The sequence below is a fragment of the Rhizobium sp. 01N424 genome (genome assembly GCF_056399485.1).
Window position 1 is genome coordinate 445,485 of record NZ_JBFTRK010000002.1, and the last position, 56,941, is coordinate 502,425.

Annotated in this window: 52 protein-coding genes and 1 pseudogene (2 of these 53 only partly in view); 29 read left to right on the plus strand and 24 right to left on the minus strand. The window is 61.4% G+C overall.

Annotated elements, in window-relative coordinates; translation table 11 throughout:
- The 4 genes from AC1DNK_RS07915 to AC1DNK_RS07930 form a co-directional block, all read left to right on the plus strand.
- On the plus strand, window positions 1-855 hold the 3' portion of the coding sequence (locus tag AC1DNK_RS07915) for a metallophosphoesterase family protein (protein WP_112515717.1). It extends 54 nt beyond the left edge of the window; only the last 855 of its 909 coding nucleotides appear in the window; its start codon lies beyond the left edge, outside the window; the stop codon is at window positions 853-855.
- Between the two features lie 133 nt (window positions 856-988).
- The gene (locus AC1DNK_RS07920) at window positions 989-1,549 is read left to right on the plus strand and encodes a tetratricopeptide repeat protein (RefSeq protein ID WP_477940343.1); all 561 of its coding nucleotides are present in this window, start codon (window positions 989-991) and stop codon (window positions 1,547-1,549) included.
- A gap of 165 nt (window positions 1,550-1,714) precedes the next feature.
- Window positions 1,715-2,224: an RNA polymerase sigma factor gene (locus AC1DNK_RS07925; RefSeq protein ID WP_477940344.1), complete on the plus strand. Its 510-nt coding sequence runs from the start codon at window positions 1,715-1,717 to the stop codon at window positions 2,222-2,224.
- Between the two features lie 3 nt (window positions 2,225-2,227).
- Window positions 2,228-3,073: an anti-sigma factor family protein gene (locus tag AC1DNK_RS07930; RefSeq protein ID WP_477940345.1), complete on the plus strand. Its 846-nt coding sequence runs from the start codon at window positions 2,228-2,230 to the stop codon at window positions 3,071-3,073.
- Between the two features lie 68 nt (window positions 3,074-3,141).
- Here the strand turns inward: AC1DNK_RS07930 and leuA are convergent, their stop codons facing one another.
- The 3 genes from leuA to AC1DNK_RS07945 all read right to left on the minus strand — a co-directional run bounded on the left by leuA (window position 3,142) and on the right by AC1DNK_RS07945 (window position 7,500).
- Window positions 3,142-4,875 (minus strand): 2-isopropylmalate synthase, encoded by a 1,734-nt coding sequence (gene leuA, locus AC1DNK_RS07935; protein WP_310294314.1) that lies wholly within the window; start codon window positions 4,873-4,875, stop codon window positions 3,142-3,144.
- A 324-nt stretch (window positions 4,876-5,199) separates the two neighbouring features.
- Entirely contained in the window at window positions 5,200-6,384 is a 1,185-nt protein-coding gene (locus AC1DNK_RS07940; RefSeq protein WP_477940346.1) for a benzoate/H(+) symporter BenE family transporter, read from the minus strand.
- Window positions 6,385-6,477: 93 nt separating this feature from the next.
- Window positions 6,478-7,500 carry a calcium-binding protein gene (locus AC1DNK_RS07945; protein WP_477940347.1) on the minus strand — a complete coding sequence of 341 codons (1,023 nt, stop codon included), beginning with the start codon at window positions 7,498-7,500 and terminating at the stop codon, window positions 6,478-6,480.
- A gap of 290 nt (window positions 7,501-7,790) precedes the next feature.
- On the opposite strand from AC1DNK_RS07945, the gene AC1DNK_RS07950 reads away from it, so the two are divergent.
- Window positions 7,791-8,027 carry a hypothetical protein gene (locus AC1DNK_RS07950; RefSeq protein ID WP_112386220.1) on the plus strand — a complete coding sequence of 79 codons (237 nt, stop codon included), beginning with the start codon at window positions 7,791-7,793 and terminating at the stop codon, window positions 8,025-8,027.
- A 45-nt stretch (window positions 8,028-8,072) separates the two neighbouring features.
- Here the strand turns inward: AC1DNK_RS07950 and AC1DNK_RS07955 are convergent, their stop codons facing one another.
- Entirely contained in the window at window positions 8,073-8,657 is a 585-nt protein-coding gene (locus AC1DNK_RS07955; protein ID WP_112386219.1) for an ATP-dependent Clp protease proteolytic subunit, read from the minus strand.
- A gap of 160 nt (window positions 8,658-8,817) precedes the next feature.
- Between AC1DNK_RS07955 and AC1DNK_RS07960 the strand changes: the two genes are divergently transcribed.
- Together AC1DNK_RS07960 and AC1DNK_RS07965 are read left to right on the plus strand one after the other, a co-directional pair.
- Window positions 8,818-9,537 (plus strand): hypothetical protein, encoded by a 720-nt coding sequence (locus AC1DNK_RS07960; RefSeq protein WP_477940349.1) that lies wholly within the window; start codon window positions 8,818-8,820, stop codon window positions 9,535-9,537.
- A 99-nt stretch (window positions 9,538-9,636) separates the two neighbouring features.
- Window positions 9,637-10,419, plus strand: a complete 783-nt coding sequence (locus AC1DNK_RS07965; protein WP_477940350.1) for a DUF2076 domain-containing protein — start codon at window positions 9,637-9,639, stop codon at window positions 10,417-10,419.
- A gap of 44 nt (window positions 10,420-10,463) precedes the next feature.
- Here the strand turns inward: AC1DNK_RS07965 and AC1DNK_RS07970 are convergent, their stop codons facing one another.
- The 4 genes from AC1DNK_RS07970 to emfA all read right to left on the minus strand — a co-directional run bounded on the left by AC1DNK_RS07970 (window position 10,464) and on the right by emfA (window position 15,974).
- Complete coding sequence (locus AC1DNK_RS07970; protein ID WP_477940351.1) at window positions 10,464-11,036, minus strand: cytochrome b; 573 nt, start codon at window positions 11,034-11,036, stop codon at window positions 10,464-10,466.
- Between the two features lie 206 nt (window positions 11,037-11,242).
- On the minus strand, window positions 11,243-11,707 hold the full coding sequence (gene queF, locus AC1DNK_RS07975) for a preQ(1) synthase (RefSeq protein ID WP_477940352.1): 465 nt from the start codon (window positions 11,705-11,707) through the stop codon (window positions 11,243-11,245).
- A 146-nt stretch (window positions 11,708-11,853) separates the two neighbouring features.
- Window positions 11,854-14,514: an autotransporter family protein gene (locus AC1DNK_RS07980; protein ID WP_477940354.1), complete on the minus strand. Its 2,661-nt coding sequence runs from the start codon at window positions 14,512-14,514 to the stop codon at window positions 11,854-11,856.
- A gap of 545 nt (window positions 14,515-15,059) precedes the next feature.
- Window positions 15,060-15,974 carry a CDF family cation efflux transporter EmfA gene (gene emfA / locus AC1DNK_RS07985; RefSeq protein ID WP_477940355.1) on the minus strand — a complete coding sequence of 305 codons (915 nt, stop codon included), beginning with the start codon at window positions 15,972-15,974 and terminating at the stop codon, window positions 15,060-15,062.
- A 202-nt stretch (window positions 15,975-16,176) separates the two neighbouring features.
- Here emfA and AC1DNK_RS07990 point away from each other — a divergent pair, with 202 nt between their 5' ends.
- Together AC1DNK_RS07990 and AC1DNK_RS07995 are read left to right on the plus strand one after the other, a co-directional pair.
- Window positions 16,177-16,668, plus strand: coding sequence for a MarR family winged helix-turn-helix transcriptional regulator (locus AC1DNK_RS07990; RefSeq protein WP_477940356.1), 492 nt, complete (start codon window positions 16,177-16,179; stop codon window positions 16,666-16,668).
- Window positions 16,665-17,345 carry a GNAT family N-acetyltransferase gene (locus AC1DNK_RS07995; protein WP_477940358.1) on the plus strand — a complete coding sequence of 227 codons (681 nt, stop codon included), beginning with the start codon at window positions 16,665-16,667 and terminating at the stop codon, window positions 17,343-17,345. The genes AC1DNK_RS07990 and AC1DNK_RS07995 overlap by 4 nt, the downstream gene beginning before the upstream one ends.
- Window positions 17,346-17,365: 20 nt before the next feature.
- Here the strand turns inward: AC1DNK_RS07995 and AC1DNK_RS08000 are convergent, their stop codons facing one another.
- The 8 genes from AC1DNK_RS08000 to AC1DNK_RS08035 all read right to left on the minus strand — a co-directional run bounded on the left by AC1DNK_RS08000 (window position 17,366) and on the right by AC1DNK_RS08035 (window position 27,157).
- The gene (locus AC1DNK_RS08000; RefSeq protein ID WP_477940360.1) at window positions 17,366-18,019 is read right to left on the minus strand and encodes an Isoquinoline 1-oxidoreductase subunit; all 654 of its coding nucleotides are present in this window, start codon (window positions 18,017-18,019) and stop codon (window positions 17,366-17,368) included.
- A 13-nt stretch (window positions 18,020-18,032) separates the two neighbouring features.
- The gene (locus AC1DNK_RS08005) at window positions 18,033-20,192 is read right to left on the minus strand and encodes a xanthine dehydrogenase family protein molybdopterin-binding subunit (RefSeq protein WP_477940361.1); all 2,160 of its coding nucleotides are present in this window, start codon (window positions 20,190-20,192) and stop codon (window positions 18,033-18,035) included.
- Window positions 20,193-20,195: 3 nt separating this feature from the next.
- Entirely contained in the window at window positions 20,196-20,654 is a 459-nt protein-coding gene (locus AC1DNK_RS08010) for a (2Fe-2S)-binding protein (protein WP_112515704.1), read from the minus strand.
- Window positions 20,655-20,810: 156 nt separating this feature from the next.
- A complete protein-coding gene (locus AC1DNK_RS08015; RefSeq protein ID WP_477940363.1) occupies window positions 20,811-21,521 on the minus strand; it encodes a DUF2161 domain-containing phosphodiesterase in 711 nt (236 codons plus the stop codon).
- A gap of 9 nt (window positions 21,522-21,530) precedes the next feature.
- A complete protein-coding gene (locus AC1DNK_RS08020) occupies window positions 21,531-21,770 on the minus strand; it encodes a hypothetical protein (protein WP_112386207.1) in 240 nt (79 codons plus the stop codon).
- Between the two features lie 51 nt (window positions 21,771-21,821).
- Window positions 21,822-22,529, minus strand: coding sequence for a TIGR02117 family protein (locus tag AC1DNK_RS08025; protein ID WP_477940365.1), 708 nt, complete (start codon window positions 22,527-22,529; stop codon window positions 21,822-21,824).
- Between the two features lie 69 nt (window positions 22,530-22,598).
- On the minus strand, window positions 22,599-24,788 hold the full coding sequence (locus AC1DNK_RS08030) for an anthranilate synthase (protein ID WP_477940366.1): 2,190 nt from the start codon (window positions 24,786-24,788) through the stop codon (window positions 22,599-22,601).
- Between the two features lie 257 nt (window positions 24,789-25,045).
- Window positions 25,046-27,157, minus strand: a complete 2,112-nt coding sequence (locus tag AC1DNK_RS08035) for a TonB-dependent receptor domain-containing protein (RefSeq protein ID WP_477940368.1) — start codon at window positions 27,155-27,157, stop codon at window positions 25,046-25,048.
- Between the two features lie 277 nt (window positions 27,158-27,434).
- Between AC1DNK_RS08035 and AC1DNK_RS08040 the strand changes: the two genes are divergently transcribed.
- Window positions 27,435-28,367 (plus strand): extensin-like domain-containing protein, encoded by a 933-nt coding sequence (locus AC1DNK_RS08040; protein WP_477940369.1) that lies wholly within the window; start codon window positions 27,435-27,437, stop codon window positions 28,365-28,367.
- 79 nt (window positions 28,368-28,446) lie between these two features.
- Here AC1DNK_RS08040 and AC1DNK_RS08045 read toward each other — a convergent pair whose 3' ends face one another.
- A complete protein-coding gene (locus AC1DNK_RS08045) occupies window positions 28,447-30,168 on the minus strand; it encodes a formate--tetrahydrofolate ligase (protein ID WP_477940912.1) in 1,722 nt (573 codons plus the stop codon).
- Between the two features lie 157 nt (window positions 30,169-30,325).
- Between AC1DNK_RS08045 and AC1DNK_RS08050 the strand changes: the two genes are divergently transcribed.
- Window positions 30,326-30,859 (plus strand): TIGR00645 family protein, encoded by a 534-nt coding sequence (locus AC1DNK_RS08050; protein ID WP_112444202.1) that lies wholly within the window; start codon window positions 30,326-30,328, stop codon window positions 30,857-30,859.
- A gap of 20 nt (window positions 30,860-30,879) precedes the next feature.
- On the opposite strand, the pseudogene AC1DNK_RS08055 reads toward AC1DNK_RS08050, so the two are convergent.
- A pseudogene (locus tag AC1DNK_RS08055) lies at window positions 30,880-31,827 on the minus strand (COG3904 family protein); the annotation flags it as partial.
- Window positions 31,828-32,209: 382 nt separating this feature from the next.
- On the opposite strand from AC1DNK_RS08055, the gene AC1DNK_RS08060 reads away from it, so the two are divergent.
- Window positions 32,210-32,935, plus strand: coding sequence for a helix-turn-helix transcriptional regulator (locus tag AC1DNK_RS08060; RefSeq protein WP_112386198.1), 726 nt, complete (start codon window positions 32,210-32,212; stop codon window positions 32,933-32,935).
- Window positions 32,936-32,978: 43 nt separating this feature from the next.
- Window positions 32,979-33,422, plus strand: coding sequence for a PAS domain-containing protein (locus tag AC1DNK_RS08065; protein WP_112386336.1), 444 nt, complete (start codon window positions 32,979-32,981; stop codon window positions 33,420-33,422).
- A gap of 10 nt (window positions 33,423-33,432) precedes the next feature.
- On the opposite strand, the gene AC1DNK_RS08070 is transcribed toward AC1DNK_RS08065, so the two are convergent.
- Window positions 33,433-34,578, minus strand: a complete 1,146-nt coding sequence (locus AC1DNK_RS08070) for a DUF2333 family protein (protein ID WP_477940371.1) — start codon at window positions 34,576-34,578, stop codon at window positions 33,433-33,435.
- Window positions 34,579-34,787: 209 nt separating this feature from the next.
- Here AC1DNK_RS08070 and AC1DNK_RS08075 point away from each other — a divergent pair, with 209 nt between their 5' ends.
- Entirely contained in the window at window positions 34,788-36,149 is a 1,362-nt protein-coding gene (locus tag AC1DNK_RS08075; RefSeq protein WP_477940373.1) for a DUF5939 domain-containing protein, read from the plus strand.
- Window positions 36,150-36,197: 48 nt separating this feature from the next.
- Here AC1DNK_RS08075 and AC1DNK_RS08080 read toward each other — a convergent pair whose 3' ends face one another.
- From AC1DNK_RS08080 to AC1DNK_RS08090, 3 genes are all read right to left on the minus strand, one after another.
- The gene (locus tag AC1DNK_RS08080) at window positions 36,198-36,827 is read right to left on the minus strand and encodes a GNAT family N-acetyltransferase (protein ID WP_477940374.1); all 630 of its coding nucleotides are present in this window, start codon (window positions 36,825-36,827) and stop codon (window positions 36,198-36,200) included.
- 96 nt (window positions 36,828-36,923) lie between these two features.
- Window positions 36,924-37,997: a hypothetical protein gene (locus AC1DNK_RS08085; RefSeq protein ID WP_112386194.1), complete on the minus strand. Its 1,074-nt coding sequence runs from the start codon at window positions 37,995-37,997 to the stop codon at window positions 36,924-36,926.
- Between the two features lie 65 nt (window positions 37,998-38,062).
- The gene (locus AC1DNK_RS08090; protein ID WP_112515688.1) at window positions 38,063-38,665 is read right to left on the minus strand and encodes a thymidine kinase; all 603 of its coding nucleotides are present in this window, start codon (window positions 38,663-38,665) and stop codon (window positions 38,063-38,065) included.
- A gap of 236 nt (window positions 38,666-38,901) precedes the next feature.
- Between AC1DNK_RS08090 and AC1DNK_RS08095 the strand changes: the two genes are divergently transcribed.
- From AC1DNK_RS08095 to aptA, 6 genes are all read left to right on the plus strand, one after another.
- A complete protein-coding gene (locus AC1DNK_RS08095; RefSeq protein WP_477940377.1) occupies window positions 38,902-39,858 on the plus strand; it encodes a choline ABC transporter substrate-binding protein in 957 nt (318 codons plus the stop codon).
- A gap of 81 nt (window positions 39,859-39,939) precedes the next feature.
- On the plus strand, window positions 39,940-40,785 hold the full coding sequence (gene choW / locus AC1DNK_RS08100; protein ID WP_112386191.1) for a choline ABC transporter permease subunit: 846 nt from the start codon (window positions 39,940-39,942) through the stop codon (window positions 40,783-40,785).
- A complete protein-coding gene (choV, locus tag AC1DNK_RS08105; RefSeq protein WP_112386190.1) occupies window positions 40,782-41,834 on the plus strand; it encodes a choline ABC transporter ATP-binding protein in 1,053 nt (350 codons plus the stop codon). The genes choW and choV overlap by 4 nt, the downstream gene beginning before the upstream one ends.
- Window positions 41,835-41,866: 32 nt before the next feature.
- Window positions 41,867-42,622: a HugZ family pyridoxamine 5'-phosphate oxidase gene (locus AC1DNK_RS08110; RefSeq protein WP_477940378.1), complete on the plus strand. Its 756-nt coding sequence runs from the start codon at window positions 41,867-41,869 to the stop codon at window positions 42,620-42,622.
- A gap of 106 nt (window positions 42,623-42,728) precedes the next feature.
- Complete coding sequence (locus AC1DNK_RS08115) at window positions 42,729-43,046, plus strand: ArsR/SmtB family transcription factor (protein ID WP_112386188.1); 318 nt, start codon at window positions 42,729-42,731, stop codon at window positions 43,044-43,046.
- A 317-nt stretch (window positions 43,047-43,363) separates the two neighbouring features.
- A complete protein-coding gene (gene aptA / locus AC1DNK_RS08120; RefSeq protein WP_112386187.1) occupies window positions 43,364-44,689 on the plus strand; it encodes an omega-aminotransferase AptA in 1,326 nt (441 codons plus the stop codon).
- 79 nt (window positions 44,690-44,768) lie between these two features.
- On the opposite strand, the gene AC1DNK_RS08125 is transcribed toward aptA, so the two are convergent.
- Window positions 44,769-45,719 (minus strand): HD-GYP domain-containing protein, encoded by a 951-nt coding sequence (locus tag AC1DNK_RS08125; RefSeq protein WP_477940379.1) that lies wholly within the window; start codon window positions 45,717-45,719, stop codon window positions 44,769-44,771.
- A gap of 518 nt (window positions 45,720-46,237) precedes the next feature.
- Between AC1DNK_RS08125 and AC1DNK_RS08130 the strand changes: the two genes are divergently transcribed.
- The 4 genes from AC1DNK_RS08130 (at window position 46,238) to AC1DNK_RS08145 (ending at window position 49,650) form a co-directional block, all read left to right on the plus strand.
- Window positions 46,238-47,344: a branched-chain amino acid ABC transporter substrate-binding protein gene (locus AC1DNK_RS08130; protein WP_112515680.1), complete on the plus strand. Its 1,107-nt coding sequence runs from the start codon at window positions 46,238-46,240 to the stop codon at window positions 47,342-47,344.
- A 130-nt stretch (window positions 47,345-47,474) separates the two neighbouring features.
- Window positions 47,475-49,172 carry an adenine deaminase gene (ade, locus tag AC1DNK_RS08135; RefSeq protein WP_477940380.1) on the plus strand — a complete coding sequence of 566 codons (1,698 nt, stop codon included), beginning with the start codon at window positions 47,475-47,477 and terminating at the stop codon, window positions 49,170-49,172.
- Window positions 49,173-49,175: 3 nt separating this feature from the next.
- Complete coding sequence (locus AC1DNK_RS08140; RefSeq protein ID WP_477940381.1) at window positions 49,176-49,421, plus strand: DUF4160 domain-containing protein; 246 nt, start codon at window positions 49,176-49,178, stop codon at window positions 49,419-49,421.
- A complete protein-coding gene (locus AC1DNK_RS08145) occupies window positions 49,402-49,650 on the plus strand; it encodes a DUF2442 domain-containing protein (RefSeq protein WP_477940382.1) in 249 nt (82 codons plus the stop codon). Before AC1DNK_RS08140 ends, AC1DNK_RS08145 begins: the two co-directional genes overlap by 20 nt.
- Here AC1DNK_RS08145 and bglA read toward each other — a convergent pair whose 3' ends face one another.
- Entirely contained in the window at window positions 49,651-51,291 is a 1,641-nt protein-coding gene (gene bglA, locus AC1DNK_RS08150) for a beta-galactosidase BglA (protein ID WP_477940384.1), read from the minus strand. It lies immediately after the preceding gene.
- 267 nt (window positions 51,292-51,558) lie between these two features.
- Here bglA and AC1DNK_RS08155 point away from each other — a divergent pair, with 267 nt between their 5' ends.
- The 5 genes in view from AC1DNK_RS08155 to AC1DNK_RS08175 are tightly spaced (at most 48 nt apart) and all read left to right on the plus strand, a layout consistent with a single transcriptional unit that may run on beyond the window.
- Window positions 51,559-53,139, plus strand: coding sequence for a peptide ABC transporter substrate-binding protein (locus AC1DNK_RS08155; RefSeq protein WP_112515670.1), 1,581 nt, complete (start codon window positions 51,559-51,561; stop codon window positions 53,137-53,139).
- 48 nt (window positions 53,140-53,187) lie between these two features.
- Window positions 53,188-54,111 (plus strand): ABC transporter permease subunit, encoded by a 924-nt coding sequence (locus AC1DNK_RS08160; RefSeq protein ID WP_112386177.1) that lies wholly within the window; start codon window positions 53,188-53,190, stop codon window positions 54,109-54,111.
- Window positions 54,108-55,025: an ABC transporter permease gene (locus AC1DNK_RS08165; RefSeq protein WP_477940386.1), complete on the plus strand. Its 918-nt coding sequence runs from the start codon at window positions 54,108-54,110 to the stop codon at window positions 55,023-55,025. The genes AC1DNK_RS08160 and AC1DNK_RS08165 overlap by 4 nt, the downstream gene beginning before the upstream one ends.
- Before the next feature lies 1 nt (window position 55,026).
- Window positions 55,027-56,019, plus strand: a complete 993-nt coding sequence (locus tag AC1DNK_RS08170) for an ABC transporter ATP-binding protein (protein ID WP_477940388.1) — start codon at window positions 55,027-55,029, stop codon at window positions 56,017-56,019.
- Window positions 56,012-56,941: the 5' portion of an oligopeptide/dipeptide ABC transporter ATP-binding protein gene (locus tag AC1DNK_RS08175; RefSeq protein ID WP_112386174.1), read on the plus strand. 54 nt of this gene lie beyond the right edge of the window; the window shows 930 of its 984 coding nt (coding positions 1-930); it begins with the start codon at window positions 56,012-56,014; its stop codon lies beyond the right edge, outside the window. The genes AC1DNK_RS08170 and AC1DNK_RS08175 overlap by 8 nt, the downstream gene beginning before the upstream one ends.

The following is a 56,941-nucleotide window of genomic DNA, read 5'->3' on the forward strand; positions in this document are numbered from 1 at the left end:
TCATTCCGCGAGCTCTTCTCGAAGCGCATCACCGGCTTTGTGAACTGGCACCGTAACCGGCGCAAGCATCTTTTCGGCGGAACGCTGGATCTGCTGCTGGAGGATATCCGCGCCCACAATGCCGACCATCTGGCGGTCACCGGCGATCTCGTCAATCTGGCGAGCGGGCTGGAAATCCGCTCCGCCGCCGGCTGGCTGCGCGATCTTGGCGATCCCGAGGAGACGTCGATCGTCCCCGGCAATCACGACGCCTATGTGCCGGGTGCCTACGAGAAGTCGATGCGCGCCTGGTACGATTACGTGCGCGGCGACCTGGCGCCTGCCGAATGGCAAGAAGACAAGCACATCTTTCCCTATCTCAGGGTCCGCGGCAAAGTCGCGATCATCGGCTGCTCGACGGCTGTCGCCACGCCCCCCTTTGCCGCCAGCGGCTTCTTCGGCCAGCGCCAGGCCCGAGAGGCGGTCAACATGCTGCGCGCGGCAGGCGAAGCCGGACTCTTCCGCGTGGTGATGATCCACCATCCGCCAATCCGCGGCGCGACTTCGTTCCACAAGCGGATGATCGGTATCCGCCGCTTCGCTGCTGTCGTCACCAGCGGCGGCGCCGAGCTCGTGCTGCACGGCCACACCCATCTCAATACGCTCTACTGGCTGAAGGGACAGACAGGCCCGGTCCCCGTCGTCGGCATCGCCTCCGCCTCTCAGGGCCCCGGCGGCATGAAGCCGCGCGCCGCCTATAATCTCTTCTCGATCGATGGCTCGCCCGGCGCCTGGGAGCTGAAGGGCGAACGCTTCAGCCTCAACGATCAGGGCGATGGCGTTTCGCCCGAAAGCGTCGATATTTTCAAGCTTTAGCAGCAAAAGCGGAATCAGTTTAGCCGCAGCTTGAATCACTTTGCGAGGATTTTTCCCGCGCGGTAATCCTGCCCTTGGTATTTCCAGATCGAGGCGTACAATCGCACCATCGACGCCGATCAGGGAGCCTCTCATGCGCATCGCCGCCAACCGTATCTGCCGCCTCACCCTCGCCTTCGGCCTTGCCGCGGGGCTTGCCGCACCGGCCTTCGCAGTCGGGGATGAGAACGACGAGACGAGCCCGCCGCCGAAGACCGAGACGACGACCAAATGCGCCGATGGCAAGGTCTGGGACAAGGAAAAGAAGGAATGCGTCGATGCCAAGAAGCAGAGCTTCAACGACGACGACCTTTACAAGTTCGCGCGTGAATTCGCCTATGCCGGCCAGTATGAGAATGCCATCAGCATTCTGAACCTCGCCAAGAACCAGAGCGATCCGCGCATCCTCAACTATCTCGGCTATGCCAACCGCAAGGCAGGCCGCTTCGAACTCGGCATGTCCTACTATCGCAAGGCGCTGCAGGCCGATGAGAATTATATCCTCGCCCGGTCATACATGGGCCAGGCTTTGGTGGAACAAGGAGACGTTCAGGGCGCCAAGGTTCAGCTCGTCGAAATCCGCGATCGCGGCGGCGAAAACACCTGGGCCTACCGCGCGCTGCTGCAAAGCCTGAACGGTTACAGGACCTATTGAAACACGAGCGTGTGATGAGCGGCGGAAAACCTTTGGGAAATCGCCGCTTAGCCTCTCTTCTTGTTGCGAAGCACGTCAAACTTGTTTCATAAAGGTCACATTCGCGATATAAAATCGTTTACCCGCACCGGCGCTTCGCGCCGGACATGTTCATGAAATGAGACTATGCGTCAGCCCGTAACGACCATCGACATCCGACGCGACCTAGTCGGCTTGCTGCCGCGGTTGCGCCGTTTTGCGATGACGCTGACGGGTGATGTCGCGGCAGCCGATGAACTGGTGCAGAGCGTCTGTCAGCGCGCCGTCGCCAAGAGCCAGCAGCGGAACGGCGAAGGACGGCTGGAAAGCTGGGTCTATACGCTGGCGCGGCATCTCTGGAATGACGAAGGCCGCAAGCGCCGCCCCCGCCCTGCCGCGCCGAAAGGCAACGTCACCGACATCCGCGAGGCCGCCCGCGAGCGCACTACAGTTACCGATACCGATCTCGTCCACCGGATGCTTGCCGAAATGCCCGAGAATCTCGCCAGCATCTTCCTGCTGACCGTGGTCGAAGGCCACAGCTACGAGCAGACGGCCGAGATCATGGGCATTCCGGCAATCGGCGTTTCGGCGCAGCTTGCCGCCGCGAGACTGCATTTCGCCAGCCTCGCCGACGACTTTCACCACAGGTACTGAACTTTGCCGGATTTCAAGAAACTGCCGCTCGATGCACAGCTGACCGCCCTTCTCGACGGCGAAACGACGCCGGAGCAGAAGCATGAGCTGGAAGAGCGCATCGCCAGCGACGAAGGCGCACGCAGGCTCTATGACAAGCTGAGGCACGGCGCCGATTTTGGCCGCCGCAGGCTTGAGGATGTGCTGAAGGAGCCCGTTCCTCTGGCGCTGGTGCGTTCGATCAAGAGCGTGCAGCCGCCAAAGGCGCCTGTCGCGCCGCGGGCCACGCGTCCATCGCTAAAGCTGTCGCCTTCCGGGCCGAAGGCGCTCGCCGCCGCACTCATTCTCTTCGCTGCCGGCTGCGGCGTCGGCTATCTCGTCGGCATCGGTCCGGGCGATCCGACGCCGGGCGACGACCAGCATGTCACCGACGACAGCCCGCGCACCAAGGATTGGCTGAACGACGTGGCCGGCTATCAACGGATGATCATCCGCCAACCCCGCCATCTGGTGGAAGTACCTGCCTCGCAGGCAGAGGAAATCTCAAGCTGGCTGACCTCGACCGTCGGCGTCGCCTTCCGTGTGCCTGACCTGACCGGCGAGGGCTGGACGTTCCAGGGTGCCCGTGTCGTGCTTGGCGATGGCCGCCCGGCCGGGCAACTGGTCTATTCAAGCGCCGACGGCGACCTGATCTCGATCTATTTCCGCAAGGATAGCCAGCCTGCCGATACCGAGGACTTCAAGGAAACCATCAAGGACGAAGTCGGCCTGGTGACCTGGCACAATGCCGGTACGTCCTACGCCCTCGTCGGCCCGTCCGCCGAAGCCTCGCTCAGCCAGATCGCCATGGAAGTCGCGGCAGAGATTTAAGCTCCCCAGCAAGACGGAATCAAAAAGGTGCAGCGGATCGCTCCGCTGCACCTTTCATTGTCGATATCTCAGTTCTTGCCGGCCTTGACGTCGAGCACGCGGTTGGCGGCCGAGACGATCGCTTCCAGCGAGGCGCCGACGATATTGGTGCTGATGCCGGCGCCGAACAGCTTTCCACCTGGATAGGCGGTCTCGACGTAGGAGATCGCCGAGGCGTTCGAGCCGTGCTGCAGCGAGTGCTCGGAGTAATCCTGCACCGACATTTCGACGCCGAGATAGTCCGAGAGCGCGTTGATAAAGCCGTCGATCGGGCCGTTGCCGCGGCCTTCGATCTTCTTGGTCACGCCGTTGTCGGTGATCTCGGCGGCAACCACGCGCACGCCCTTGCGTTCGGGGTCGGCGAAGGTGTGGTGATCGACGAACTTGATGCGGCCCTTCGGCTGCGTCACGTAGCGGTCGATGAAGTGCTCGTAGATCCGCTTCGATGGCACTTCCTTGCCTTCTTCATCGGTGATCCGCTGGATTTCCTCGCGGTATTCGACCTGCAGGTTGCGCGGCAGGTTGAGCCCGTAATCCTGCTGCAGGATATAGGCGATGCCGCCCTTGCCCGACTGCGAGTTGATGCGGATGATCGCCTCGTAGGAACGGCCGACATCCTGCGGGTCGATCGGCAGATACGGCACTTCCCAGACCGGATGGTTGGCGACCTTGATTGCCTTCATGCCCTTGTTGATCGCATCCTGATGCGAGCCGGAGAAGGCGGTATAGACCAGTTCGCCGACATAGGGGTGGCGCTCCGGAATGACCATCTCGTTGGAATATTCATAGACGGCCTTGATCCGCTCGATATCGGAGCAATCCAGTTCCGGATCGATCCCCTGCGTGTACATGTTGAGCGCCAGCGTCACGACGTCGACGTTGCCGGTGCGCTCGCCATTGCCGAACAGCGTGCCTTCGACACGATCGGCACCCGCCATCAGGCCGAGTTCGGTCGCGGCGATGCCGGTGCCGCGGTCGTTATGCGGATGCAGCGAAATGATGATGTTTTCGCGGTTGTCGATCTGCCGGCACATCCACTCGATCTGGTCGGCATAGATGTTCGGCGTCGCCATCTCGACGGTCGATGGCAGGTTGATGATCAGCTTGTTGTCGGCGGTCGGCTTCACTTCGGCGATAACCGCGTTGCAGATTTCCAGCGCCACTTCCAGCTCGGTGCCGGTAAAGCTCTCCGGCGAATACTGGAAGCGGTAGCCGCCACCGGCCTTTTCCGCCATGTCGGTGATCATCTTCGCCGCATCGACGGCGATCTGCTTGATGCCGTTGACATCCTTGGCGAACACCACGCGGCGCTGCAGCTCGGAGGTCGAATTGTAGAAATGGATGATCGGCTTGTGGGCACCCTGCAGCGATTCGAAGGTGCGGGTAATCAGTTCCGGGCGGCACTGCACCAAGACCTGCAGGGAAACGTCGTCAGGCACACCACCCTCTTCGACGCACCAGCGGGCAAAATCGAAGTCGGTCTGCGAAGCCGAGGGGAAACCGATCTCGATTTCCTTGAAACCCATGTCGAGCAACAGCTGGAACATCCGGGCCTTGCGGTCGTGGCCCATCGGGTTGACCAGCGACTGGTTGCCGTCGCGCAGATCCACGGAGCACCAGATCGGCGCCTTGGTGATTGTCTTCGACGGCCAGGTGCGGTCAGGAATGTTGATCGTCGGATAGGCGCGGTATTTCAGCCCTGCTTCGGGCATGCCGGCCTTCGGGGAGGTGCTGGTTTGGGAGGAATTGCTGTTGGCGTCCATTGTCGTCGTCTCTTCTCGCTTCACGCATAAGCCGGCGCCCGTTCGGGGATGAGCCGTCTTCGATGCGGACCTGTAGGGGTCTTGTGTGGCCTGGTCTTGAACGTTCGTGAGAGGAGCTCTTATGCCGGCAGGCTTTTCGGCCGCCGGGCGCTCCTCAACGGACCCGGCAACCGCGCGTAAGGCCGAGGAGAAGAAGCGAGGTCAGGGCATGCGCGTTGTCGCGCAGGGCGATACGCCCGCGTGCAATCGTGCCAGAAATCTTTGCGCCTGTGGTCTTCATGCTCGGGCTTATAGCCGTGCGCTAAAAAACTGGCAACCCCCCACCTATGCTTTTGCCTTTTTCACCAGATGCTGCAGCGTCAGCATCAATCCGCCCGCCAGCAATCCCCAGAAAGCACCGGAGATCCCTGCGAAGGAAACGCCAGACGCGGTGACCAGAAACGTGATCGCTGCGGCCTCGCGCGATTCGGGCGCCTGGAACGCCGCCATGGCGGAGCTCGAGAAGGCGCCGACCAGCGCAAGACCGGCGACCGCCTGGATCAGCACCGGCGGCGCCAGCGCCACCGCAGTCGTCACGGCACCGGCAAGCGGCCCGAGGATCAGGTAGCAGATGCCACAGACCAGCACTGCCCAGTAGCGGCGGGCCGGATCCGGATGCGCATCGGGACCGGCACACATCGCGGCGGTGATCGCAGCCAGATTGACCGCATGGCCACCGAAGGGCGCAGCCAGCAGCGAAAAGACGCCGGAGATCGCAAACAGCGGCCCTGGCTTCGGCTCGTAACCGTTGACCTTCATGACCGCGATGCCGGGAATGTTCTGCGAGGCCATGGTGACGATGAACAGCGGCAGCGCGATCGAGATGAAGGCCGGCAGATTGAAGACCGGGGCGACAAACTCGACGGTTGGCAGCAGCGCCCGCCCGACAGCCGCCCCTGCCCCGTCGGGAACATCGACGCCGAAGACCACGACCAATCCGAAGGCCGCTAGCGCTGCCGGAACCGCCCAGAGCCGCTTGAAGGCGCCGACCACCATCCAGGTGAGAACGATCGGCAATCCGAGCAGCGGATTGAACGCCACGGCCTTGACCGGCGCGAAGCAGAGCCCGATCAGCACGCCCGCCAGCATGGCGTTTGCAAGCGGCGCCGGAATGGCGGCCACCGCCCGTCCGAGCGGCTTGAACAGCCCCGCGACGACGATGAGAAGCGCGCAGACGATGAAGGCCCCGACGGCCGCATTGAAACCGCCCTCGACGATCCCGGTGCTGGCAAGCAGCGCCGCCCCCGGCGTCGACCAGGCCATGCTGACCGGCAGCCGTGTGGTGAAACTCAGCACGATAGCGCAGATCCCGAGCCCCAGCGACAGTGCCATCAAGCCCGACGCCGCCTGCGCCTCGGTGGCGCCGACCGCCTGCAGCCCGTGCAGCACGACAGCAAAGGAACTGGCAAAGCCCGCGAAAGCCGCGAGAACGCCCATGAACAGGCTTTGAACAGAGAAGTCTTTGAGCATGGCGGGACTCGGCGTGATGGGGCGAATACCGCATGGAGCATGGAGCTTGGGCCGCATGCAAGTGCACGCGGCCCTGCAAATGGTCGTCAGCCGCTATCTGGTCGCGAATGGTGGAATCGGCTTGTCCTTGTTCGCGTTGAACCGCGCGATAAGGGCGGCCTGGGCTTCGTGATCGACCGGCCGCTCGATCTGCTGCGACGAGCCATCGGCGAAGCTGACGGCAAATGTTCTGTAGAATCCGTTGATGGTCACGCTGTCGTCAGGATGACCGTCGAAAGATATGATGGTCTTTCCGTCCTTGTGCTCGACACGCATCTTGTCGGAACTCAGTCCCTCTCCGAACTCGATGCGGCCGTCACGCAACGTCCAGATATTGTACTGCCCGTCACCAGCCGCAAAACGGACTGTACCGTCGGTCCCGATGCCGATCGTGTCATTTCCCTTCCCGCCGATGACGACGCTGCCGGAATGGACGACGATCGTATCATCGCCTGTTCCACCATCGACATAGTTGTCAGACCAGGCATCGATCACGTCATTGCCCGCCCCGCCTTCGATATGCGTTTCGGACCACGCCTTGATATCATCATTGCCATCGCCGCCATTGACGTCGCTGTTGCTCCACGCTTCGATCGTGTCATCCCCCGCGCCACCGGACACGCGGCTATCGGCCCACGCCTTGATGGCGTCATTACCTGCGCCGGCGTCGATCTCGCTGCCGCTCCAGGCATCGATCTCGTCATTACCTTCGCCGCCGTAGATGACGCTGTCGGACCAGGCGCCGATCGTATCGTTACCGGCGCCGCCATCGACGAAGCTCTTTTCTCCTACGGTCACCGTGTCGTCCCCTGCCCCGGCATCGACAACGCTGTTGGCTGCCGCCGAAATCGAGTCATCCGTCGCCCCGCCGATCAGGATACGGATTGCCGTCGCCTGCCAGCGATCCGCCGCATTGCGAAGGTCTGCCGACGTTATCTGCGTTTCGTCCGCAGCTTTGCCACGCGGCGAACCTTCCGCGGCAGAGTGCATCTTGTCGAAGTCCGGCGGCTGCGGAGCCCTGTCCGGCGTGCGCCACAGAAGCGAGAAACCTGTCGTCACCCCACTCGTACTCGTCATGGAATCTTCCCCCGAAAATTCATCTGCCGGCAACCGGCGCTAAACCTCACGCTGAAATACATACACGGGCAATACGGCAATCCTGCCGCGCCAAACATGCCTCAAACTTGCGCTTAGGTTGAACAATCACAGATAGAACCTGCCGCGGCAGTGAGCCGGATCATTGCTGGCAGCTCGGAGATTGCGGCCGCCAAGCACGTCAGGTCGAACCCGAAACTGGCAAATGCTTGCTATGCGAGCAAAAAAGCCTAATTTAGTTGCGGTGGAGAACCAAAAATCCAGGTGAATGAATGTCGGACGATCCCGATGACCTCAGCAGAGCAGCGGTTGGCCTTTCTTCAGCGGCAATTCTCGCATCGCTCATCAAAACACTGAACGAAAAGAATCTTCTTTCGGACGACGAGGAAAACGCCGTCTATGACGCGGCGATCGCGCTGCTTGGCGACAATGCGGGCGAAGATGAAGATGGCGTCTTCGAACTGGCGCAGGAGATCATCGAAGAGCGCTGGAAGCCGGCGCCGGGCTGACCGGCAGGCGGAAAGAAAAACGGGGCGCGAACGCCCCGGATTGTATCAGATCTCGCTCTGAGAGGTGATGACGCGCGACACCAGGCCGTAATCCTTGGCCTCTTCGGCCGAAAGCCAGTAGTCGCGATCCGTGTCCCTGGCGATCTTGTCGACCGGCTGGCCGGTGGCCACCGAGAAGATCTTGTTCAGGCGCTCGTTCATCTTGATGATTTCACGTGCCTGGATCTCGATGTCCGACGCCATGCCGCGCGTGCCGCCGGAGGGCTGATGCAGCAGGAAGCGGGTGTTCGGCAGGCAGAGACGCTGTTCCTTGGGAACGGCGACGTAGATCAGCGCGCCGGCAGAAGCGACCCAGCCGGTACCGATCATCCAGACCTTCGGCTTGATGAACTTGATCATGTCATGGATCGAATCGCCCGACTCGACGTGGCCGCCAGGCGAGCTCACGTAGATGCGGATGTCTTCGTCGCTGGCTGCGGCAAGCGCCACGAGCTGCGAGCAGACCTTCTGGCCGAGCTCCATGGTGATCGGGCCGTAGATGAAGATCGAACGCGATTTGAAGAGGTTAGCCTCTGCGTCCTTCCCCAAAGACAGTTCCTTGGTCTTGTCCTCTTGTTCTTCGTCGTTCATTCGAACCTCTCTCGGCTTCATTCGGGTTTCCCGGACATAGTGTGACTCAATGCGTAAAACAATGCGGGAAAAAGACAAGCCACGGAACGGGTGAAGATATTCTTATGACAAACCCGCGAACTGCCAGCATTATGCTGCTGTCCCCAGGCGGGAGGAAAAGATGACATCGCTTTTGCTTCATCGGGCCGTCAGAAACAACGCGCTCTGGTGCGACGCCGTCTGCGCGGCGCACGGCCAGCGCGGCGAGTTTACCCGCACACTCTGGCTGCACCGTCAGGGCGCCCCTCCCTTCTATCCCGATGCCATCACGCTGACCGGCGCGGAAAGTGCCGCCGAACAGGAGGAGGCAATCGCCGTCCTCATCCGCTCGCGGCCGGGCGGCTGGGGCATCAAGGACAGCTACTGCGCCCTCGATCTCGCGCCGCAGGGTTTTACCGTGCTGTTCGAGGCCGAATGGATAGGTCTGGACGCCGATGATAATCTCGATGACGACGGCTCTGGCCTGACATGGGAGCGCGTCGAAACCGCCGGGAAACTCGCCGCTTGGGAGAAAGCCTGGGCGGGCGGAGAACCGCAGGCCACGCCCATTTTCGCCGAGCCGCTGCTGCAACGACCCGAGATCGCTTTCCTCGCCGCCTATTCCGGCAAGGAGCTGCAGGGCGGCGCCATTCTCAATCACCAGGCCGAGGTGATCGGCCATTCGAATGTCTTCGCCATCGACGGCAAGGAGCAGCCGATCCGCACCGGGCTCGTCAGAGAAGCCCGGCGGCTTTTTCCCGGCGAACCTATCGTCGGCTATGAGAGCGGCGACGACCTGGAAAATGCCCTGGCGCTCGGCTTTACCGCGCTCGGCCGGCTGCGGATCTGGGCGCGCGACTGAGCTTACCGAAATGTAAGTTGCCAAGGCTTTGAAAAGCCGGAATCCGTTCCTACGTCATTCGTAGGCGTGCTTATCCCGCACGTAACACAGGAGAGAGCCATGTCACCGGAAGAACGCCAATTGCTGACCGGCCTTTTCGACAGGGTACGCACCGCATCCGCAACGCCGCGCGATCGCGACGCCGAGGCGCTGATCGATCAGGGCGTGCGCGAACAGCCCTACACGACCTACTACCTCGCCCAGGCCGTCATCGTGCAGGAAAAAGGCCTGGAGGCCGCCTCGAAGCACATCCAGGAACTCGAGGAGCGCGTCCGTCAGCTGGAAGCCGGCGAGAGCGAACACCGCCAGGCAGAACAAGGCGGCGGCTTCCTGAGCTCGATCTTCGGCAGCGGCCAGACGCAGCAGGCGGCCCAGCCCTCCGGCCCCTGGGGCAATGCCCCGCGCCAGAGCTATCAGGACCGCGGCTACGACGACAATGTACGCCCGATGCAGCCGCGGCAGCAACAGCCATCCGGCCCCTGGAACCCGCAGCCGGACGCTCCTTCGGCAGGTGGCAGCTTCCTGCGCGGGGCGCTCGGCACGGCAGCCGGCGTTGCCGGCGGCATGCTGCTCGCCAATTCGCTGAGCGGTGTCTTCGGCAATCACATGTCGTCGCTCGGCTGGGGTTCGCCCTTCGGCTCAAGCCCGTTCGGCAACACGCCTGCACCCACGGAAGAGACCGTCATCAACAACTACTACGGCGGTGACGACAGCAAGCAGGCGGCCGACAATTCGGCCGGCAACGACGACAACAGCAATATCCAGCAGGCAGACTACGATCCGTCCGACGATGACGATAGCTTCGACGATTCACAGGATAGCGGCGACACATCGGACGTCTGATATGGGTGGCATACGGCGCAGGGCGCCGTATGCCACCTCGATGGTTAGCCGTGCGGCATCATCCGCTTGAGAACGCCGTCGCGCAGCAGATAGTGGTGGCCGAGCGCTGCGAGCGCGTGGCCGGCGGCCAGCACGATGATGATCCAGGCCGCATCGTTGTGCAGCATCTCATAGGTATGAGCGAGCGGCTTGTCCTGCGCAAACAGGCTCGGCACCGAGAACAGCCCGAAAAACTCGAAAGGCTCGCCCTGCGCCCAGCGCAGCAGGAAACCGAGAACCATCTGCGCAATCAGCAGACAGTAGAGAAGCCAGTGCATGCCCTTGGACAACAGGGCGTTGATGCCGGCCTCGGCAGCCGCGAGCCGCTTGCCGCCGGAGCTGCGCCAGACGAGGCGGACGATGAACACGGCGGTGAATAGCAGTCCGAGCGAAATATGAATGGCCTGCAGCTCCTTGCGAAGCGGCGTACCCTTCGGGAGCGAGTTCCAGACATAGGCGGCAGCAAAGAGCGCAATCACGAGGATTGCGGTCAGCCAGTGCAGGGCAATCGTCATTTTGTCGTAGCGGGACGTGTCGGCGGCCGCACGCGGGGCAGCGGCGGCTTGATCAATGGCCATGATTTTATCTCTTGGATGAAGTGTGTGACAGGATGCCCTCCGCACATAGCGGGCAGGAAACTCTGCTGCAATACAAGCCACTTAACGCAAAAAGGCGGCCGCGAAATCCGCGGCCGCCAAAAGATGATTATAAATATCGACTTAACGCCGATGCGGAACGCCGCGGCAGGTTTTGCCCAGCGATCACATTTTCGTGCGCGCGCAGGTCAGCCTCTGCCGCGATAGGTCGCGACACCCTGATCCGGCAGCCAGACATGCTCCGGCGGCTTGCCGGTCTGCCAGAAGACGTCGATCGGGATGCCGCCGCGCGGATACCAGTAGGCGCCGATGCGCAGCCATTTCGGATCGAGCAGCTCAACGTTCCGCTTGGCGATATAGATCGAGCAATCCTCGTGGAATGCTCCGTGATTGCGGAAGGAATGCAGGAAAAGCTTCAGCGACTTCGATTCCACCAGCCATTCGTTCGGGATGTAATCGATGACGATATGGGCGAAATCCGGCTGCCCGGTCATCGGGCAAAGCGAGGTGAATTCAGGCGCCGTGAAGCGCACGACATAGTCGGCGCCCTGGCTGCCATTCGGCACCTTTTCGAGAACGGCCGCTTCCGGGCTCGTTGGTGATTCAACCTGCGAACCGAGCTGCGAAAGCCCGCTGACATCCGTCGTCGCCATTTCCATGTTCCTTCCAAATCGATCGTCCGTCCACGGGCGCCGATCGTCGCGCACCACATGGATTGCTCATGTGGGACCGCAAATAGTCCTTTTGCGCCGATCTTCCAAGCGGACAAAAAGCGGCGGCGTCTGTCAGCCGGCTTGACCTACCACTTGACGCGAACGCCGAGCGAGCCGCCCAGGGAGAAATTGTCACCGGCGCCGGACAGCGAGGATTTCGCGGCCATCTCGCCGTAGACCGAATAGCGTTCGTCGCCCCAGCTGTAGGAACCGCCAAGACCAAGCCCAGCCGAAAGGTCATCGCCACGGCTGGCGAAATGGCTGCCGGCCACGTTCACCGAGACACCGTCCAGAAACTCGTAATAGAGATTGGCCGCGCCATAGAACTTGAGCCGTGTCGCGGTCCCGTCGTCGGCTTGCCAGCTCGCTTCCCGATCGACCGCCATCCCCAACCGGCCGTTCAGGCTGGCGCCGCGGTCAAGCGACACCTCGGCGCCGAACTTGTCGTAGAAGCTGCCGAAATCCACGGATGAATAGGTCAGCTGCGCCTGCGGCGTAACCGACCAGGAGCCTGCGATATCAAGACGCTGGCCGGTCTCGATGCTGAGAATGTAGCCGACGGCGCCACTACCGCTCTTCAGCGGCAAAGCGACGAGATCGGAGCTCAGGTTGCTGTCGTAGAAATTGAGCTGGCTCTGGGCATCGGCATAGAAGCCCTGATGGCCGTACCACGTCAGGGTGCTGCCAAGTCCGAAGCCCGACGTATCGATATGGCCATTGCTGATGCTGGAGCGCAGGTCGCTCGACATCGTGCCGAACTGCGCCGTCAGCCCGCCGATCAGCCTGCCATTGCTGCCGTCATAAAGCGCGCCGTCCAACCCGCCCTGCATTCGCCAGATGTCGTAATCATGGCTCGTATCGACGGTGCCATCATTGGCCGTGAGGCGGCCATGCAGACCCTCTGTGCGCAGCCAAACGCCTTCGATCTCATCCTTGGCTCCGCCTGCAGATCCATCGGAAATTGTCTGGAAATCGCTCGACAGCATCCGGTCGCCGATCCGCTGCTGAAGCGTGGCGGCCTGATTGAGCCCGAGCAGCATCAGCAATGGATAGGCCTGATAGACCGGAATACCGGGCTGCAAACCGGCCGAGCGCAGATACCAGTCGCCATCGCCCGGCGTAGTGATGCCGTTCTGATAGAGCCGGTAGGCATAAGCGCCGCCAACGACGGCCTGCTGTCCGTCCAGCACATAGTCGCCGACGAGCGAGAACGTCCCCGCCGAGGTGCCGCCGGCATCGACGATCTTAATGCCCTCGACCGTCTGCCCGCCTGCGCCGCCGAGATTGACGACACGGACATTGGTATTGCCCGAGGTATTGCCGGTTACCACGAGACGGTCGGTGGATGAGGTATCGTCGCCGAGTACACTCTCGATTTCGAGCACGCCGCCGCTGCCTGCATAGTCGCCTGAAATCGTCAGCGTGCCAATCGAATTGCCGGGCGCGATCGTGCCGGCATTGACCGCATTGCCAACTTGCCCGATGCCCTGCAGCCGCCCGCCGGAGAATATGTCGAGCGTGCCGCCGAGAATGCCGTTGACCGACAACGTTCCAGCCTCGACCGAGGTGGTGCCGGCAAAGGCCGCGTTGTTGCCCGTCAGGAAAGTCGTGCCGCTGCCGATCTGGCGGATCGTACCGCTGCCGGTGACGAGATTGGCGAAGGTGAAACTGTCCGAACGGTCAAAGGCGAGCGTGCCGTTGTTGGTGATATCGCCGGTGACACTGCCGCTGGTGCCGCCATTGCCGATCGCCAATGTGCCCGCCTGGATATCCCAGTCGGTCACCGCGCTCCCGGTGCCGGTCAGGAACCAGATGCCGGTGCCGGTCTTCTGGAAGATATCGAAATTCTGGTACTGCGGGCCAATCGCCGAAACATCGAAACTGTCGCTGCCCGTACCGCCGAGGCGCAGCGTATCGGTGGCAACCCCAGCCCCTGCCACGACATTACCCTCGATCACCGATCCTGCCTGCAATTCAAGCGTCATGGTACCCGTGGTCGCCGCAACGGTGCGCGTGATCGCGTCGCTCTGTCCTGCACCGGCCCGGATGGTTCCGCTATTGGTGATGTCGATATCGCTAGCCCCGGTGTTCGACAGGATAGCCACTCCCCCGGCGCCACCTTCGATCGTTCCGCTGTTTGTGACCGCGCCGCTGCCAGCGCGGACAATCAGACCGACACCGCCCAGGCCACCGGTAAGGCCGCCGTTGCCGCCCCGGATCGTCCCATTGTTGACAAGCGTGCCAGCGGCACCGATGCCGCCGAAATCGACAGCCGCTCCACCCGCACCGGAGGCGCTGGAACCACCGGCAATCGTGCCGTTATTGACCAGGCTCGAACTGGCAAAAATGCGAGTTCCCACACCGCCGGAACCACCGGCACCGCCACCTGCACCACCGGTGATCGTCCCATTGTTGGTAAATGCGGTACGTGTCGTCCACACCGCCACCTGCCCCGCGGTCGTATCCGCCGCACCGGCATTTCCACCGGTCAGCGTTCCCGAGAACGTGACGCCGATACCACCGGATCCGCTTTCCTGAATCGTCAGATTGGCGCGTGTACCGACGGTCGAGGCGTCATAGAGCCCGGTCAGCGTGAAGCCCTGTGTATCGATCGAAATCGGACTGGTCGGCTCCGGCAGGATGCCGGCCGATATCGGGAAGCTGTTGGCCATGACGATCGTCGAACTGGGATCGCCGCTGGCATTTGCCGACGTGATCGCATTGCGAAGCTCCGTCTCGTTGGTCACCACGTAGTCGGCCGCGCACGCAGGAGTGGGCGATAGGCAGGACAGAACGATGGCTGAAAAGCTGACACTTGAAAGCAAGATTGCGGATATCGGTTGGCGCGCAGGGTCAACGCCGCGTGAAATGGCACGCTTGTAAGGTCCGGTCATGGAAATCCTAGATATTGCTAAAACAGAATAATAAGTTTGCAATTCAAAATGCCGGGCCAAGACTTTGACTTCGGCGATCTAGGGATCGATTAGACTGGAATTATTAAGCCGATATTGCAGCGCAACAGAGATTATTACTGGACAAAATTGTAGTACTGCGCGGCGCAGCGAAGCAACTTTATGATGCATAGCAAATTGAATTTATATGCAATCCCCGGAAATACAGAGCAGGCACCGGCTCTATTGCAACCCGAAGATGCCGTCCCTATCAGCAACGTTGCACCGCGCCAATGCTGCCGCGCACATGCAGATTTTCACATTACCCGCATGCACAGGAGCGCTCTGAGAGCGTCTCCGCCCGGAGACCTTAACCGGCAGACGGCCATATTGGCGCGCCGTCAGGCTTCCTTTATGACTTTGACGCGCAACCCATGGGCTTTTTCGCCTTCCGGCTCGACGTGAATGGCAATGCTGGCGCCCGGATGCACCGCGCGGATGGCATCTTCAAGGCGGTCGCAGATATCATGCGCCTGGCGCACCGACATGGCAGCCGGAACGACCATATGAAAGTCCACGAAGGTCACCGCTCCTGCCCGGCGCGTCTTCAGATCATGGACGCCGAGAGACCCCACCGCATGCGTGGCGATCGCCTGTTTGATCGCCTCCTCTTCTTCCGGTTCCGCCGCATGGTCCATCAGCCCGCCGATCGAGTGGGAGATGACCTTGTAGCCCTGATAGAGAATGTTGACGGCGACCAGGATGGCGAGCACCGGGTCGAAGATCGGATAGCCGGTGGCGAGCGCCAGAAGCAGGCCCACGAGCACGCCGGCGGAGGTCACCACATCCGACATGATATGCTGGCCATCCGCCGTCAGCGCCGCCGAGCGATGCTGCGTTCCAACCCGGATCAGCAGCCTTGCCCAGACGAAATTGATGACACCCGCAGCAAAGTTGATCGCCAGGCCGAGCACCGGCGCTTCCAGCATCTTGGGATCGCTGAGAAACCCGACGGCTTCCTTGACGATCAGGATGGCGGCGACGACGATCAGCACGCCCTCGGTGACCGCAGAAAGATATTCGGCCTTGTGGTGGCCGAACGGATGGTCGTGGTCGGCAGGCTTCTGCGCATAGCGGATCACGAAGAAGGCGATGAAGGCCGCCACGACATTGACGAAGGATTCCAGGCCGTCGGAGAGCAGCGCCACCGACCCCGTCACCCACCAGGCGGCGAGCTTCAGCCCCATCACGCCGAGCGACATCGGGATGCCCCAGAATGCCAGCCGCCGGACTGTCATATTGCCTTGTTCCGTCATCTCGTATCCCTCTGCGGATGCGAATGAATTGCAGCATTTGGCCCATTCAAACGCAAAACCGCCCACGCGAAAATCGCGCAGGCGGCTAATGCGGCTCATATGGTCGAAGACGGACGATTTGTCAAAGGGCAAGCTCACAAATCCACGTTGACGGATATTTCATAACGAGTTATATAACTCTGCATACATAATGGAGCACAGCATGGTCGAAGACATCGTGCGGACATCGGGCCTGTTGACGCTCGGCAGCCGCATGCGCCGCATCGGCGAGCGCCTGCAGGCCGACACGCAAAAGTTCATCGACGAGGCGGGCCTTGGCATCCAGGCTGGACAATATCCGTTCCTGGCGGCGATCGACGGCGCCGGACCGCTGACGATCGGCGAGCTCGCCCAGTCGGTCGGCATCACCCAGCCCGGCGCCACGCGCACCGTCGGCCAGCTATTCGAGCTCGGACTGGTCGATATGCAGCCGGCGCCGGACGATCAGCGCCGCAGGCTCGTGTCGCTGACGGAAAAAGGCAAGCAGCTCGTCGATGTCTCGCGCGCCGAAGTCTGGCCGCGCATCGCCGCCGCCGTCACCGATCTCTGCGGCCGCCTCGACGGCCCGCTTCTCGATCAGCTTGCAACAATCGAAGACGGCCTGGCCGCTGCATCGCTCATCCGCCGCGCGCCGCCGAAGGAGAATAAACCATGACACATATCCTCGACCGCCCGATCTGGAACGCGCTGCAGACGGCGCATGCAGGCATCGCCGAAGGCGGCCCGCTGGCCCGGCGCTATCCGCCCGGAATCGTGCCCTTCGCGGCAGCGGCCGACGACACACCGGAAAGCCTGGAAGCGTTGGCTGCACTCCCCCGGCCCGATGAGACGATGGCGCTTGTGGAGCCAAGATCGGCTACGGTTCCGGATGGCCTCGATCTCGCCGGCGAAGCAACGCTGATCCAGATGATCGCCAGGACGCCGCATGATCCGCTTTCCGATCCTCGTATCGCTCCGCTGACAGAGGCCGACGCCGAAGAGATGCTGGCGCTGGCACAGCTGACCAAACCCGGTCCCTTCACCCTCGGCGCCCAGAAACTCGGCACCTTCTGGGGGATCAAGAACAGCGGCAAGCTGATCGCCATGGGCGGTCAGCGGCTGAAGCAGACCGGCTTTACGGAACTGAGCGGCCTTTGCACCCACCCGGACTTCCAGGGCAAGGGTTTCGGCAAGCTGCTCTTCCGCTATGTCGCAGGCCATATCGCGGCATCCGGCGCAACTGCGTATCTGCATGTCAACGCGCTCAACACCGGGGCGATCGCGCTTTACAAGACGCTGGGCTTCGAACAGCGCTGGGAACTCAATCTGAAAATCGTCAGGCGCCGGGACTGACCGGCGCCTGAATGTTCGTCTCAGCTTGCCGGACAGGCAGCCCCGGTATCGACCCAGGCCTTGATGAGATCGCCGAACTCGGCCTGCGTGCCGGGCGCCGGCTCGCGCCCGTCGCCCGGTTTCCATCCCCAGCCGACCAGACTGTCATGCGCCATGTGCTCGACGATCTTCGACAGATCGCGCCCGCCATTGCGCTCCGGGTCCTTCAGTTGCTGGCAGATCTCGCCGAGCGACTTTCCAACCCAGGCCATTTCGATCGGTGCCAGATGCCAGGCGGGATTGCCGGGGATGCTCTTCAGCGTCGGCGACTGGCCGACGATCGCCGCATTGTCAGGCCCGTGGCAGGTGTTGCACATCATGCCCGGCACGCCCATGCCGCCATCGCCGCGCGTCACCGGCGGCTGGTGCGGATGCATCGCCATCGTCTGCAGCGGCCTGTCGCCCGCCGGATGGCAGTTCAGACATCGCGGATGCTCGATCACCTTGCCCGCCTCTTCGAAGAGCGCCACCGACCGCGCCTTCTGATCGGCAATCGATGCGAAGGAAGCGACCGGCTTTAGGGTCGTCTTATCGGTTTCAGGCGCCGTCTCGGCAAATGCCATGAACGATACGGGCAAGGCTGCAAGGAGCGAGAGACCGCCTGCCATACAGGCGAGTACCAATTTGCTTGTCATCTCCGCCCCCCCCTCAGCTCGTCGCCACGGCAACGATCGGCAGGCTGCGCACCGGCGCACCGGTGAGCCGCCGCCAGGCATTGGCCGTCGCGGGCCCGACCGGCGGCACGCCCGGCTCTCCCACCCCGGTGGGCGGCTCGCCGGATTTGATGACGGCGACCTCCACATCCGGCATCTCGTTGATGCGGATCGACCGGTAATCGTGGAAGTTCGACTGCATGATCGCCCCGCCCTCGCCCAAGGTCACCGCATCGAACAGCACCGCACCCAGCCCGTAGCCGATGCCGCCCTCCATCTGCGCCTTGATGACATTCGGATTGATCGCAACGCCGCAATCGACGGCGCACCAGACCTTGTGGACCCTGGGCGCCCCGTCGGCACCGGCAGAGACCTCCACCACCTGGCCGACATAGGTGTTAAAGCTCTTGACCACGGCAACGCCGCGCTGCCGTCCCTCGGGGATCTTGCCGCCCCAATCGGCCATCTCCGCCGCCTTCTTGAGAACGCCGGCATAGCGCGCATCCTCCGTCAGCTGCTCGAGCCTTCCCTGGACCGGATCCTTGCCCGCCATCTGGAACAGCTCGTCGAGGAAGGTCTCGACAGCGAAACCGGTATGCGTATGGCCGACCGAACGCCACCAGAGCGGCGGGATCGCCAGCTTCACATTATGCGAAATGACCCTGAGGTTCGGCACATCGTAAGGCAGGTCGGAGGCGCCCTCGACCGAGGTGCTGTCGAGATCGGCCTTGCCCATGATCGACTGCCCGACGATCGCCTGATCCCAGGCGACGATCCGGCCATCGGCATTGATCGCGCCACGCATCTTGTGGAGATACATCGGCCGGTAATAGCCGCCGCGAATATCGTCCTCGCGCGTCCACATATGCTTGACCGGCCGCGACTGATCGGTCGCGGCGAAGACCGACGCCGCCTCCTGCATGTAGGGCGAACCGAACTGCGCCTTGCGCCCGAAGCTGCCGCCGGTGATCTGCGTGTTCAGCCGCACCTTCGCCGGATCGATGCCGGTGATCTTGGCCGCCGTCGCCTTGTCCATGCCGGGGAATTGCGCCCCGTTATAGACATCGAGGCTGCCGTCCGCCGCCTTGATGAAGACGGCATCGAGCGGCTCCATCGGCGCATGCGCCAGGAACGGGAAGATGATCTGCGCCTCCAGTGTTTTTAGCGAAGTATCGCTGAAGGCCTTGTCGACATCGCCCTTTTCGGACGCGGTGATGCCCTTCTCCGTCAGCGCCTTCGCATAGTCGGCCGAGAGCTGACCACTGGACCGTGTCTCCGCCTGCGACAGATCCCAATCGACCTTCAGCACAGACCGGCCCTTCAACGCCGCAAACGTATTATCGGCATAGACGGCGACACCCTGCGGCAGCTGCTTGACATCGACGACGCCCCTGACCTTGCGCGTCTCGCTATCGTCGAAGGATTTCACCGCCGCGCCGAAATGGTTCGGATGCGCGACGACGGCGACCAGCAGATCGTCAGGAATGATGTCCAGCGTATAGATCGCCTGGCCATTGGTCTTCGATACCGTGTCGAGCTTCGGCAATTCCTGGCCGATCAGCGTGAACTTGGAGGGATCCTTCAGCTTCACATCGGCTGGCGGCTTGATACCGGCCGCCTTGGTGGCCAGCGCACCGAAACCACTGTCCTTGCCGGAGGCCGCATGCTTGACGCGGCCTTTCTCGACGGTGATCTCACCAGTCGGAACCTTCCACTCGTCAGCCGCCGCGGCAACCAGCATGGCGCGCGCCGTTGCCCCTGCCTGCCGGAACTGTTCGTAGGAATTGGCGATCGACGACGAGCCGCCGGTGCCCTGGAGGCCGAAGGCAAGGTTCGCATAGACCTTGTCATCGGCAGGCGAATGCACCGCGCGCATCTGCCCCCAATCGGCATCGAGCTCTTCGGCGACCAGCGTCGCAAGACCGGTGAACGGCCCCTGCCCGAATTCGATATGCTTGGAAAGGATCGTCACCGTATCGTCGGTGCCGATCCTGACGAATGTGTTCAGCGTCACCAGCGCGTCCGCGCCGCCCGCCTGAACACCCTTTTCTGCGGCAAAGGCCGAATTCTTCGGCAGCAGCGCAAAGCCGATCACCAGGCCGCCTGTTGCGGCCAGAAAGCCGCGGCGTGTCGTTGCAATCTCCTGAATGGTCATCGCTCAACCCTCCATCGACGCGGCGGCATTGTGAATGGCCGCGCGGATCCGGTGGTAGGTGGCGCATCGACAGATATTCCCGGCCATCGCCCCGTCGATATCCTCGTCGGTCGGCTGCGGGATGTTCTGCAGCAGCACCACGGCCGACATGATCTGGCCGGATTGACAGTACCCGCATTGCGGCACGTCGATCTTGACCCAGGCAGCCTTCACCGCATCGGCTTCCTTGCCTTCGACACCTTCGATCGTGAAGATCTCGGATCCATCGACGGTGGAGATCGGAGTGATGCAGGAGCGGCGGGTGAAGCCGTCCATATGCACTGTGCAGGCGCCGCATTGGGCGACACCGCAGCCATATTTGGTGCCGGTCAGCTTCTCGAAATCGCGGATGACCCACAGCAGCGGCGTATCCGGATCGCCGTCGAACGTTTTCGTCTGTCCATTGAGCGTGAAAGTAACCATGGTCGAGCCTCGGGAAATTTGGCTGGACCCATTGCGGCCCCAGCGAGCGTCGCAGTCTTGTGCACCCGACCTAAGCTAGGGCGAACGGCGTGGCTCTGCCATGGCAAGAAATGATAAAAGCACGTCGAGCTCCGACAGTGTCGCATTCGGCAGCGATCAGTCACTCTCCGGGAGGGTATCGAGGCCCGATGCAGCTTCGCCTTCGGCCACGAAGCTGACAGTCTGCGGCCAGCGCAGCAGCGCCTCGGCACCCGAGGGCGTCAGGGCATAGACGCCCTTCCCCTGCTTTTCGAACCAGCCATAGACATTGCCAAGCAGGATCTTTCCGGCATCCGGCGCTTGCGCCTTCATGTCCCGCGGCCTGACCAGCCCCTGCTGCAGGGCAGCGGCGCAGATCAGCGCCTGCTGGCGATAGGCGGTCATCTGCGGCACACGCGTGCTGCCGCCGAGAACGGGATCGCCGCGGCGGCGCTGATGCTCCCTGACCAGCCGCGACCGCCGTTTCGGATTGGTCCGCGGCATCGGCGAGATGGACGAGACGATGACGCTCACCTCGCCGGTATCGGAAACACCGAGCATGCCGATCCCCAGCCTGCGGCAGAGATCGCGATAGCGCTTGTCCGCCTCGCGCCCGCGCCCCTTGGCCGAAACCCGCGCCGCGATCCAGACTTCGTCGCTCATCGCCGCCCGGTCGACCGCCTGCAGGATAAGCTCGAGATTGAAGCTGAGCTTCAGCTCGCAAACGACGACCACGCTTGGATCGCCTTCGCTGAGGCCCACGAGATCGCATCCGCCGATCTCGCCTTTGACGGCATAGCCCGCCGCCTCCAGAAAGGCTTTGACCGGCAGATAGAGCGAAGTTTCCATCGGGAAGCGTTAGGCCGGATTGAGATCGGCGATCTCGCCATGGCGAATGAGCAGCCGCGGCGACGACATATCGCCGGTCTCGTCATCGACCATCACCGCATAGGCGGCAACGCCGATAAACCGCGCGGCCATCGAGGTCGCGATCTTTTCTGCACTCATGGCATTCGATGCTTGCCGCATCTCGCCCGGCACCAGGTTGCCCCGGTTCTTGCGGTACGGGAGGACGATAAACTTCTCAGCATTGGCCACGACGATATCCTTATTCATCGTTCCTGAAATGTTCTGATTTGGAATGGGAAGTCAACCAGTTACTTCCTCTCCTGGGCGAAAGGCCCCGGGAGGGTTGTGAAGCCGGAGCGAAATACGCAGCAGCCACGGCAGCGGCGTCCACAGGCCGGTCGCAATCCCGGCTTCGCGCACGCCGGCGCCGGTCCACGTATTGCAGCCGGCAAGCGCGTTGAAACGACCCTGCCCCTCGAAGAAGGCGTCGTCCTGACCATAGGAAAAACCAAGCGGCACAGGCTTTTCATCGCCAACGGTGAAACTCGACGCGATATAGTCCGACAGCCGCGCGAAACCTGCGGCGGACACGTCGATCGGCGTCACATCGGGATGATCAAGCGGAATATCTCCCGCCAGGTGCACATGCATGACGGCACTATCCAGCGTCAGGCTCTTGAACACCGGCATCGGCTTCAGGTCGGCCCAGGTCGGCGTTTCGGTATAGAAAGCGCGCCCTCCCCAGCCAAAGATGATGTAGCGCACATCGGGATTGCCGAGATCGAGACCGGCATCCGCGAGAAAGCTGAAACGCTTGAGAATATCGGGCGTGGCAGGGATCGCGACATCTGTGTGAATGGGATTGCTGAGAACGAGAATGCGGTCGGTCGCACTCGTTGTTTCGGCTGGCGGCGCAGGCCAGGGCCTTGGAATCACCGTTCCGGCAACGACGGCCATGGCGGCCAGCACGATAATGATCGCCAATCCCTTGAGCAGCTTCACGAGCATGCGATCTTCCGCACGAGAGATGGGAAATGATCGGCCACCGGATGGCGGCGGCCGATCGGTATCCTTGGCTCAGGCAGCCTTGGTCTTCGCCTTCCGCGCCAGATGCGCCACGACATTCTCGATCATCCGCATCCCGGCATCGCCGCCGAGCGTCATGATCGATTCCGGGTGGAACTGTACCGCCGCGATCGGCTCCTTGGTGTGCTCGATGCCCATGATCGTGCCGTCCTCGCTTTCCGCCGTGATCATGAATTCACGCGGCAGGGTCGAGGGATCGGCGAAGATCGAGTGGTAGCGGCCGACGGTGACTTCCTTGCCGAGGCCCGAAAACACCAGGCCGGGCTCCAGCACGCGGATGCGCGACGGCTTGCCGTGCATCGGCAGCACCAGATGGCGAAGCTCGCCGCCATAGGCTTCGGCGAGCGCCTGCAGGCCGAGGCAAACGCCGAAGATCGGCAGGTTGCGGGCGCGTGCCTTCTTGATCGTCGCCTTGCAATCGAAATCCTTCGGATTGCCCGGTCCCGGCGACAGCACGACCAGATCGGGGTCGAGCCGGTCGAAGATTTCGTCAGGCACAGGCGTGCGCACGGTCGAGACCGTGGCACCCGTCTGGCGGAAATAGTTCGCCAGCGTGTGGACGAAGCTGTCTTCGTGATCGATGAGCAGGATGTTGACGCCCTTGCCGACGGCAGCGACGTCGCGGCTGACCTTGCCGGAATTGCCGGCCTTGGCATCGCGGATGGCGGAAAGCATGGCGGAGGCCTTCAGTTCGGTTTCGGCTTCTTCTTCCTCGGGGATGGAATCGTTGAGCAGCGTTGCCCCTGCCCGGACTTCGGCAATCCCGTCCTTGATGCGCACGGTGCGCAACGTAAGCCCCGTGTTCATGTCGCCATTGAAGCCGACCATGCCGATCGCTCCGCCATACCAGGCGCGCGGGCTCTTTTCATGGCTTTCGATGAAGCGCATCGCCCAGAGTTTTGGCGCACCTGTCACGGTGACGGCCCAGGCGTGGCTGAGGAAGCCGTCGAAGGCATCCATGTCGTCGCGCAGGCGGCCCTCGATGTGATCGACCGTGTGGATCAGGCGCGAATACATCTCGATCTGGCGGCGGCCGATAACCTTGACCGAACCCGGCTCGCAGACACGGCTCTTGTCATTGCGGTCGACATCCGAGCACATCGTCAGCTCGGACTCGTCCTTCTTGGAATTCAGGAGCTTCAGGATCTGCTCGCTGTCGGCGATCGGATCGTCACCGCGCTTGATGGTACCCGAGATCGGGCAGGTCTCGATCCGGCGGCCGGAAACGCGAACGAACATCTCGGGCGACGCACCGACCAGATATTCCTGATTTCCGAGATTGATGAAGAAGGAGTAAGGCGACGGATTGATCGCCTTCAGCCGCTTGGAAATGTCTGATGGCTTGCTCTCGCAGCGCTCCATGAACTTCTGGCCGGGAACGACTTCGAACAGATCGCCGCGGCGGAAGCTTTCCTTCGCCTTGGTCACCAGTTCGGCATATTCGCCGGGGCGATGATCGCTCTTCGGCGGAATGGCATCGGTGCGCACGAAAGGCTCCGGTGCGATATCCCCGGCCTTGCCCTCGGTCGTCAGGCCGCCCTTGGCGAAATCGTAGCGATCGACCCAGGCCTTGGCCGAGTAGTTGTCGACGACGAGGATCTCGTCCGGCAGATAGAGAACCATGTCGCGCTGGTCGTCGGCACGCTTCAGCTTCAGGTCGATGGCATCGAACTGGAAGGCCAGATCGTAGCCGAAGGCGCCGTAAAGCCCGAGGCTGGCATCGGCCTGCGAATAGAAGAGATCGGTGACGGCGCGCAGCACCGTAAACACCGTCGGCATCTTCGAGCGCTCTTCCTCGGTAAAGACCCGGTCGGGCAGCTTCACCTTGAGATCGAGCCGGCGGGCGGTGGCAGCGCCAAGCTCCAGCTCGCGCACGGCCTTCAGACGCTCGGTGACGAAGCCGAGCAGCACTTCGCCGCGCTCGTTATAGGCTTCGATCCAGACATCGCGGCCGAAGGAGGAAATGCCGAGCGGCGGATCGACGACGGCCGTATCCCAGCGCGTATAGCGGCCCGGATATTCGTAATTCGACGAGAACACCGCGCCGCGGCGCTCATCGAGCTTGTCGACATAGGAGACGACGGCATCGGCATAGGGGATGGGCCGCCGCTGCCGGGTGACGGTGATGCCGCCCTTGGTCTCGTAGATTTCCGCACCATCGTCCCGAAGGATCGTAACCATAGTTCCACTCCGTTATCGGTGCCCGGACGCAAGGCGGCCATAAAACAAAAAAGCCGCCTCGAAAGTTTCGGGCGGCTCACTCGTCGTCTGAAGACACGATTGGTCGAGGCCGCCTCAGCGAGCCCACCACCAAACTGCAATGTTCTTCGACGTGTTCATGAGCGAAATTGTTAGCGTGAGATGAGAGAGAGCGCAAGAGGCGAATATGGAATGAAAAAGGGCGGCCCGAAGGCCGCCCTTGTCGTTGAATCCGTCGATCAGAACTTGGCTTTTGCCGTCAGCATGAACGTACGGCCGCGGCCGGTATCGATCGTGCTGCCTGCGATTGTGCTCGACGCTGGCGTATAAGCCTTGTCGAAGACATTGGTGACGCTGGCGGTGACTTCGAAGCCCTGCTCGAACTTGTAGTTGGCGAACAGGTCGACAAGGCCGTAACCCGGCTTGTAGGGGCTGGCGCCCGCTGCGACGTTGACATCACCGATGTTCGCACGGCTCGCGGCATAGAAGCGCGTACCGACCGTCAGGCGCTGATCTTCGAGGAAGCGTGCGCCAAGCGTCGCCGTGAAGATGTCGTCAGGCAGGTAGGACTGGACGCCAAAACCGTTGATCTGCGATGGCAGGTCGGTGTCCGTGTGGGTGTAGGACAGATCGCCGAAGACGAAACCGGCATCGTAGCCAGCCTGAATTTCGATACCTTGAACCGTCGAAGTACCGGGATTGTTGGTGAAAAATACACCGCCCGTCGGCGTAAACGCGGCCGTTATGTAATTATCGACACGATCATAGAAGTAGTTCGCTTTGAACCGGAAGCTGTCACCGGAATCAAACAGACCATCGACCTTGACGTTTGCCCCGATTTCCCAGCCTTTCGAGACTTCCGGCTCTAGGAACGGATTTGGGAAGAAGGACATCCGGCCGCCAGGATGCGTACCGCCAACAAATGTCTCGTTGATCGTCGGCGAACGCATCGTTTCGGCATAGGTCACATAGGGCTGGAGCCAATCGGTGGCGTTGACTGCCAGCGTCACACTCGGATCAAGCCGGCCATCGGAGCGATCGACCGAGTACGGTCCTGCAGGCAGCCCAGCAGGATTGCCTGCGGTAACGGCCCCGGAGCCGCTGAGATCGAAATGGTCGTAACGCAGACCGAGCGTCAAATCCGTGATGCCGTACGTAAACGTCGTGCTGTTGAAAACACCGAGCGTGCCATTCTTGCCGTCGCCGTTCACTCCACCCTGCGGCTGCGCCGTGCTGTTCATGACATCATAAGTGTCATGGAAATATTCCACGCCATAGTTCGATGAGACCGAGACATCGCCGAGATCGAATTTCGAGGTGTTCGAGACGTCGAAACCGATACCGGTATCGGTGATCTCGCGTCCGGCCGCAGTTCCTCCACCAGTCGCGTTTGTATCATACGTCATCTTCAGACGATTGTAATAGAAACCGGTCTTGAAATCGATGAGATCGTTGTCGCCGGGCTTGTATTCGTAGGTCGCGCTGAAGGTCTTGTTCTTCAGATTCTGGTAGTAGGAGTTGGCAAAGAAGTCGTTGTCATAGGTCAACCCGCCAATGCGGATGGTGTTTTCGGCGTTCGGCGTGATTTCCGCCTTGAGCAGGCCCGAGATCAGATCCTCTTCGGTAAACGGAACCTCGACGCCATCGCCGTTGTCGAAATTCTTGGGATCGCTTTTGCTGATGCCGCCGACGACGGCAAACACATCATTGAACCGGTAGGCACCGACTGCGGACTCAGACCAGCCCATGCCGTTATCGCCGGTGGTCGCCGAAACGATGCCGCCATAGCTCTTGTCGCCCTGAATAAGATCGTCGACATTGTAGGTCTGGAAATTGACGGAACCGGCAAGCGCACCGCCGCCAACGCCGTTGACCGCCCCGCGCGTGATATCGATGCCAGCCAGGAACGCCGGATCGACGTAGGTGAGGCCCTGCGCCTCATGGCCGGTGAAGCGGAAGTTCTGCCGAACGCCGTCGATCATCATGTTGACACGGCCAGAACCTTCAAAGCCGCGGATGTTGACGGCAACGCCAGGATTCTGCGGATTGTTGGCAGTCGACGTGCCTGGAACGCCACGCAACAGATCGTCCGTTTCCTGCCCCGATTGCAGGTCGATCTGGTCCGCTGTCACAGTGCTGGAAGGACCGGCCTTGTCGTAGGGGTCATTCGCTGCCTTGCGATCGCCCTTGACGATGATGGGAGAAAGGAACGTTTCTCCGTCCTTCGTCTGCTTATCATCCGACTGCTGCCCGGCCGGGGTCGCGCTCTGCGCAAGGCTGATCGACGAATGAGAAATTAGAGCAAGCGCCGTGCAAGCAAGCAGCAGCGAACGCGAATTGCGGACAACCATAAAACCAACCCTCTATATGATGAAGTACCGGGCTGGCTGGTCGGTTCGCGGGCGCGATCGAGGGGCTGGCTAGGCGTTTTCAGATTGAGGCGGCCCCAAAAACCGCCTTCTTTTTGCCGCAATAAAAAACATGACTATTTATGTCAATATATCATCGGCGGTTATCTTGATAATAATCATCATGTTTTAACGATCCACACAAACGTTGCGAAATTGCAACGAAAACAGCCCGTTTGCGTTGTCCCTCCTGCCGCTAACAGCAACGTGGGATGGGCATGTGAAAATCGCTTCTGCAATTGCCGCCATGAGCCTTACCGTCTTCATGCTCTCGGGCGCCACCCTGCCCCGCAACGGGCCGGTACCGGAACAGAAGCCTGAAGCAGCCGAACCGGCAGCGCCGCAAGACCAGGCTGCGCCGGTGCAGACGGCACCCGTTCCCCAGCCCAAACCCGAAGAGGCAAAGCCCGAACAGCCGAAATCCGATGACGGCAAGCCCGCGCCTGCCACGTCAGGAAAACCTGAAGAGACCGCCCCCGAAACGGCCAAACCCGATGCGTCGCAACCCACCGATCAGAAACCGGAGGATGCCAGGCGCGAAACGCCGAAAGCCGAGACGCTGGAAGATCAGCACCTGACGATCGAGCCGGAGAGCGATACCGACCATGCCGATTGCATCAAGGAGCTGCAGAGCCTCGGCGTCGTCTTCAAGGAGATCCCCCGGATCGATGACGGCAACGGCTGCGGCATCGACAAGCCGATCGTGCTGTCGGAAGCGCTCCCCGGCATCAAGGTGAAACCCGAAGCGACGCTGCGCTGCCCGACGGCGCGGGCGCTCGCTCACTGGATGAAGGAAAGCGTCATCCCGGCCGCCGCCGTTGCCGCCAAGGATCAGGGCAAGATCACCACGATCAATCAGGCCTCGGCCTATATCTGCCGCCTGCGCAACAGCGCCGAAACCGGCAAGATCTCCGAACACGCCCGCGGCAACGCCATCGATGTCGCAAGCTTCAGCTTCGAGAAGGGCGAGGACATCGCCGTCAAACCGCGCCGAGAGGATTCGACGCTGACTGGCGCCTTCCAGCGCACGGTCAGCGCTTCCGGCTGCCTGTATTTCTCGACGGTGCTCGACCCTGAAAGCGACGCGGCGCACGAGACGCATTTCCATCTCGATGTTCTAGAGCGCAAAGGTGGATACCGGTATTGTCACTGAATGTTCAGCCCACTCAACGCGTTAGCCGCACCAAGTGAATCGGAAACTGAATCACCTGATTCACTTTCCGAACCAGTCCTCAGAACAACCCCTCGATATACCCCTGGTCGTTCAGGAATATCCGTTCTGCCGACGGCGACTTGGGCAGGCCCGGCATGGTCATGATCTCGCCGGTGATGACGACCACGAAGCCGGCGCCGGCCGAGAGGCGCACTTCGCGCACCGGCACGATATGCCCTTCCGGCGCGCCGCGCAGGTTGGGATCGGTCGAGAAGGAATATTGCGTCTTCGCCATGCAGACCGGCAGCTTGCCGTAGCCCTGCTCTTCCCAGGCGATGAGCTGATCACGCACCGCCTTGTCGGCGGTCACTTCGCCGGCGTGGTAGATCTTCGAGGCGACGATCTCGATCTTTTCCAACAGCGGCAGGTCGTCGCCATAAAGCGGCTGGAATTTTGCCTGACCGGAATCGGCAAGTTCGACGACCTTGTGGGCAAGCTCCTCGATCCCGGCGGACCCCTCGGCCCAGTGGCGGCAGAGGATGGCTTCGCCGCCGAGACGCGCCACATATTCCTTCACAGCCGCGATCTCAGCATCGGTGTCCGAAACGAAATGATTGATGGCGACGACGACAGGCACTCCGAACTTGCGGACGTTCGAGACATGCCGTCCGAGATTGGCGCAGCCCTTGACGAGGGCGGCGACATTCTCTGCGCCGAGGTCTTCCTTCTTCACGCCACCATTCATCTTTAGCGCCCGGACGGTAGCGACGATAACCGCAGCATCAGGCTTCAGCCCGGCCTTGCGGCATTTGATATCAAAGAACTTCTCAGCACCAAGATCGGCGCCGAAGCCTGCTTCAGTGACGACATAGTCGCCAAGCTTCAGCGCCGTTTTCGTCGCCGTCACCGAGTTGCAGCCATGGGCGATATTGGCGAAGGGACCGCCGTGGACGAAGGCGGGATTGTTTTCCAGCGTCTGCACCAGGTTCGGCTGCATTGCGTCCTTCAACAGGACGGCCATCGCGCCATCCGCCTTCAGGTCGCGGGCATAGACGGGCGTCTTGTCGCGGCGGTAGGCGACGATGATGTTGCCGAGCCGCTTTTCCAGGTCCTTCAGATCGGAAGCAAGGCAGAGGATCGCCATGACCTCGGAGGCAACGGTGATGTCGAAGCCGCCCTCGCGCGGAAAGCCGTTGGCAACGCCGCCGAGCGAACTCACCATTGAGCGCAGCGCGCGGTCGTTCATATCCATCACCCGCCGCCAGGTGATGCGGCGAATGTCGATATCGAGCTCGTTGCCCCAGTAGATATGATTGTCGATCATCGCCGCCAGCAGATTATGCGCCGAGGTGATCGCGTGGAAATCGCCGGTGAAGTGCAGATTGATGTCTTCCATCGGCACGACTTGCGCATAGCCGCCGCCGGCCGCTCCGCCCTTGACGCCGAAGCAGGGACCGAGCGAGGCCTCGCGGATGCAGACGATTGCCTTCTTGCCGATGCGGTTCAGCCCGTCGCCGAGGCCGACCGTCGTCGTCGTCTTCCCCTCGCCCGCCGGGGTCGGGTTGATCGCCGTGACGAGGATCAGCTTGCCGTCCTTCTTGTCCGACTGAGCAGCGATGAAACTGGCGCTGATCTTCGCCTTGTCGTGGCCATAGGGCACCAGATCCTGCTCCGGAATGCCAAGCTTGGCGCCGATCTCGAAGATCGGCTTCTTCTTGGCCGCGCGGGCGATTTCGATGTCGGATTTGATAGCCACGGGGTAGTCCTCGGAGTTTGTGTTATTGTCCGACCATGCCGCCATCGCCGCGTCGGAAACAAGACCCCGAATGCCGCTTTTCGCGCCGTTCCACGACAAACCGCGCCATCGGCCGGGATGAAATCCGCCGCCAAGGCTTGCTGCAACTTGCATGGATGGGCTATGCCCCCTCTATCGTTTCAGCGTGCGGGGGCACCTAAAGATGAAATCACTTGAGCTGCTCGTGGAGCGCATCATCCTGTCGAGCCGCTGGCTGCTCGTCGTCTTCTATCTCGGTCTCGTCGCGGCACTTGCCGTCTATGCGATCTCCTTCGGCTACAAATTCCTGAAGGTCGCAAGCGCCGTCTTCACACTTGGCGAAGACGAGATGATCCTCGCCATGCTTGGTCTCATTGATGCCGCGCTGGTCGCCAGCCTGATCGTCATGGTGATGATCTCGGGCTACGAGAATTTCGTCAGCCGCTTCGACGAGGCGGACGGCGAAAAGGAGCACGAAGTGTCCTTCCTCGGCAAGCTCGATTCCGGCAGCCTGAAGATCAAGGTCGCTTCGTCGATCGTGGCGATCTCGTCGATCCACCTGTTGCAGGTGTTTCTCAATGTCGATCAGTATGAAGACGGCAAGATCATGTGGCTGACGCTGATCCACATCGCATTCGTCGTCTCCGCGCTCATGCTCGGCTTCCTGGAAAAGCTGATGAGCTCGACCAAGAAGAACGATCTGAAGGACAAGGACTAACCGCCGGAAGCAGCCGGCGCCGATGCCGGCTGGACATCCGCGGGCGCTCCAGTCGTCGCCGGCGGCTCGCCGTGCCGGTGGCAGCGGGCGCCCGCCGGATCGTCCGCCTGGCAGAGCCGGATGCCTGGGCTCTCGTTCGAGGCAAGCATGTCGGTGATGAGCCCCAGCTTCAAAGCCTCCGATGTCGGCAGAAGCCGCAGCGTCTGCGGCGTCGCACTCATCATCAGTGCGATGATATCCTGGCTGACGCCCATTTCCTTCAGATAGGCGGAGAGCGCAGCCTCGGCCTTCTTCCCGAGCTTGGTCGATTTCGTCTCGCCCTCGCTCCTGCGGCCGATCTCGGTGCGGGAAACCTCGTGTTTCCGCCCGTTCACCATCCGGTATTCGATGCGGTAGGACACCCGGATCCTGTCATAGATCGTGGTGATCTGATGGACGCCGATATAGGCCCATTGCGACGCAACCCGCGACGTCCCGCCGGCAAGTGCGATCGGACAGGCCGAAAGACAATAGGCGCCGCCTGAATACGTGAGGCCGACAGCCGTGCCATCCTTGGCGATCGCCGCCTGGCATCGCATGTCGGCGATCGGACAATCCTTGAGCCGCGTGCCGCCGACTGCCGTTTCCAGGTCATTCTTGCGGATCATCCGGCCCATCGCATAGGCGGCATCCACCTCCCCGCCTTCCGACCGGAAGACGACTGGCAGCTTGCGCCCGTTCAGCTGTTTCAGAATTTTCTTCAGCCGCAGCGGTGTGTCGCGCGTGATCCGGCCTTCTGCCGATACCCACTCGGCGCAATCCGCCAGGCAATCGGCGCTGCGGACGAGGATGAAACTCATGGAAGGAGGCTGGTTCCGCTTGGGTTTGGCAGCCCACGCATCGGAACCGGAGACAGGAGGCAATTGGAAGCAGAAAATCAGCGAAAGAATGAAGAAATATTTGACGGCGAGAATGGTGGCACAGCGCACGAGCGGTCGTCCCGTTTGGATCGCCTGACGCTAGCAATAGCGACCCGAAGCAGCAAGCGCCACAGCCGCACGTTATGCTAAAGTGAAACCGTGTTCATCGCTTCAGAGGCAGCCTTTTAGGAATTTAAGTCTACCGTCGACCAACTTCTGAGGTGATTCTTCTCCTCCCGGCATGGGAGAAATCCACAGCTTCGTAGTAATGGAAGAAGTAAAATAGCTGCGATCACTACCTGCATAATACATTATGCAACCAATGGGTGCGTATGTGTGATTAATTTTTAACACTATAAATTAATCAGCATGGCCGATGCGAATTGTGGCTAGCATCCCGTGGAGTTTTACGTATGTGTTAGCGGTAACATTCGAGTGATCGGGGCGCATAATGTCATACATGACTACCTCTGAACGGCAATCGCTGCTGACAGGAGAGCTGGCTGCTGCCCGCACGCGTGTATTGTTCGTTCACGCACTGCACAGGGTGGCCGGCGCATTCGGCCTGTCGCAGACGACGCTCCTGCACACACCGTCCGCCGAAGACCTGCTGTTGAAGTCGCTGATCATCGAAAGCTCGCTGCCCGCCTCCTATATCCGCGAATTTGACCGGGCGCATATGCTGCGCAGCTGTCCCTTCACTGCAAAGCTTCGTGAATCAGCCGTTCCGCAGCACTGGAATCTGGCGGAAACGCTGCAAGGGCTCAACTTCCCGGCCGAGCTGCGTAACCTGATGATGCATTACGCCATGCCGACGGGCATCACCTTCCCGATCAATGCACTCGATGGAAACCGGCTGGTCTTCTGGTTCGGTGGCGAGCGTGCTCCCTTCGCCCAGAACGAGGTCAACGAGCTGGCGATGATCATGCTGCATGCGCTCGACGCCTATAATACCGTGCGCCGCAACGAGGACAGCGCCTACAATGCCCTGTCGGCCCGCGAGCTTGAGGTCGTGCGCTGGACGGCGCAGGGCAAGACCTCGGTCGAGATCGGCCAGATCCTGGCGCTCTCCGACCATACCGTGAACGCCTACATGACCAATGCGATCAAAAAACTCGATTGCGTGAACAGAACGCAGTTGGTAGCTAAGGCCATACGCTTGAAGCTGATCAGCTGAGAAATCAGAAGAGAATCAGTGCGCAAACCTCATGGGAGGGAACGTGCCTCTTCGATTTGAACAGCCCGCCAACGGCAAAGAAAAGCAGACGCGCGACCATATCGGCATTTCTGATCTCGAGATCGTCCAGATGGTTGCAGCCTACCGAAATTTCGGATTCTGGCGCATCGAAGTGGAATCGGGACATTTCTTCGCCAGCGAAGATGTCTTCGCGATTTTCCGCATGACCTTCACCTCTGGCCCTGCCAATCTGGTCGAGCTCCTCTCGCGCATTCATCCCGAGGACCGGGTTCTGATCACCGAAACCTTCGAACAGGCGAGCCTGCACAAGACGGGCTTCCACTTTTCCTATCGCGTCGATAACGGGCTTGGCGGCTACAAGACGGTCCGTTCCGTCGGGAAATTCCGCAACAACGAGATCGTCGGCATTACCTACGAATTCGTCGAACAGCTGCGCGTCGTCGGCTTCGAGGATAACGGCGCCTGAGCCGGCCGCATCAGCGGCCGAGCACGGCGCGCATCTCGACGATATTCGAGCGCACCCTCAGCATGTAGAAGCCCATCGTCGCCAGGTGGCTCGGCATGATCCAGCCGTCTTCGCGTCCATTGGAGATGATCGCCGGCTGAATGCGAAGCGCCGCCTGGAACTGCTTGGTGGTGCCGCTGAACAGCGCCCCGAGATTGCGCTCGGCCACCACCTGCGAAAAGTCGGATCGGGCTGCCGTCAGGATCGCGTAATAGCCGTAGAGCTGACCATAGGCGAACCAGAAACGGTCGTCCGCCCGGGTGTCGAACCAGCCGAAATTGTGGTTCTCCGAGCGCTCCGCCAGAATGTCGGATGTGCCGCCGAGATCGTTGGCGATGCGATCGATGAACTGCAGCAGGTTGTCGGCGCGGCCGTCGAACACGGCATTGCAGTTCGCAAGATCGGTGTTGAACTTCCGCAGGCTCTCGATCGCCGAGCGGTAGTAGCTCGGCGTCGGCGTCTTCGGGCCGAACGGGTTCATGCCGAAATACCAGCTGTACTCGTCATATTGAAGATTGCCGCGGGCGCTCTGCAGGTCGCCGTTGATCCCTGAAGTACCGCGAACGCGCCCCAGCGTATCGACGAGTTCGGCCGACGTGCGGCGAACCGCCTGATTGATGCCGCGCTGGAAGGACGCCTTGTTGTCGAGGAACGGCGTGTGATCCCAGTCGATGCCAAAGAAGCCCATGCGATAGAGCAGCATGGAGGAGATCCAGGCATTCTGGTTGACGTTGGAATCGATCAGATCCGCGGTGACATCGACGATCGCCGAGCGCTGGCAGGTCTTGGCAGGCGCCGGCGACGCCGCCGAAGCTGTGCCGGTATCAGCAACCGGAATTTCCTGCCCGGCAGCGACCTTGCGCTCCGAGAAGCGGTACTGATCGACGAAGTTCGGATTGAAGCCCGACCAGACCTGCGTTTGCCAGAAGAAATAGCCGTAGAGCACCGCAAACAGCGCGACGACGGCGATGACAGGTAAACGGATCATCCAGCTGCGCCGCTGATACCAGCCATGTGCGGCCATGAAGGGCCAGAGGATGCCGGCAGCCAGAACGCCGAACCAGCGGCCGATGGCGCTTCCGATAGACCTGAAGAAACCGGTAATCCGGTCGAGCATTGCCATCTCCCCTTGCGCAGAATTTCCTCATCCACATAAGTGCTTGCCGAAGCGAGCACAACAAGAGCACGAGATTTTTGCCGCGCGCACCAAAGCGCCACCCTGTGGGCGGCGGCTCCGGCGGCTCGGATTTCTATGAGCAAATCCTCATGGTACAATGCCGCGCTTGGCGTCGTCCGCCGTGGGCCCGCCTGCCGGGAGGTTGTGTGATGAGCGAAGTCGACGTGCTGTTCGCCACCCTGAGGCATGCGGCCGGCCAGCAGACGGCCGACTGCATCGAGAATGCGGTCAGGAACGGCTCGGATCGCGATCTCAACCGCATCAACGCGCTCGCCTTCGCCAAGGCGCATGATCTCGACGAAGAGAAGACGATCGCGGGCTTTCTGCATGCGGCCCGGATCGGCGCCTTCGAAATGACCTGGAATGTGCTCTGCCCCGGCTGCGGCGGCGTCCTCGACAGCGGCACCACGCTGAAGGCTGTTGATCGCGAGAGCTATCATTGCGCGCTCTGCGCCGCCGGTTACGAGCCGACCCTCGACGAGATGGTCGAGGTCACCTTCACCGTCAGTCCACGCGTGCGCAGGATCGCCGCCCACGAGCCCGACCGGCTGCCGGCGCTCGAATATTACCGTCAGGTGTTCTTCAGCACCGGCGTTGATCTGCCGGATGATCTCGAAGACCGGTTCGGCCGCATCCTCCTGGAGATGATTGAGCTGGACCCCGGTGAAAAGGCCTTCGTCTCGGTGCAGCTGCCACCGCAATTCATCATCATCTTCGATGCCGTGACGCATTCGGCGCAGTTCATCGACGTTCAGGGCGAGCCGACAGGCGAGCGCCAGAACCTGTCGATGGTCATCAGCCGCAGCCATACGCCGAACGAGACCGAGACCCTGCGCCCCGGTCTGCTGCGGCTGACGCTCGAAAACCACACCGACCGCCGCGTGCTACCGAATGTCTGCATCGCCGGCGACGACCTGCACGAGATCCTCGGCCGCAGGCGGCCATTCCTGACCGCCAAGCGTCTGCTGACCAACCAGAGTTTCAGGGATATCTACCGGACCGATACGCTCGACGTCGACCAGCGCCTGAGGATCACCAGCCTGACATTCCTGTTCACCGACCTCAGGGGTTCTACGGCGCTTTACGAGCGTGTCGGTGATCTCGCCGCCTTCGATCTGGTACGCGCTCATTTCCGGGTGCTGCACGAAATCGTTGCCACCGAGGCAGGCGCGGTCGTCAAGACCATCGGCGACGCAGTAATGGCGACCTTCCCGAGCCCTGACCGCGCCGTCACCGCAGCCCTGCGAATGCGCGAAGCGATGCTCCGCCTGAATACCGAACGCGGTAGCGAAGATCTGCTGCTCAAGATCGGCATCCACGAAGGCCCCTGCCTCGCCGTCAGCCTCAACGACCGGCAGGATTACTTCGGCCAGACCGTCAACATCGCCTCTCGCGTCCAGAACCTTGCCGATCCTCACGTGATCCTGACGACCGAAGCGATTGTCGGAAACGAACGGGTCTGCGAAATCCTGCGCGACAGCGGCATCACCTCGGTCTCCCGCATGGAGTAGCTGCACGGCATTTCCAGAGAGGTGAAGATTTTCGCGCTGCCGTGACCGCTATTCCAGGATCGGAACATGCGGCGCGGCGGTCCGCGGCAAGATGCCGGTCACCCGCGGATCGTCGGCGACCTCGATCAATAGGGCATAGGGCGAAAAGCCCGAGCGCCGGTAAAACGAGAGCGCATTCGGATGGTCGAAATGGCAGGTATGGAGCCACAGCCTTTCGATCGGATGCGCCCAGGCGATGGAAAGCGCATGGTTCATCAGATAGCGCCCGGCGCCGGTGCCGATCGTCTCCTTGGTGACGCCGAAAAACACCAGTTCGCAGGCGCCCGGCTCCCGGAAATCGAGTTCGATCATCCCGGCAGGCTTGCCGCCCGATGACAGCACGTAGATCTCTACCCTGGGATCGCGGAGGATAGCGGCCAGTTCGCCGTCGCTGATCACCAGCCGTGAAACCCACATCCATTCCTCGCCGATTGCCCGGAAAAGCTGCCGGTAGGTATCGAGATCGGGGACGGTCATGCGCGCAAGGGAAAGGTCTGAGCGTTCGGCGGCTGCGACGACTTCCGGCTTCTCCCGCATTTCCAGGCAGGTGACGGCGTTGGCAAGCTTGCCCTTTGGGACAAGAGAATAGCCTTCCGGCAGGACCGGATTGGAGTTGCCTATCGTTTCAATCGTTTCCATCGTTTGGCCCTACCATGCGTGTCGCGGAATTCCCCGGTCGAGGCATAGCGGCTTGGCCGGTTCTTGCAAAGACCGGAGGTCCGGCGCTGATGCCGGCTAGGAGCGCCCGAACCGCAATCTCAGACGCGGCAGCCGCTTGGTCAGGTCGATCAGCGGCCTGTCGTGCTCCATGCTGATCACAGGCACAAACGCGGAAAACTTCTTCTCGAAGGCGATGCTTGCGGCGCTCTTGCGCTGCTCGATATCCTGCGGCACCAGCATGCCCCGCTCGAAAAGCGAGATCGGTGCGGCGATGTTCGGAAAAATCGTCTGGCTGATCTTCGCCTTGGCACCCGGCCGGTCGGTATCGACCTGGGCACGGTAGAGCACCAGCCGCTCTTCCGTATCGACCATCAGCTTCCGGGTCAGCACGTTGCAGAGCGCGATCTGGCTGTTCAGCGCATCGACGAAACTCTGGAACATGGTGATGAAGCGCTCGCGCCGCTGGCTCTCGTCGCGCATCACCTGCTCCTCGCTGGAAATGCGGTCAGCCTCGCCTTTCAGCGCGCGGCGCTCTTCCTCGAGCCGCTCCCACTCCGTTCTGCCGCCATAGACGCCGATGCGCCCCTGCGTCGTCAGCGCCTTGGCGTTCAGCTCCTTCATCCGCATCCGCGCGATATCGATCGCATCGACGAGGCGGCGGCGGTGCTCGATGATATCGACGACACCGCCTTCGGCCGTCTTGTGGCACTCGCCGGCAAAGCCGCGGTGCTGGGTTACAAGGCCTGCAAGCGCATCACTCTTGGCGAAAAGATCAAGCAGCCGCTCGACGACAGGTGCCTCGCTGACGCGCTGGCTGTGCAATCTCCACATCCGCTGGCGCGAGAACCACCCAGTAATCCGCTCGCGGCGCGTCAGTCCGCGAAAACTGTCGAGATCGGCGGAGACGTCTTCAGACAACCGGTCGAGTTCACCGGCGAGCTCGCCAAGCGCGGCATCAAGCGCCTCGCGCTTCTGGCCTGCGGCCTGGAAACGCTGGTTCTCGTCCAGAAACGTCTCGTCGCTGGACTGCGCCTCGTTGCGAGCAAAGCTACCAATGAAGGCGGCGCAATCGCCAGCTTCGGCGCGCAGCTCTTCCGCCAGCGCGCTTGCCGTTTCCATGAGAATTTCGAATGATGGAGCCTTGCGCACCCGCTTCTCCTGGGAATCGTTGGCCTCAAGCTAACCGGTCGGAGACGGGATGAAAATCCGCCTTTTCAGACGGCCTCGGCCACGAAGGGGCCGTTCATTTCGTCGTCCCAGTGCCTGCGGCAGAGCGAAACATATTTCTCGTTGCCGCCGACATCGATCTGCGCGCCCTCGTGCAGCACCTTCCCCTCGCCGTCGAGCCGCACCACCATTGTCGCCTTGCGGCCGCAGTGGCAGATGGTGCGCACTTCGCGCATCTCGTCAGAAATGGCGAGCAGCTCCTCGGAGGCCGGAAACAGCTTTCCCTGGAAGTCGGTGCGCAAGCCATAGACCATGATCGGGATACCGAGCCGGTCGACGATGCGGGCGAGCTGCCAGACATGCTCGCGCGTCATGAAATGCGCCTCGTCGACGAAGACGCAGGCGATCGGCTCTCCCTCACCGGCAAGCCGTGTCACCAGCGCCAGAAGATCGGTCTCCGCCTCGAAGGGAATGGCCTTGGCTTCCAGGCCGATCCGCGAGCCGATGATGCCCTTTCCGGTGCGCTCGTCGAAGGCGGCGATCAGCATCACCGTGCGCATGCCGCGCTCCTGGTAATTGTAGGAGGCCTGCAGCAGCATCGTCGTCTTGCCGGCGTTCATCGTCGAGTAATTGAAGTAGAGTTTCGCCATGTTTTTCTCCGTTCCTCGCTTTTGACGGCTCGAATCGCCGATGAGAAGAGCGCAGAGCTGATAACCACAGGAAATCCACGCGCGAATCCCGCCGGAATCCTTGCTTTTCAGGCCATCACGGAAAATTGCGCGACGTCGCAATCGAGTATGCCAAACCGCCGCAAACGCACTGTGGTCGCTTGTAAATGTCAGCTATTGATGGTTGGCTTGGGGACGATAAGACTGGGAGTCTATAAATGAGAACGACAAGCGCATCCAAACTGCTTACCGCAACTGCCGTTGCAGCTCTTTCCATTGCCACGGCCGCATTCGCAGCAGATCCTGAAAGCTGCACCGCCGTGCGTTTTTCCGACGTCGGATGGACTGACATCACCGCAACCACCGCAACCGCGACCGTCGTGCTGAAGGGCCTTGGCTATGAGCCGAAGACCACGGTTCTGTCGGTGCCGGTCACCTATCAGTCGCTGAAGAACAAGGACATCGACGTGTTCCTCGGCAACTGGATGCCGACCCAGGAAAAGGACGTCCGTCCCTTCCTCGACGACAAGTCGGTCGAATCCTACGGTCCAAACCTCGTCGGCGCGAAATATACGCTCGCGACCAACGCCAAGGGCGCCGAACTCGGCATCAAGGACTTCAAGGACATCGCTGCCCACAAGGATGACCTGGACGGCAAGATCTATGGCATCGAGCCAGGTAACGACGGCAATCGCCTGGTCATCGACATGATCGACAAGAACACCTTCGGCATGAAGGGCCTTGAGGTCGTCGAATCCTCCGAACAGGGCATGCTGGCGCAGGTCGCCCGCGCCGAGAAGGCCGGCAAGCCGGTCGTCTTCCTCGGCTGGGAACCGCACCCGATGAACACCAACTTCAAGCTGACCTACCTGACCGGCGGCGACGACGTCTTCGGTCCTGATTTCGGCGGCGCCAAGGTGTTCACCAACGTTCGTGCCGGCTATTTCGGTGAATGCCCGAACACCGGTACCCTGATCAAGAACATGACCTTCTCGCTCGAGATGGAAAACCAGATCATGGGCAAGATCATGAATGACGGCGAAGAGCCGGAAAAGGCTGCTGCGGAATGGCTGAAGGCCAACCCGTCGACGCTCGATCCGTGGCTCGCAGGCGTCAAGACGCGCGATGGCAGTGCCGATGGCCTGCCCGCCGTCAAGAAGAGCCTTGGCCTCTGACGATGACGTGCGCGGGGCGGCCTTGCCGTCCCGCCTCCATTTCATCCCGAATTCTTGATCTTTTTTGGATAGGCACGCCCCTTGGACTGGATCACTGACGCTAAAATTCCGATCGGCTCTTGGGCCAAGTTGTTCGTTGACTGGCTGACGACCAATGCCGACTGGTTCTTCAACCAGCTGGCCTTCATCCTGTCGCATGTCATCGACGGCATGCTGTTCGTGCTGCAGGCGCCGCATCCATTGATCGTCATCGCCGCCATCACCGGCATTGCCTACTGGATACGCCGGTCGGTCGTCGTTGCGGTCTTTACCTGTCTTGGGCTGCTGCTGATCACCAACCAGGGTTACTGGAAAGAGACGACGGAAACGCTGGCGCTCGTGCTCGCCTCCACCTTCGTCTCCATGCTGGTCGGCATCCCGCTCGGCATCGCCGCAGCGCGGCGCGCCTGGGTCTACTCGGTGCTGCGCCCGATCCTCGATCTGATGCAGACGATCCCGACCTTCGTCTATCTGATCCCGGCCCTGATCCTCTTCGGCCTCGGCATGGTGCCGGGCCTGATCGCTACGGTGATCTTCGCCATTCCCGCCCCGATCCGCCTGACGCGCCTCGGCATCATCTCCACGCCGCCCTCGCTGGTTGAAGCCGCCGAATCCTTCGGCGCGACACCGATGCAGGTGCTGCGCAAGGTCGAACTCCCCTTCGCCACGCCGCAGATCATGGCCGGCCTGACCCAGACCATCATGCTCTCGTTGTCGATGGTGGTCATCGCCGCCCTCGTCGGCGCCGATGGTCTCGGCGTGCCGGTTGTCCGCGCGCTGAACACCGTCAATGTCGCCAAGGGCTTTGAAGCGGGTCTCTGCATCGTCATCCTGGCGATCATCCTCGACCGCATGTTCCGCACTGCAGGTGAAGGAGACGGCGTATGACCTCCGTTCGTTTCGACAATGTCAGCATCATCTTCGGCGACAAGCCGGAAGCCGCCCTCTCGATGGTCGATCAGGGCAAGACCCGCGACGAGATCGGCGCTTCGACCGGCCTCGTGCTCGGTGTCGCAGATGCCTCTATCACCGTCGAGGAAGGCGAAATCCTCGTCCTCATGGGCCTCTCCGGCTCCGGCAAGTCCACCCTGCTGCGCGCCGTCAATGGGCTGGCGCCCGTCGTGCGCGGCTCGGTCACCGTCTCCACAGCCACCGGTCCCGTCGATCCCTACAAATGCAGCGCCAAGGCTCTTCGAGACCTGCGCATGCACACCGTCTCCATGGTCTTCCAGCAGTTCGCGCTGCTGCCCTGGCGGACGGTCGCCGACAATGTCGGCTTCGGTCTGGAACTCGCCGGCATGGCCGACGCCGAGCGCAAGAAGCGCGTCGATGAGCAGCTCGAACTTGTCAACCTGACAAAGTGGGCAAACCGCAAGGTCAACGAACTCTCGGGCGGCATGCAGCAGCGCGTCGGCCTCGCCCGCGCCTTCGCAACGGGCGCGCCGATCCTCTTGATGGACGAGCCGTTCTCCGCGCTCGATCCGCTGATCCGCACCCGCCTGCAGGACGAACTCCTGGAGTTCCAGCGCCGCCTGAAGAAGACCATCCTCTTCGTCAGCCACGATCTCGACGAAGCCTTCCGCATCGGCAATCGTATTGCCATCATGGAAGGCGGGCGCATCATCCAGTGCGGCACCCCGCAGGAAATCGTCAAGAACCCGGCCGACCAGTATGTCGCGGACTTCGTGCAGAACATGAACCCGATCAACATGCTGACGGCACAGGACGTCATGCAGCCGGGTCTCGGCCAGTCTGCCGTGGGCGCCACCGTCACGGCGACGGCCAAGCCCGCAACGCCGCTCGTCGATATCCTCGATGCCTTGTCCCGCCAGCCTGGCAGCATCGGCGTCGTCGACAACGGAACGATCGTCGGCACGATTTCGGCGCAGGACATCGTCAGCGGCCTCACCCGCCACCGGCGCAAAGAACAGGCTTGATCCTTCCGTCCACTTCCGACAGAAAAGTGGACATGAAAGATCAAGCTTCCGTATTGCGGGAGACGGACGGGCAGGCCCGGACGCTCGCCCGCACCCTGCTCCGTTCGGCCCGCTATGCCGGCCTCGCCGTACTCGATCCGGCGACCGGTTTTCCCTTTGCCAGCCGCGTGCTACTCGGCACCGATATAGACGGCACGCCCGTCGTCCTCGTCTCGGCGCTCTCCACCCATACCAAGGCACTGGAAGCTGATCCCCGCGCCTCGCTGCTAACAGGCGAGCCCGGCAAGGGCGATCCGCTCGCCTACCCGCGCCTGACGACGCAATGCATCGCCGAACCGGTGGAGCGCGGCAGCCCGCTTCACGAACGCATCCGCGGCCGTTTCCTGAACCGGCATACCAAGGCCAAGCTCTATATCGACTTCCCGGATTTCCGGTTTTTCCGCTTGCTGCCGCAGTCCGCCAGCCTCAACGGAGGCTTCGGCCGGGCCTATCTCCTGGAGGGTTCGGACCTTGCGATTCTCTCTCCCGCCAATGATGCGGTGGCGGCCGAAGCCGATGCCATAGTGCGAGATTTAGTAGACAACCACCCAGAGGTGCTTAGGGCGCTTGAAACCCGTTTCAAGGGGACAATTGACGGGACTTTGAGGGTATGCGGCCTCGATTGTGCTGGTTTTGACGTGATTTCGGGCGATAACTTGTCACGTTGTGAATTCGAAGAGCCTGTCACAAAACTCGGGGAAATTATTCCACACATATCTAAAATAGCATACTCGATACCCGAAATTTAGGTATATACAATCTTCATGCCCAATTGCTACTTTTCGGGCGTCCGCCAAACCCCGTCTAACGCCCTGTGCCTATACGGAAAAAATTCGCATTAGGAAGATTGGAATAATGGAAAATACTGACTTGTCAGATCACGCTAATGTGGCGGCCGCGCTTCTGTCAGCAATGGCAAACCCCAAGCGCCTGCTCATCCTCGTGAGCCTCGTGAAGGGTGAAGTTCCCGTCGGCGTCCTCGCGACGCAGGTTGGCCTTAGCCAGTCTGCCCTGTCGCAGCATCTCTCCAAGCTTCGCGCCCAGAAGCTGGTCCGGACCCGCCGCGATGCGCAGACCATTTATTACTCGAGCAATTCCGAGCCTGTGATGAAAATCCTGGCAACGCTCGAAGACATTTACGCTGTTCAGAACCGGAGCCGTTCCGCGGCCTAAAGTCAACGCTGACATCACGTCAGCCAAGAACCGGTCCGCCAATGGAATAATTCCGGAATGGACCGGACGCAGTATTTCAGCACGTCAACCCTACTTCTTGACCGGCAGATCGCTCGATTTGCCGGTCTTTTTCGTTTCGGCCGGATACCGTTCTGGCGGTATTTCAATGCGGCGGCAAAGCGCATGGCAATGAGCGGTAAACTCTGGTCTCGTGCGCTTTCGGTCTCTTGACGCCCGAATCCGCGCTGATAGTTTGACCGGACGGTAAAAATACGGGCTCAAGCCCGGGGAACGGGCCTCGCGGCCAGGAGAACAGCATGTCCAATCGCCTCAACACCCCCAACGACCTTCGCGCCTTCTGGATGCCGTTTACGGCGAACCGGCAGTTCAAGAAGGAGCCGCGCATGTTCGTCGGCGCCAAGGACATGTATTACACCACCCATGACGGCCGTCAGGTGCTCGATGGCACGGCCGGTCTCTGGTGCGTCAATGCCGGTCACTGCCGCCCGAAGATCACCGAGGCGATCCGCGAGCAGGCGGGCGAACTCGATTACGCCCCGGCCTTCCAGCTCGGCCACCCCAAGGCCTTCGAACTGGCGAACCGCCTGGTCGATATCGCTCCCGAGGGTATGAACCACGTTCTCTACACCAACTCCGGCTCTGAATCGGTCGAGACCGCGCTCAAGGTGGCGCTGGCCTATCACCGGGTAAAGGGCAACGGCTCGCGCTTCCGCCTCATCGGCCGCGAGCGCGGCTATCACGGCGTCAATTTCGGCGGCATCTCGGTCGGCGGCATCGTCTCCAACCGCAAGATGTTCGGCACGCTTCTGACTGGCGTCGATCACATGCCGCACACCCACCAGCCCGGCAAGAACAACTTTACACGCGGCGAGCCTGAACATGGCGGTGATATCGCAACCGAACTCGAGCGCATCGTCACCCTGCACGACGCCTCGACCATCGCCGCCGTCATCGTCGAGCCGGTCGCCGGCTCCACCGGCGTGCTGATCCCGCCGAAGGGCTACCTGCAGAAGCTGCGCGAGATCTGCACCAAGCACGGCATCCTGCTGATCTTCGACGAAGTCATCACCGGTTTCGGCCGCCTCGGCGCTCCGTTCGCCGCCCAGTATTACGACGTCATGCCCGACATGATCACCACCGCCAAGGGCCTGACCAACGGCGTCATCCCGATGGGCGCGGTCTTTGTCACCTCGGAGATCCACGACGCCTTCATGAGCGGCCCCGAGCACATGATCGAGTTCTTCCACGGCTACACCTATTCGGGCAACCCGATCGCCTCGGCAGCCGCACTGGCAACCCTCGACACCTACAAGGAAGAAGGCCTGCTGACCCGCGCCGCGGAGCTTTCCGACTACTGGGCCGACGCGCTGCACTCGCTGAAGGATTGCCCGAATGTCATCGACATCAGGAACACCGGCCTGATCGGCGCCATCGAGCTCGACCCGATCGCCGGCGAACCGACCAAGCGCGCCTTCACCGCCTTCCTGAAGGCCTATGAGAAGGGCCTGCTGATCCGCACGACCGGCGACATCATCGCGCTGTCTCCGCCGCTGATCATCGAGAAGCACCATATCGACGAGCTGTTCGGCAAGCTGCGCGAGATCCTTCAGAACAACATCTGATCGTCACGAGACCAAACGAAATGCCCGCCGGAACTGATCTCCGGCGGGCCTTTTCATGTCTTGATCTTACGCGTTGATCTCAGGCCTTGTGCGCCGAAGCGACCGACAGGCAGAGCGCGAAGCGCTTCAGCAGCTTGATGTCGAAATGCCCTTCTCGGCTCAGCATCCATTTCAGAGCGTCGGCAGGCGACCAAGGCTGCTTGTAGGGCCGGATCGAGGTGATCGCATCATAGACGTCGCAGATCGCCGCGAGCTTTGCATAGATGCTCAGCTTTGAGCCGGGAACCATATTCGGGTATCCCCGCCCGTCGATCCGCTCATGGTGGTTGAGGCAGACGTCGAGAACGATGTCAGGCATGCCCGCCTGCCGCTTCAGGATCGCATGGCCAAGTTCCGGATGGCTGCGGATCAGCTGCATTTCCTCGTCGTCGAGCTTGCCTTCCTTGGCGAGAATTTCGTGCGGGATTTCCACCTTGCCGACATCGTGCAGCAGACCGGCAATGCCAAGGACGCGAACCGTCTCCTCGTCGAAATCCAGGTAGCGGGAGAAATGAATCATCAGCGCGCTGACCGACAGCGAATGCACGAAGGTCGTCTCGTCCTTCGACTTCAATCGCGTGACGCTGAGGAAGATCGCCGGGTTTTCATCGAGCGACGTGGACAGTCCCGAAATGACGGGCGCGATATCATCGATCGCGACACCCGCCCCGCCCTGAATCTTGCTGAAGACATCTTCGAGCTGCTCGGCGGATTTCTGGATGGTTTCGCGCGCAGCCTTTGTCTGCAGTTCGACGGCACGCGGATCTTCGGAGGCATAGGCAGGCACATTGGAGCGCAGGCCGTTGGTATCGACGCCCTTGGCTGTGTTGATGACCACCCCGGCGACACCGCTGCCGCGCAACCGTTGGGCATCGGATTCCCGCCTTACGAGAAACCGGTGACGCCCGAGCAATGGGTCGTTCCAGGCCCCTTCGACGGCCTCGATAAACATCCCAGCCCTGACCTGGCTGGCTTCAATGCGCTTTAGCATTCAGTCGCTTAGTCCCAACGCACGATTAGACTTGCCGGGCCGAGTTTATTCTTGAGACACACTCCAGACCGGCCACCCCTCTACAACCTTCATAGCATGCAAATGTTAATCGGTTCTATTTTACGAATATTCTCACGCACAAAGATTCACTGACTATTCTTGGTATCTTTCCGGCGTTATTTGCAACTCGTGGATTAAATCGATTTGAGCACTTAGCCCAAGGTAGATGCCGGCTATTGACCTCTGAAAAACTCCGGAATTTTACGAAAATGACGCCGGAGCCCGGTCGTTTCGCGCAATCCAGAACAATTTTGGCAGTGATTTTGTTATTTCCTTGCGAAATCAAATGAGAATTCCTAGAAAATCGCCATGCGCCCGCTGAAGTCAAAGATGACCGGCCGGGGGCATTGACCGCACCGGAACCGCCGTCTTGGCGCAACTCAGAAGAGTTGTTGTACGCGCCGGCTCCGATGTCGCGGCAGTCACGCGGGCGAAAGCCCCACCCAAGGAGAACGAAAATGAGTCTGAAGACTTTGACTGGCGCGACGATGCTCGCATCGCTGGCTTTTGCACCGCTTGCCCATGCCGATATCACCATCGGCCTGATCGCGCCCCTCACCGGCCCGGTTGCCGCTTACGGCGATCAGGTGAAGAACGGCGCGCAGACCGCTGTCGACGAGATCAACAAGAACGGCGGCATTCTCGGCGAGAAGGTCATCCTGAAGACCGCTGACGACGCCGGCGAGCCGAAGCAGGGCGTTTCCGCCGCCAACCAGCTGGTCGGCGAAGGCATCAAGTTCGTCGTTGGCCCGGTCACCTCGGGCGTTGCCATTCCGGCATCCGACGTGCTGGCTGAAAACGGCGTGCTGATGGTCACCCCGACGGCAACCTCTCCTGATCTGACGAACCGCGGCCTGACCAACGTCCTGCGCACCTGCGGCCGTGACGACCAGCAGGCTGGCGTTGCTGCTGAATACGCCCTGAAGCATTTCAAGGACAAGCGTATCGCCATCATCAACGACAAGGGCGCTTACGGTAAGGGTCTCACCGACAACTTCAAGGCAACCCTGAACGCCGGTGGCGTCAAGGAAGTCATCGACGACGCCGTCACACCTGGCGACAAGGACTTCTCCGCGCTCACCACCCGCCTGAAGGCTGAAAAGGTCGACGTCGTCTATTTCGGCGGCTACCACCCGGAAGGCGGCCTGCTCGCCCGCCAGCTCGCCGACCTCTCGGTCAAGGCGACGATCATCGGCGGTGACGGCCTGTCGAACAACGAATTCTGGAACATCGGTACCGAAGCCGCTGCCGGCACGATCTTCACCAACGCCTCCGACGCCACCAAGAGCCCGGACTCCAAGGCCGCTGCTGCAGCGCTCGCCGCCAAGAAGATCCCGGCCGAAGCCTTCACGCTGAACGCCTATGCTGCCGTCGAAGTCATCAAGGCCGGCATCGAGAAGGCCAAGAGCGCCGAAGACGCGGAAGCCGTCGCAGCAGCCCTCAAGGGCGGCGAAGCCATCCCGACCGCCATCGGCAAGCTCACCTACGGCGAAACCGGCGACCTCTCCTCGAAGAGCTTCGAGCTCTACAAGTGGGAAGCCGGCAAGGCCGTTCCGGTCGAATAAGCCGCTCTGCCATCGCATTTCTGCCGGGCGCCTTGTGCGCCCGGTTTTCGTTTGGGGCGCTGCCTGCCACATATCGCCTTGTGCAACACAGTTCGGCTATAACTGTGGCACGAAGCAATTGGGGACGCACATGACCAGCAAGCTCGAACACCACATCGACCAGGGAACCGGCCGCGAACCGGCCGATATCGTCCTCAAGGGCGGCCGGTTTTTCGATCTGGTGACCGGCGAACTCGTGGCCTCAGACATCGCCATCTCCGGCGACCGAATCGTCGGCACCTGCGCCGATTATCGGGGGGCCACCGAGATCGATATATCAGGGAAGATCGTCGTCCCCGGCTTCATCGACACGCATCTGCATATCGAATCCTCGCTCGTCACCCCGCATGAATTCGACCGCTGCGTGCTGCCCTATGGCGTCACCACAGTGATCTGCGATCCGCACGAGATTGCCAACGTCATCGGCGAAGACGGCATCCGTTTCTTCCTCGAGTCCGCGCAGGAGACGATCATGGACATCCGCGTCCAGCTCTCCTCCTGTGTTCCGGCAACCCACCTGGAGACGGCAGGCGCCGATCTGCCGATCGAGAAACTTTTGCCCTTCCGCGATCATCCGAAGGTCATCGGCCTTGCCGAATTCATGAATTTCCCCGGCGTGATCCACAAGGATCCGGTCTGTCTTGCCAAGCTCGAAGCCTTTCAGGGCGGCCATATCGATGGCCACGCGCCGCTGCTGCGCGGCACCAATCTGAACGGCTACCTTTCGGCCGGCATCCGCACCGAGCACGAATGCACCACGGCAGAGGAAGCGCTGGAAAAGATCCGCAAAGGCATGCACATTCTGGTGCGCGAAGGATCGGTGTCGAAGGACCTCCACGCACTGATGCCCATCATCACCGAGCGCCTGTCGCCTTTTCTGGCGCTCTGCACCGATGACCGCAATCCGCTCGATATCGCCGAGCAGGGCCATCTCGATTACATGATCCGCACGGCGATCGCATCAGGCGTCGAGCCGCTGGCAATCTATCGCGCCGCCTCGATCTCGGCCGCCCGCGCCTTCGGCCTGAGGGATCGGGGCCTCGTCGCCCCCGGCTGGCGCGCCGATCTCGTGGTCATCGACAACCTCGAAAGCTGCAAGGCCGAAATGGTCTTCTCGGCTGGCCGCCGCGTCACCGCGGAACTCTTCGCCACCCGCAAACCCGTTGCCCCCGTCGGCCTCGACAGTGTCAAGGCGCGGCCCGTCCAGGCGATGCATTTCGGCGTGCCTGTCGCCGAGGGCGAAACGCCCGTCATCGGCGTCATGCCCGGCAAGATCATCACCGAGCATCGCCGCTACCGCCTGCCAGTCAAGGGCAACCAGACCGATCTCGATCTCGAAAACGACATCATCAAGGTCGCCGTCATCGAGCGCCACGGCAAGAACGGCAACCATGCCAACGGTTTCGTCCAGGGTTTTGGGCTGAAGAAAGGAGCGATCGCCTCCACCGTCGGCCATGACAGCCACAATATCTGCGTCGTCGGCGTCAACGAGGACGACATGGCGCTCGCCGCCAACCGCCTCGGCGAAATCAAGGGCGGCTTCGTCGTCGTCGAGGACGGCAAGGTCACCGGCGAAATCCCGCTCCCCGTCGCCGGCCTGATGAGCCTCGAACCCTATGAGAGCGTGCGCGACACGCTGCATCACTTGAGAAAGGCGGCCTATGCCCTTGGAACGACTCTCGAAGAACCCTTCCTCCAGGTCGCGTTCCTGCCGCTCCCGGTGATCCCGCACCTGAAGATTTCGGACAAGGGGATGGTGGATGTCGACCGGTTCATGCTGATCGGGTGAATAATGCCTGTCGTTTTCAGATTCGGAAACCTGAAGTTCTTCTTCTATTCAAACGAAGGCAATCCGCGCGAGCCCATCCACATCCATATCCGCGGCCCCAGCGGCGAAGCGAAGGTCTGGCTGGAACCGGCCATCAGCATCGCCGCGAGCAGAGGCTTCAATCGCAGCGAGCTTGCTGATATCATTCGGGAAGTCGCAAAGAACCGATCGCCGATCGAAAGAGCGTGGCATGAGCATTTCAGCAACTGAAGTCAGCTTCGATGAAAACACCATGTGGGTCGTGCTCGATGATGGCCGCACACTCGGTGTACCGCTCGCTTGGTTTCCGCGCCTGCTTTCCGCAACAACCGAACAGCGCACCGCCGTCGAGATCAGTCCGATGGGTCTCCATTGGGACGAACTCGACGAAGACATATCGATCGAGGGACTGATTGCCGGGCGTGGTGACCAGACAATCAAGCGCCCCTCCGCGGCGTGATCAGCCCAACTCTCCACAATAACCGCTCAGTGGCGCAAGCCTGATCGCCCCGCCTGACACTTCGCCCTTCAGCCCCGGCGCAGCAAGCCCCCCAGCGACCTTCATCCCTGCAGGCAATTTAAACTCCGCCGCCTCACGCGTCAGGTTGAAAACAAACAGCAGCTTCTCTGCGCCCTTCCTCCGTGTAAACGCCAGCAGGTCCTGGTTGGTGCCGATGAATTCCATGTCGCCGTCAACGAGCGCCGGATGCTGTTTGCGGAATGCCAGCGTTTCCCGGTAATGGGCCAGCACCGAAGCGGCGTCCGCTTCCTGCGTATCGACCGATAGCGCCGCCTGCTCGTAGGGCACCGGCAGCCAGCTCTTTTCCGCGCCGGTGAACCCGGCATGCGCCTTGGCCGCCTCCCAGGGCATCGGCGTGCGGCATCCGTCGCGGCCCTTGAAGGCCGGCCAGAAGCGGATGCCGTAGGGATCGCGCAGGTCCTCGAAGGCGAGCTCGGCTTCGGGGAGGCCGAGTTCCTCACCCTGGTAGAGGCAGATCGAGCCGCGCAGCGCCGCCAGCACCGAAATCGCCAGCTTGGCGATCACCGGCCGCTCCGCCTCGGTCTTGGCGAAACGGCTGACATGGCGGTTGACGTCGTGGTTGGAGAAGGCCCAGCAGACCCATCCGTTCGCCACCATGCGCTGGAACGTATCGACGCATTTGCGGATATGGGCAGCGGTGAAATCGGGGCCGAGCAGGTCGAACGTGTAGCACATATGCAGCTTGTCGCCGCCATCGACATAGGCCGCCACCGTCTTCAGCGAACGCGCGCCGTCGCCGACCTCGCCGACTGTCGTCCGGTCCTCATACTGGTCGAGCAGCGCCCGGAAGCGCTTTAGGAAATCGACATTCTCGGGCTGCGTCTTGTCGTAGAGATGGTTCTGCATGCCGTAGGGATTGCTGTCGGGGGCATCGAGCCCCGCATCGCTCTCGTCGGGTTCGTGCGGAGGGTTATCGCGCAGCAGCTTGTCGCAGAAATAATAGTTCACCGTGTCGAGGCGGAAGCCATCGACACCGCGGTCGAGCCAGAATTTCACGGTCTTCAGCACCGCGTCCTGAACTTCCTTGTTGTGAAAGTTCAGGTCGGGCTGCGAGGTCAGGAAGTTGTGCTGGTAATATTGGCGGCGCACGCCGTCCCATTCCCAGCCCGGCCCGCCGAAGATCGACAGCCAGTTGTTCGGCGCCGTGCCGTCGCGCTTCGGATCGGCCCAGACATACCAGTCGGCCTTCGGATTATCGCGGCTCGCCCGGCTCTCGACGAACCAGGGATGCTGGTCCGAGGTGTGGGAAATCACCTGGTCGATGATCACCTTGATGCCATGCACATGCGCGGCCTTCATCATCTCGTCGAAATCATCGAGCGTGCCGAAGATCGGATCGACGTCGCAATAATCGGAAACGTCGTAGCCCATATCGGCCATCGGCGACTTGAAGAAGGGCGACAGCCAGATCGCATCAACGCCGAGGCTGGCAATATACGGCAACCGGCGCGTGATTCCCTTCAGGTCGCCCAGACCATCGCTGTTCGTATCCTGAAAAGAGCGTGGATAGACCTGATAGATCACCGCGCCCCGCCACCAGTCCGCCGACTTCACCGCCATGAATGCACTCTCCGAATGGTTCGTTCGCGCACAGACTAAAGCCCGGAAAACAAAAAACAACTGCGTTAACAGCCTATTCTGGGGTGGACGCGGAAAGGCAAATTCGTGCCGCATATAGGCTTGTCCACACCCATGACGCCCCCTTCGCAAGGGGGGTTGCAACGCCAAACCTTTGCGATAAGGTGCGCGTTGACCTGCACGTAACAGGTCAAAACCGGGAACAAATGACTAAAAACAGGCGACAAAGCCTGGAAAGGTGGCCCAACCATGAACCATATAACGAAAAAAATTCTAGCTTCCGCAATGTTTGGCACATTGCTGGCTTTCTCGGCCCACGCGGCCACGATCAACATCCACAATGGCGGCGACCCGACGTCGCTCGATCCGCAGAAACTGTCTGGCGACTGGGAAAACCGCATCGCCGGCGACATTTTCGAAGGTCTCGTCACGGAAGACGCCAAGGACAATCCGATTCCCGGCCAGGCCGAGAGCTGGAAAGTGTCCGATGACGGCAAGGTCTACACCTTCAAGCTTCGCGACGGCATCAAGTGGTCCGATGGCCAGCCGGTAACGGCCGGAGACTTCGTCTTCGCCTTCCAGCGCCTCGTCGACCCGAAGAACGCCGCCGATTATGCCTACCTGCAGTTCACCATCAAGAACGCGGAAAAGATCAACAAGGGCGAGATCGCAGATCTCAACCAGCTCGGCGTCAAGGCTGTCGATGACAAGACGCTCGAGATCACGCTCGAAAATCCGACCCCCTATTTCATCAACGCGCTGATGCACTACACCGCCTATCCGCTGCCGAAGCATGTGGTGGAAGCCAAGGGCGCCGATTGGGTGAAGATCGGCAACATCGTCACCAACGGCCCCTATAAGCCGACCGAATGGGTTCCGGGTTCGCATGTCACCACCGTCAAGAACGACCAGTATTACGGCGCCAAGGACGTGAAGATCGACGGCGCCAAGTTCTTCGTCCTCGAAGACCAGGAAGCGGCGCTGAAGCGCTACCGCGCCGGCGAATTCGACATCCTCACCGACTTCCCGACCGACCAGTACGAGTGGATGAAGAAGAACCTGCCGGGCCAGGCGCATGTCGCCCCCTTCTCCGGCCTCTACTATTACGTCATCAATTCGCAGAAGCCGCCCTTCAGCGACAAGCGCGTCCGCCAGGCCCTGTCCATGGCGATCAACCGCGAAGTCATCGGCCCGCAGATCCTCGGCACCGGCGAACTGCCGGCCTATTCCTGGGTCCCGCCGGGCACGGCGAATTACGGCGATCCGGCTTACGTCTCCTGGAAGGACTTGCCCTACAAGGACAAGGTCGAGGAAGCCAAGAAGCTGCTCAAGGAAGCAGGCTTCGGTCCTGATCACCCGCTGACGGCCGAGCTCAAGTACAACACCAACGACAACCACAAGCGCATCGCCGTGGCGATCGCCTCGATGTGGAAGCCGCTGGGCGTCAATGTCGAGCTCGTCAATGCCGAAACCAAGGTGCATTACGACCAGCTTCAGCGCGGCGAAGTGCAGATCGGCCGTGCCGGCTGGCTCGCCGACTACAACGACCCCGACAACTTCCTGAACCTGCTCGTCACCGGCGTCCAGATGAACTACGGCCGCTGGTCGAACCCGGAATATGACAAGCTGATCAAGGACGGCAACGCCCAGACCGATCTGACCAAGCGTGCCGAAATGTTCAAGAAGGCCGAGCAGATCGCGCTGGATGATTCCGCCGCGCTGCCGATCTACTACTACGTCTCCAAGAACGTCGTTTCGCCCAAGATCGAGGGCTTCGTCGACAACGTCCAGGACATCCACCGCACCCGCTGGCTGTCGATGAAAGAGTAAAGGAAAACGGCCCTTTCCGCCGCGCGCGGAAAGGGCCGGTCCACGATCATGATCAAATATGCACTCCGTCGATTGCTGTCGACGATCCCGGTTCTGTGGATCGCCGTCACAGCCTGCTTTTTCGTTTTGCGCCTTGCCCCCGGCGGCCCCTTCGATGGCGAAAGGCCATTGCCGCCGGTGATCCTGAAGAACCTGGCTGTCCACTACAATCTGGATAAGCCGCTCATCCAGCAGTACCTCATCTATGTGGGTGATCTGCTCAGAGGCGATCTCGGCCCGTCATTTGCCAGCGAAGACTTCACCGTCGCGCAGCAGATCATGATCGGCCTGCCCTATACCTTCACGATCGGCACGGCCGCTTTCCTGCTCGCCATCATCGTCGGCGTCTTCGTCGGCTGTCTTGGGGCGCTCTATCAGAACAAGACGCCGGATTACATTCTGGGCGCTCTGATCCTGGTAGGCGTCGTGCTGCCGAACTTCCTGATCGCGCCGATCCTGCAGCTGGTCTTCGGCATCCATCTCGCCTGGCTTCCGGTCGGCGGCTGGGGTGACGGCTCGCTGAAATATCTGGTGCTCCCCGTCGTCGTGCTGGCGCTGCCGCATGCCGGCCGCATCTCGCGCATCACCCGCGGGTCGATGATCGAAGTGATGGGCCAGAACTATATCCGCACCGCCAAGGCCAAGGGTATCGGCCCGCGCCTGACCGTCATGCGCCATGCGCTGAAGCCCGCCATGATGCCCGTCGTCTCCTATCTCGGTCCGGCGGCCAGTTATCTTCTCACCGGCTCGCTGGTCGTCGAAAGCGTCTTCGGACTGCCCGGCATCGGCCGCTATTTCATCAACGCAGCGCTGAACCGCGATTACGGCATGGTTCTCGGCACGGTCATCTTCTACATGGTGCTGATCGTCTTTTTGAACCTTCTCGTCGACATCGCCTATGCGTGGCTCGATCCGAAAGTGAGAAACCGATGATCCTCAATCCTGCCAAACGCGAGTTGCTGGCAGCCGAGCTGCTGGAGGCCGAGGGCCTGGCGCCGGAAGGCCGCTCGCTCACCAAGGACGCGCTCCGTCGCCTGTCGCGCAACAAGGCCGCGGTCGTCTCGATCGTAGTCCTCGTGCTCATGGTTCTCGTCGCCTTCATCGGCCCGTGGTTCATCCCCTATAATTACGAGGATCCGGACTGGGCCGCCTTCCGCATCCCGCCCTCCTTCGAAACCGGCCACTATTTCGGCACCGACCCGAACGGCCGCGATCTGCTGGCCCGCGTGCTTTACGGCACCCGCATCTCGCTGGCCGTCGCCTTCACCGCAACGCTGGTCTCTGTCGTCATCGGCGTGCTCTACGGCGCCATCTCAGGCTATATCGGCGGACGGCTGGATTCGATCATGATGCGCTTCGTCGACATCATGTACGCCTTCCCCTACATCCTCTTCGTCATCCTCTTGATGGTGATCTTCGGCCGCAACGTCTACCTGCTCTTTGCAGCGATCGGCGCGCTCGAATGGCTGACCATGGCCCGTATCGTTCGCGGCCAGACGCTGTCGATCAAGCACCGCGAGTTCATCGAAGCCGCACGCGCTTCGGGCCAGCGGCCCCTCAAGATCATCATCAAACACATCATCCCGAACCTGATCGGCCCTGTCGTGATCTTCGCGGCACTGACCGTGCCCGAGATCATCGCCACGGAGAGCTTCCTCTCCTATCTCGGCTTCGGCGTGCAGGAACCGCTCACCTCGCTCGGCACACTGATCGCCGAGGGCACCGATGCCATGGAAAGCATGCCTTGGCTGCTGATCTTCCCGGCCGGTTTCCTTGTCGCCCTGCTGCTCAGCCTGCTGTTCATCGGCGACGGCCTGCGCGACGCGTTCGACCCGAAGGATCGCTGACATGACCGAAAACCTTCTGGAACTCAAAGACTACTCGATCACCTTCGAGACCCCGGACGGCCAGGTAAAGGCCGTCTCCAACATGAACCTGTCGATCAAGCGCGGCGAGCGTGTCGCCATCGTCGGTGAATCCGGCTCCGGCAAGAGCCAGACGTTTCTCGGCGTCATGGGCTTGCTTGCCAAGAACGGCAGAACATCGGGCCAGGCGCTGCTTGAGGGACGCGACGTGCTGTCGCTGAAGCCGAAAGAGCTCGACCAAGTCCGCGGCAAGGACATGGCCATGGTCTTCCAGGACCCGATGACCGCCTTGAATCCGTCTCTCAGGATTTCCCGGCAACTGACGGAACAGCTTGAGGTTCACCGCGGTTTCACGGCGCGCGCCGCCTCAGCCGAAGCCCTCGACATGCTGAAGAGGGTCGGCATTCCTGACCCGACAAGGCGCTTCAATCTCTACCCGCACGAGCTCTCCGGCGGCATGCGCCAGCGCATCGTCATCGCCATGGCGCTCCTGACCAAGCCGAAGCTCCTGATCGCCGACGAGCCGACGACGGCGCTCGACGTCACCATCCAGGCGCAGATACTCGATCTGTTCAACGACCTGACCTCGGAGATGAACACCGCGCTGGTGATGATCACTCACGATCTCGGCGTCGTCGCCGGCCTCGCCGACCGCGTCGCCGTCATGTATGCCGGGCGCATCGTCGAGGAAGCGCCGGTCGACGAGCTCTTCGACAATCCGGCGCATCCCTATACGGCGGCACTTCATGCCTCGATCCCCCGCCCGGATCAGGATGTCGACGAACTCGTCGTCATCCCCGGACGGCCGCCGAACCTGCAGCACCTGCCGAAGGGCTGCAGTTTCTCGCCCCGCTGTTCGCAGGTCCAGGACGATTGCATCGATCGCCCGCCAACGCTCGAAACGCTGGCGCCGCGCCACTGTGCCGCCTGCTATCACCCATTCCCGCGCCGCGAGGAGCTTCTGATCCATGGCTGACCGTTCCCTGCTCCGGGTCGAGAACCTGACGACCCAGTTCGAACTGCCCGCCAAGGGCTTCTTCAAGCCGCCGGTGATGCTGACGGCGGTCAACAATGTGAGCTTCGATCTCAAGGAAGGCCGCACCCTCGGCATCGTCGGCGAGTCCGGCTGCGGCAAGTCCACGCTCGGCCGCTCAATCCTGCGCCTGCTGACCTCGCAGAAAGGCCGCATCCTCTGGCAGGGCCGCAACCTGCTCGATCTCTCCGACGAGGAGATGCGGGCCGCACGCCGCGACATGCAGATCATCTTCCAGGATCCGATCGCATCGCTCGATCCCCGCATGACGGTCGGCGACATCATCGCCGAACCGCTGACGGTCTTCGAACCGAAGCTGTCGAAAGCACAGCGCCTGGACCGCGTCCGCGACATCATGAATGCCGTCGGCCTCGTGCCTGAGATGATCAACCGTTACCCGCATGAATTCTCGGGCGGCCAGGCGCAGCGCATCGGCATTGCCCGTGCCGTCGTGACCAAGCCGAAGCTGATCATCTGCGACGAGCCGGTTTCGGCGCTCGACGTCTCGATCCAGGGCCAGGTGATCACCCTGCTCAGAAAGCTGCGCAAGGAATTCGGCCTGACGCTGATCTTCATCAGCCACGACCTTTCGGTCGTGCGGCTGATTTCCGACGACGTGCTGGTGCTCTATCTCGGCAAGGTCGTCGAGGCAGGCGATTGCGCGACGGTGTTCGAAAACCCCGCTCACCCCTATACACAGGCCCTCTTCTCGGCGGCACCGATCCCCGATCCGAAGCTTGCCCGCCAGCGCACCCGCATCCGCCTGCAGGGCGATCCGCCCTCGCCTCTCAACCCGCCGAAAGGCTGCGTCTTCTCGCCCCGTTGCTGGAAGGCGACCGACATCTGTCGCACCGAAATGCCGCCG

Excerpts from the sequence above, each read along its gene's own strand:
- AC1DNK_RS08095 (WP_477940377.1), top strand. The coding sequence starts at position 38,902 with ATGAGAACGACAAGCGCATCCAAACTGCTTACCGCAACTGCCGTTGCA.
- emfA (WP_477940355.1), bottom strand. The coding sequence starts at position 15,974 with ATGACGGAACAAGGCAATATGACAGTCCGGCGGCTGGCATTCTGGGGC.
- AC1DNK_RS08000 (WP_477940360.1), bottom strand. The coding sequence starts at position 18,019 with ATGACAAGCAAATTGGTACTCGCCTGTATGGCAGGCGGTCTCTCGCTC.
- AC1DNK_RS08015 (WP_477940363.1), bottom strand. The coding sequence starts at position 21,521 with ATGGAAACTTCGCTCTATCTGCCGGTCAAAGCCTTTCTGGAGGCGGCG.
- AC1DNK_RS08035 (WP_477940368.1), bottom strand. The coding sequence starts at position 27,157 with ATGGTTGTCCGCAATTCGCGTTCGCTGCTGCTTGCTTGCACGGCGCTT.
- AC1DNK_RS07950 (WP_112386220.1), top strand. The coding sequence starts at position 7,791 with ATGTCGGACGATCCCGATGACCTCAGCAGAGCAGCGGTTGGCCTTTCT.
- leuA (WP_310294314.1), bottom strand. The coding sequence starts at position 4,875 with ATGGACGCCAACAGCAATTCCTCCCAAACCAGCACCTCCCCGAAGGCC.
- AC1DNK_RS08090 (WP_112515688.1), bottom strand. The coding sequence starts at position 38,665 with ATGGCGAAACTCTACTTCAATTACTCGACGATGAACGCCGGCAAGACG.
- AC1DNK_RS07945 (WP_477940347.1), bottom strand. The coding sequence starts at position 7,500 with ATGACGAGTACGAGTGGGGTGACGACAGGTTTCTCGCTTCTGTGGCGC.
- AC1DNK_RS08010 (WP_112515704.1), bottom strand. The coding sequence starts at position 20,654 with ATGGTTACTTTCACGCTCAATGGACAGACGAAAACGTTCGACGGCGAT.
- AC1DNK_RS08070 (WP_477940371.1), bottom strand. The coding sequence starts at position 34,578 with ATGCTCGACCGGATTACCGGTTTCTTCAGGTCTATCGGAAGCGCCATC.
- AC1DNK_RS07925 (WP_477940344.1), top strand. The coding sequence starts at position 1,715 with ATGCGTCAGCCCGTAACGACCATCGACATCCGACGCGACCTAGTCGGC.
- AC1DNK_RS08125 (WP_477940379.1), bottom strand. The coding sequence starts at position 45,719 with ATGCTAAAGCGCATTGAAGCCAGCCAGGTCAGGGCTGGGATGTTTATC.
- ade (WP_477940380.1), top strand. The coding sequence starts at position 47,475 with ATGACCAGCAAGCTCGAACACCACATCGACCAGGGAACCGGCCGCGAA.
- AC1DNK_RS08110 (WP_477940378.1), top strand. The coding sequence starts at position 41,867 with ATGAAAGATCAAGCTTCCGTATTGCGGGAGACGGACGGGCAGGCCCGG.
- queF (WP_477940352.1), bottom strand. The coding sequence starts at position 11,707 with ATGGCGACGACGGATGTCAGCGGGCTTTCGCAGCTCGGTTCGCAGGTT.
- AC1DNK_RS07955 (WP_112386219.1), bottom strand. The coding sequence starts at position 8,657 with ATGAACGACGAAGAACAAGAGGACAAGACCAAGGAACTGTCTTTGGGG.
- AC1DNK_RS07960 (WP_477940349.1), top strand. The coding sequence starts at position 8,818 with ATGACATCGCTTTTGCTTCATCGGGCCGTCAGAAACAACGCGCTCTGG.
- AC1DNK_RS08160 (WP_112386177.1), top strand. The coding sequence starts at position 53,188 with ATGATCAAATATGCACTCCGTCGATTGCTGTCGACGATCCCGGTTCTG.
- AC1DNK_RS08155 (WP_112515670.1), top strand. The coding sequence starts at position 51,559 with ATGAACCATATAACGAAAAAAATTCTAGCTTCCGCAATGTTTGGCACA.
- AC1DNK_RS08140 (WP_477940381.1), top strand. The coding sequence starts at position 49,176 with ATGCCTGTCGTTTTCAGATTCGGAAACCTGAAGTTCTTCTTCTATTCA.
- AC1DNK_RS07970 (WP_477940351.1), bottom strand. The coding sequence starts at position 11,036 with ATGGCCATTGATCAAGCCGCCGCTGCCCCGCGTGCGGCCGCCGACACG.
- choV (WP_112386190.1), top strand. The coding sequence starts at position 40,782 with ATGACCTCCGTTCGTTTCGACAATGTCAGCATCATCTTCGGCGACAAG.
- AC1DNK_RS07990 (WP_477940356.1), top strand. The coding sequence starts at position 16,177 with ATGGTCGAAGACATCGTGCGGACATCGGGCCTGTTGACGCTCGGCAGC.
- AC1DNK_RS07965 (WP_477940350.1), top strand. The coding sequence starts at position 9,637 with ATGTCACCGGAAGAACGCCAATTGCTGACCGGCCTTTTCGACAGGGTA.
- AC1DNK_RS08030 (WP_477940366.1), bottom strand. The coding sequence starts at position 24,788 with ATGGTTACGATCCTTCGGGACGATGGTGCGGAAATCTACGAGACCAAG.
- AC1DNK_RS08050 (WP_112444202.1), top strand. The coding sequence starts at position 30,326 with ATGAAATCACTTGAGCTGCTCGTGGAGCGCATCATCCTGTCGAGCCGC.
- AC1DNK_RS08075 (WP_477940373.1), top strand. The coding sequence starts at position 34,788 with ATGAGCGAAGTCGACGTGCTGTTCGCCACCCTGAGGCATGCGGCCGGC.
- AC1DNK_RS07920 (WP_477940343.1), top strand. The coding sequence starts at position 989 with ATGCGCATCGCCGCCAACCGTATCTGCCGCCTCACCCTCGCCTTCGGC.
- aptA (WP_112386187.1), top strand. The coding sequence starts at position 43,364 with ATGTCCAATCGCCTCAACACCCCCAACGACCTTCGCGCCTTCTGGATG.
- AC1DNK_RS08005 (WP_477940361.1), bottom strand. The coding sequence starts at position 20,192 with ATGACCATTCAGGAGATTGCAACGACACGCCGCGGCTTTCTGGCCGCA.
- AC1DNK_RS08025 (WP_477940365.1), bottom strand. The coding sequence starts at position 22,529 with ATGCTCGTGAAGCTGCTCAAGGGATTGGCGATCATTATCGTGCTGGCC.
- AC1DNK_RS08060 (WP_112386198.1), top strand. The coding sequence starts at position 32,210 with ATGTCATACATGACTACCTCTGAACGGCAATCGCTGCTGACAGGAGAG.
- AC1DNK_RS07995 (WP_477940358.1), top strand. The coding sequence starts at position 16,665 with ATGACACATATCCTCGACCGCCCGATCTGGAACGCGCTGCAGACGGCG.
- AC1DNK_RS08045 (WP_477940912.1), bottom strand. The coding sequence starts at position 30,168 with ATGGCGGCATGGTCGGACAATAACACAAACTCCGAGGACTACCCCGTG.
- AC1DNK_RS08130 (WP_112515680.1), top strand. The coding sequence starts at position 46,238 with ATGAGTCTGAAGACTTTGACTGGCGCGACGATGCTCGCATCGCTGGCT.
- AC1DNK_RS08080 (WP_477940374.1), bottom strand. The coding sequence starts at position 36,827 with ATGGAAACGATTGAAACGATAGGCAACTCCAATCCGGTCCTGCCGGAA.
- AC1DNK_RS08145 (WP_477940382.1), top strand. The coding sequence starts at position 49,402 with ATGAGCATTTCAGCAACTGAAGTCAGCTTCGATGAAAACACCATGTGG.
- AC1DNK_RS07940 (WP_477940346.1), bottom strand. The coding sequence starts at position 6,384 with ATGCTCAAAGACTTCTCTGTTCAAAGCCTGTTCATGGGCGTTCTCGCG.
- AC1DNK_RS08115 (WP_112386188.1), top strand. The coding sequence starts at position 42,729 with ATGGAAAATACTGACTTGTCAGATCACGCTAATGTGGCGGCCGCGCTT.
- AC1DNK_RS08170 (WP_477940388.1), top strand. The coding sequence starts at position 55,027 with ATGACCGAAAACCTTCTGGAACTCAAAGACTACTCGATCACCTTCGAG.
- bglA (WP_477940384.1), bottom strand. The coding sequence starts at position 51,291 with ATGGCGGTGAAGTCGGCGGACTGGTGGCGGGGCGCGGTGATCTATCAG.
- AC1DNK_RS08165 (WP_477940386.1), top strand. The coding sequence starts at position 54,108 with ATGATCCTCAATCCTGCCAAACGCGAGTTGCTGGCAGCCGAGCTGCTG.